Origin of the sequence: Micromonospora sp. NPDC051196 (genome assembly GCF_040682415.1) — a bacterium.
Classification (GTDB): Bacteria; Actinomycetota; Actinomycetes; order Mycobacteriales; family Micromonosporaceae; genus Micromonospora.
Map to the genome: position 1 here is coordinate 114,819 of NZ_JBFBAY010000013.1, position 45,874 is coordinate 160,692.

A 45,874-nucleotide genomic window follows, 5' to 3' on the forward strand; every position below is an offset into this window, starting at 1 on the left:
TCCTGGCAAACCTGGACGAGTCGTCGTACTCCGGTGGCGTGATGGGGGCCGACCACCCGATCGCCTGGTGCAAGACGTACGCCGGAGGCCGGTCCTTCTACACCGGGGCCGGGCACACCCAGGCGTCGTACGCCGAGCCGACCTTCCGGGCGCACCTGCTCGGCGGCATCCGGTACGCGGCCGGTCGCACCAAGGCCGACTGCCGCCCCGAGACCGGTTACACCACGCTCTACAACGGCTCGACCACCGGCTGGTCCCAGGCCGGGCCGGGCAGCTTCACCAACTCCGACGCCACCCTGACCTCGGTCGGCGGGATGGGCCTGTACTGGTACAGCGCGAAGGAGTTCACCAACTACTCGCTCAAGCTGGACTGGCGGCTCGCCGGTGACGACAACTCGGGGGTGTTCATCGGCTTCCCGCCGTCGAGCGACCCGAACTCGGCCGTCAACAACGGCTACGAGGTGCAGATCGACCCCACCGACGCCGCGGACCGCACCACCGGCGCGGTGTACGGCTTCAAGTCCGCCGACCTCGCCGCCCGCGACGCGGCGCTGAACCCGCCGGGGGAGTGGAACACCTACGAACTGCTGGTGGAGGGGGAGCGCCTACAGGTGTTCCTGAACGGGGCGAAGATCAATGACTTCACCAACACCGACCCGGTCCGTTCGCTCGCCGGCCACATCGGCATCCAGAACCACGGCACCGGCGACGACGTCTCGTTCCGCAACATCCGGATCAAGGAGTTGGGCGGCTCGAACCCGCCGCCGGTCGGCAACACGACGGTGCAGGCCGAGGCGTTCAACTCGGCCAACGGGGTGACCGTGGTCAGCAAGACCGGCGCCAACGGCGGCCAGGTGCTGGGCTACATCGAGCCGGGCGACTGGGCGGCGTACCACAATCTCGACCTGACCGGCGTCACCTCGCTGCGCGCCCGGATCGCCTCCGCCGGTCCCGGCGGGACCATCCAGGTGCGTACCGGCTCGGCCACGGGCACCGTGCTCGGCTCGGTGGCGGCACCGAACACCGGCAGCTGGAACACCTTCGTCGATGTCAGCACCACGCTGTCCAACGTCCCGTCCGGCACCCACAACGTCTACCTGACCTTCACCGGTTCCGGTTCCGGCCTGTTCGACATCGACGACTTCACCCTGATCCGGGGCAGCGGCGGGACCGGCGGAACCGGTCCGATCACCGGCCTGGCCGGTAAGTGCCTGGACGTGCGGAACGCTTCCTCGGCGGACGGCACGCAGATCCAGATCTTCACCTGCAACGGCAGCGCCGCGCAGACCTGGACGGTGACGCCGAACTCGACGATCCGGGCGTTGGGCAAGTGCCTGGACGTGAGCGGTGGCGCGTCTGCGGACGGTACGAAGATCCAGCTGTGGACGTGCAACGGTGGCGGCGCACAGAACTGGGCCGCGCAGTCGAACGGCACCTTGCGTAACCCGCAGTCGGGCAAGTGCCTGGACGTGTCCAACAACAGCTCCACCGACGGTCAGGCGGTGCACCTGTGGACCTGCCACACCAACGCCAACCAGCGCTGGATCCTCCCGTAGCGAGTAAGGAAGGGCCCCTTGTTAACGCCTGGCGTGGTACAGGGGCCCCCTCTTAACACGGGCGAACGCCAGGGCCTTTTGCGTCGCGGGCGACCGGCCTAGAGTGAAGGCGGCGACCGCGAGGTGGCCGGTGAGCCGACGGGAGGCGCAACCCGTCGGCCCCAGGCGTGACCACGCCCACCGGCACACCATCACCGGCCGTCCGCATCCGGCATCCCTCGCCCCGGTCACGCAGGTACGGAATCCCCATCACCACGACAGGGGAAAAGGACAGATGGCGCGACCGATCACGCTGTTCACCGGCCAGTGGGCCGACCTTCCGTTCGACGAAGTGTGCCGGCTCGCCGCCGAGTGGGGCTACGACGGCCTGGAACTCGCCTGCTGGGGCGACCACTTCGAGGTCGACAAGGCCCTCGCCGACGACTCGTACGTCGACCGCAAGCGGGAGACGCTGGCCAAGCACAACCTCCAGGTCTTCACGATCTCCAACCACCTGGTCGGCCAGGCGGTCTGCGACCACCCGATCGACGAGCGGCACCAGGGCATCCTGCCGGCCCGGATCTGGGGCGACGGTGAGCCTGAAGGGGTACGTCAGCGGGCCGCCGAGGAGATCAAGGACACCGCCCGTGCGGCGGCCAAGCTCGGCGTCAACACCGTCGTCGGCTTCACCGGCTCGTCGATCTGGCACACCCTGGCGATGTTCCCGCCGGTGCCGCCGTCGATGATCGACCGCGGCTACCAGGACTTCGCCGACCGGTGGAATCCGATTCTCGACGTCTTCGACGAGGTGGGGGTGCGGTTCGCCCACGAGGTGCACCCGAGCGAGATCGCCTACGACTACTACACCACCAAGCGGACCCTGGAGGCGATCGACCACCGGCCCGCGTTCGGCCTGAACTGGGATCCGTCGCACTTCGTCTGGCAGGAGCTGGACCCGGTCAACTTCATCTTCGACTTCGCCGACCGGATCTACCACGTCGACTGCAAGGACGCCAAGGTGCGTACCGGCGACGGCCGGCGCGGCCGGCTCGCCTCGCACCTGCCCTGGGCCGACCTGCGTCGCGGCTGGGACTTCGTCTCCACCGGCCACGGTGACGTGCCGTGGGAGGACTGCTTCCGGGCGCTCAACGCGATCGGCTACGACGGGCCGATCTCGATCGAGTGGGAGGACGCCGGCATGGATCGCCTGGTCGGCGCTCCGGAGGCGCTCCAGTTCGTCCGCCGGCTCGCCTTCGACGCCCCCGCCGCCGCCTTCGACGCGGCGTTCAGCAGCAAGGACTGAACCAACCCTCCGCGGGGCCCGGCGACCACCGGGCCTCGCGGAAGCATGCCCGCCGACCACCGTGGCGACTCGTGGCTCGCGGGAACACGCCGGGTCGGCGCGATTTCGGGGAAGCGCGGATTCCGGGCCGGTCGCTGCTGCGGTACCGCCGGAAACCCCGTGCTTGGCGCCGTCAGCCGAAAGTGAAGACGTAATCGCTGGCCAACCGGGCCGCACCCACCAGGGCGGCCCGGTCGGCCAGGTCGGAGAGGACCACCGGCATCGTGCCGGTGGCCAGCGGTGCCGACCGGCGGTAGACCACGCCACGGATCTCGGAGAGCAGGACGTGCCCGAGGCCGTCCGGCGCCCCGCCGATCACCACGATGCCCGGATTGAAGAAGCTGACCAGGCCGACGAGCACCCGCCCCACCCGGCGGGCCGCGTCGCGGACCAGCGCCTGGGCGGCCGGATCACCGGCGGTTGCCGCGGCGGCGATGTCCGGCACGGTGAGCGTGCCCGTCTCGGCCAGCCGGGCCGCCAGCAACTCCGACCGGCCACCGCGGGCAGCCGCCGACGCTGCCCGGACCAGCCCCGCGTCACCGCAGTACGCCTCCAGGCAGCCGAACTCGCCGCATGCGCAGACCGGCCCGTCCTCACCGAGCGGCAGGTGGGCGATGTCGCCGGCGCTGCTCGTCGCCCCCCGGTAGAGCGAGCCGCTGAGCACCAAGCCGCAGCCGATCGCCGTGCCGAGTTTCAGGTAGAGGAAGTCGTCGAAGGTCCGGCCGATGCCGGCGTGCTGCTCACCGAGGGCGAGTACGTTCGCGTCGTTGTCGACCAGCGCCGGACAGCCCAACTCGGTGGCGAACGCGTCGCGGACCGGGAAGCGCTGCCAGCCGGGCAGCACGGCCGGCGCGACCGAGGTGCCGCCGTCGACCGGCCCGGGCAGCGCGACGCCGACCCCGGTGAGTTCGGCGACGCCGAGTTCGGCGCGAAGCTTCTCGATCAACTCGACGGCTCGGGCGATCACCGGTTCCGGTCCGCCCCGAACGTCCACCGGTTCACCGGTTTCGGCCAGTACGTTGAGCTCACCGTCGGTCAGCGCCACGTTGATCCGGTCGGCCGCCACGACGACGCTGGCGAAACGCACCCGGCTGGCCAGGCGCAGCAACGACGACCGGCGCCCGCCCCGGGAGGCGGCCGGCCCGGCGGTCTCGACCAGCCTGCGTGTGACGAGCCGATCCAACTCGGTGGTGAGCGTCGAGCGGGACAACCCCAGGACGTCACCCAGTTCCACCCGGGAGCGGGGGCCGTCGTCGCGTAGCAGTCGGACCAGTCTCGCCTGCTGGGGATTCTCTGGTCGGACGAGCGTCATCACCAACACCTCCCGTCCGAAGTCTTCCATGTGGGTGTTTCCAGCCTGTAGCGGGCCGGGGGCCGCATCCGTCACCGGATGCGGCCCCGGGTTGCAGATGTCACCGCGGGCGGTGCCGGCTCCGGCGGGCACGCCCGCCGGAGCCGGCACCGGGTCCACGGTCTCCCGCATGTCGGGTCTGTCAGCCCCGCAGACCCGACATGTGCTGGTAGCTCACCTCGGCGTAGCGCAGCGAGCGGCCCGGGTCGGCGGCCCCGCCCGGCGCGTTGTCCTGCTCCCACATCGGGTTGTGGTAACCCTTGGCGCCCATGTTGGCGAAGAAGTTGCCGTAGTCGATGTCGCCCTGGCCGAGCGGCACCATCTCGTACCCGGCCGCGACGTTCGGGTTGAACGCGCCGTCCTTGGCGTGGAACAACGGGAACCGCATGGTCCGGGTCGCCACCGTGGCCAGCGGGTCGAAGACGTCGGTCTGCGGGTTGCCGTCCGGGTCGGTGTAGGTACGAAAGCGGTGCTGGGCCACGTGCGCCCAGTAGATGTCCATCTCGAAGAAGACCTTGTCGGCCTCGGTCTTGTCGAAGAAGTACTCCAGCTTGCGGATGCCGGAGGACCGGGTGGGTCGGCCCAGCCCGTCCAGCGGCCCGCTGTCGAGCAGGAAGTTGTACGCCGCGTCGTGGTTGTGCGTGTACAGCTTCAGCCCACGGGCGCGGGCCATCTCACCGAAGAGGTTCCACCGGTCGGCGGCGGCGTCCCAGTCGGCCTTGTAGTTGCTGTTCGTCGGGTCGCTGCCGGTGCCGATGTGCTGCATGCCGAGGATCTCGGCGGTGTCGAGGGTCCGCTCGAACGCGGCAATGGTGTCCGGCGTGACCGTGCTGGGGATCGAGGCGTGCGAGCCGTTGGCGCGCAGCCCGTTGTCGTCCAGGATCTTCCGGATCTCCGTCGGGGTGATCTGCCGGCCGAGGATGCTCGTGTGCTGGTTGTAGCCGGCGAACTCCACCTCCTTGTAGCCGATCTCGGCGAGCCGGCCGAGCACCCGCTCGAAGCCGTACGGCACCCCGCTGGTGTCCGGCGCGGCGCTGATCCGGTCCCGGACGCTGTACAGGATGATGCCCCGCTTGCCGGGCGGAACGAGCACCCCGTTGCCGTTGCCCTTGCTGCTGGCGACGGCGGCGGTGCCGAAGCCGGTGGCGCCGACGGCCGCCGCGCCGGCGACCCCGGCGAAGGCGCCGAGTATCCGGCGCCGGCTCAATCCGTGCTGACTGTCGCTCATGTCCTACTGCCTTTCTCGGTGGTGTTACCGGTGGGGTGGCTGGGGTCGTCGGGTGACGACCCCAGCCGGATTGTGCCTAGGGGGTGAGGCCGATGCCCTGGCCGTTGAACTGCACCCAGTTGAGGTTGCCGAAGCCGCCCGCCGGGCCGCCCGCAACGGTGGTGAACACCAGATAGAGCCGGAACGTCTCACCGGGGTCGGTGATCGGCACGCTGGTGCTGGTGAAGGCGTTGTTGCCGGTGGTCGCGTTGACCGTGGCGGTGGTCAGCAGCGGACCGGTCGGCGAGTCCCGTCGGAACTCGACGTTGAACCGTGGCTGCCCGGCCGTGGCCGCGCTACCACCGGAGGTACGCAGGGTCACCGAGTCGATGTTCCGCAGGTTGACCGTGCCGTTGACGGCGATCCAGTCACCGTTGTCGAGGCTGCCCCGTTGCTGCCCGCCGCCGGCGTCCGCGGTGTTGCCGACCGTGGTACCGGACTGGTTGCGGGCGAACTCAACCTGCTGGAGCTTGTCCTGGATGACCTGCTGACCGATGGTGGTCAGCGGCGGCTGACCGTTGGCGCCGTTGTCGGTGTAGGTCGCGCTGATCACGCCGTAGATGTAGCCGCCGTGCGAGGCGTCGTCGGCGAGCGTGGGCAGCACCCCGGAACAACCGAGCTGGTTCGCCTCCCCGTGCCCGTGGTCGTCGTGGCCGAGGACGAAGGTCACCTCCACCTTCGAGCAGTCGATCGGGCCGTCCTCCGGGTCGGTGACCGTCACCGACCAGGGGATGTCGTCACCCCAGCTGAAGAAGCCACCCTCGATCGGTACGTCCACCCGGACCGTCGGGGCAGTGTTGCCGACCGTGATGGTGGTGTTCGCCGTCGCGGTCTTGCCGCTGGAGTCGGTCACCGTCAGCCGTGCCGTGTAGACGCCGTTGCTGGTGTACGTGAACGAGGGGTTCGGGTCGACGGAATCGATCGTGCCGTTGCCGTCGAAGTCCCAGGCGTACGAGATGGAGTCCGCCGGATCCGGGTCGCGTGACCCGTCACTGGAGAAGGCCACCGTCAACGGGGCGTGCCCGTTGGTCGGGGTCGCGTTCAGCACGGCCGTCGGCGCCCGCAGGCCCTTGACGTAGCTGAACTTCACCATCGCCGCGTCCGGGTTGATGTTGAAGAACCCGTCCCCGTACGTCAGCAGGTAGAAGTTGCCGTCCGGGCCCCACATCATGTCCATCGGGTTGTCGCATAGGAACGGCTTGGCCGGCGTGACCGGGCCTCCGCCGCAACTCAACAGATCGTTGATCTTCAGGATGCCGCCCTGCGAGTCGAGCCGGACCTCCCGCAGGTAGTCCCGGGTGAACTCGCCGAAGAAGATCGCGCCGTCGTAGTACGCGGGGAACTTCGTCTCCGACCTCAGCTCCGGGTCGTAGTCGTACTTCGCCGCGCCGTGCGGACCCACACCGCCGGTGCCGAGCTCCGGGAAGAGCACCGGGCAGGTCTGGGTCGGGGTGGACAGGTAGGACTCCGGGCAGGGCGTCGGAGCCTGGAACGAGTACCAGAGCTCCGACTTCTCCACCGGCGGCAGGTCGACCAGGCCGGTGTTGTGCCGGGAGGTGTTCCTCGGCGCCGCACAGTCGAACGGCGCGATCGGCGAGATCGGGCTGGTGGTCCAGTTCATCTCGAAGTACGGCAGGTCAGGCTGCACACACATCGGCCAGCCGTAGTTCGCCGGCTTGTCGACCACCATCATCCGGCCGGTGCCGGCCGGCCCCCGCCCGACCGTGGCGGTCGAGGAGTCGGGGGAGTAGTCGGTGATGTACGCCACGTCGTTCTTGTCCAGGGTGATCCGGAACGGGTTCCGCAGCCCCATCGCGTAGATCTCCGGTCGGGTCTTGTCACCCGGGTCCTGCGCCTCAGGGAACAGGTTCCCCTCGGGAACGGTGTAGCTGCCGTCCGTCTGGACCTTGATCCGCAGGATCTTGCCCCGCAGGTCGTTGGTGTTGGCGGAGCTGCGCCGGGCGTCCACGAACGGTGCCTGGTAGACGCCGCTCGCGCTCACCGAGTCGTTGTGCGGGGAGAAGCCGCCCGAACCGCCGCCGCCGGCCGGGGTGTCGTCCCCGGTGACCAGCCACAGGTTGTTCTCCGAGTCGAAGGCGATGTCGCCGCCGACGTGACAGCAGGCGCCCCGGTCCACCGGTACCTGCATGATCTTCTGCTCGGTGCTCAGGTCGAGCGAGGGGTTCTCGCCGTCGACGAACTTGAACCGCGACAGCTGGAAGTAGCCCTTCCAGTTGTCCCAGGCGTTGGGGTTGGTGCTGGTCGTGGGCGCGGCACCGGTGGGAGTGTCACCCGGTGGGGCGTAGAACAGGTAGACCCACTTGTTGGTGGCGAAGTCCTTGTCGATCGCCGGGCCGTACATCCCGTCCTCGCTGTGGGTGTAGACCGGGATCTGGGCCAGCAGGGTGGTGCGGTTGCCGTCCGGCTCGTGCAGCCGTACGCCACCACGTCGGTCGGTCTGGATGACCCGCCCGTCGGGCAGCACGTCGAAGCCGATCGGCTCGTTGACGTTGGGCTGCGCGCCGATCACCGTCATCTGGTAGTTGGCCAGGACCGTCGCGCCGCAGTCTCCGTCGGTGACACCGGCCGCCCACTGGATCGCGCCACCCAGGTGGGCGCGCAGGTCAGTGCCGCGGAAGCTCTCCGGCGTGGCGCCGAGTCCGGTGTAGAACGATCGGCCGCCCTGGTAGTCCTTGCACCAGGTGATCGGGTGGTCGAAACCCATGCTGCCGCCGCTGTACGTCTTCTCGTCAACGGTCGCCAGGACATGCGAGAAGCCCCGTACGTTGGCCGCGAAGTTGTACCAGCGGTTGGTCGTGGTCCACCGCTCGGGCAGGATGGCCGAGGCGGGGTGCACCCGGTCCGCCACGGTCACCGTGGCGGCGCCGGCCGGTGTGGCCGCGCCGACGGCGCGGGTGCCGAGAACCTCGTCGAGGAAGGTCCAGCCCGGCTCCGCCTCGATCGCCGAGTGCACACCGACGAAGCCGCCACCAGCACGGTAGTACTTCTCGAACGCGGCTCGCTGATCCTCGTTGAGCACGTCGCCGGAGGTGTTCAGGAACACCACGGCGCGGAACTGCTTCAGGTGCGGCTCGCGGAACTTGCGGGCGTCGTCGGTGACGTCCACGGTGAACCGTCGATCCTTGCCGAGCTGCCGGATGGCTTCGACACCGGCCGCCGTGGCGGGGTGGGTGCCGTCCGCCGATCGGGTGAAGACGAGCACCTTGTACTGGATGCCGTTGTTGGTCGTTGTCGCTTCGTCCGCCACCGGTGCGGCCTGCGCCGCTGTCGTCTGCTGGGTGCCGGTCGCGACAAGTGTCGCGCCGACGAGGGTGAGGAGACTCAGATAGGTGAGGGCCCTGCGGCCCAACGGTCTGCGCATCGAACCTCGCTCTGATCGGTCAGTCCCGCCCCCGGCACCGTGCGGCGCCGGGGGCGGTTGGGGGTTACCAAACGAGCCTGGCCAGGTCTAACGAGGACGATATTTGCGACTGACATTAAAGAGAAGGGGTAAGCGGCAGAAGTTTGGCCGATTCTGTCGGTACTTTTGCTCAATACCGGCGAAAGTCACCGCGCTGGACGCCTCGGCCCACCGAGCAGACAGCAGCCGGGCCCGATCGCCGCACTGGCGATCGGGCCCGGCTGGAGGGTCGCTACAGGTTGGTGCCGTTGGTGCCGGACGGCTTGCTGCGGGCAGTGGTCGACGTCGTCGAACCGGTGGTCGACCCCGACGGACTGGGGCCGGGCTTGGCGCCAGCCGTGGCCGGCGTGCCAGCGAAGGCGTCGTCGGCAGCGGTGGGCCCGTGCTTGCCGTTCTGGCTCAGCTTCTCGCCCAGCTTGGAGTGGCCGAGCTTGTCCTTGCCCTCGTGGTACAGCCGGCTCGCCTGGGCCTGGGCGACCCCGGCCGCTTCCTGGACGGTCGGGTGGTCGAGCACCTTACGACCCTGGACCATCAACTCCTCGTACTTCTCCCGGCCGGCACGGGCGCCCAGGACGAACCCTGCAGCCAGCCCGCCAAGGAACATGATCTTTCCGCGCATGGCGGCTCCTCTCGTACCTGACGCGCCGTCGACCCGCCCTCGATCACCGGGACGGGGCCGACCAGTTCGCGCCTGCGTCCTGTCGTCGGCAGCTAACTACCCATCCTGCTCTCTGCTCATACCTCCTTGTGCCGCGATGGCGATTTGCCCCGGACAATCCGATCGGCTCGTCCGTTGATCGTGAGGGTAACCCCCTGGACCAAGACCCCCCGGAGTCCTGTACTCTTGTGCCCGGCGCACGGCGCGGAGAGATCCGCACCGGCCGCTGTGCAGTCCCCCGTAGCTCAATTGGCAGAGCAGCCGGCTGTTAACCGGCAGGTTTTTGGTTCGAGTCCAAACGGGGGAGCTCGCCCTCCAGCACGAAATGCCCACCGGCAGACCCGGTGGGCATTTGCCGTTCCTGCTCCCGCACCGCACTGCCGCAGCGGTTGCTACCAGGGCGCCATCTCCGTCGACCCTGCTGTGGCGGTCTGTAGGCGGGTGGGATCCGCTCCGGCGGGCCGCTCGCTGTTATTCTCGCGTTGCCCATCGTGCTGCTGAGACGGGGGCGACGCCGGTGAAAGCGGCCGCCGATGGCTGGCCGGTGATCGACAGGGCAGGATAAGATCCCGCCCGGTGCCGGGGCGGTAGCTCAGCCGGTTAGAGCAGGGGACTCATAATCCCTCGGTCGCGGGTTCGAGTCCCGCCCGCCCCACCAGGTAAAACGCTAGATCCGTGATCTTCCCGTGGTGCTACCCGTGGTGCGAGCGCGCTACGGTCGGCCCCATGGCGACGGCGAACGGGCGCGCGAAGCGCCAGCGTGGCGAGATCGAGGAACTGCCCAGCGGCTCACTCAGGGTGAAGGTCTACGCGGGCATCGACCCCATCACCAAGAAGCGGCACTACCTGACCGAGACCATCCCGGCAGGCCCGACTGCCCGTAAGGAAGCTGAGAAGGCGCGTACGCGGTTCCTCGCTCAGGTGGACGACCGGCGCAACCCGCGTACCCGTGCCACTGTCGATCAGTTGCTTGACCGGTGGCTTGAAGTGCTCGACGTGGAGACGTCGACCCGGCAGGGGTACGTCAAGAAGCTGAACAAGCACGTACGGCCGTTGCTCGGCAAGCTGCCGGTGGGTCGGCTGGACGCCGAGACGCTGGAATCCTTCTACGCCGTGCTGCGGAAGTGCCGTGACCACTGTGGAGGCACTCGAAAGGCGATCGAGCATCGGAAGGCAGGGCCGCACGACTGCACCGACAAGTGCCGGCCGCATGAGTGCAAGCCGCTCGCCCCGGCATCGATTCGGCAGATTCACTGGATCCTGTCGGGTGCCCTGAACCGGGCCGTCCGGTGGCGCTGGATCGCCATCAACCCGGCAGATCAAGCAGAGAAGCCCGGAATGCCTCAGCCCAACCCGCACCCTCCAACAGCAGCGGAAGCGGCCCGACTCGTCACCCAGGCGTGGAAAGACCCTGACTGGGGCGCGTTCGTGTGGGTGGCCATGACGACGGGCGCGCGACGGAGTGAGCTGTGCGCACTGCGGTGGTCCGCGGTCGACCTGGACGCGGCCGTGCTGACCCTGCGGAGCGCCCTGTACGTGGACGACGCGGGGAAGCTGCGGGAAAAGGACACCAAGACGCACCAGCAGCGGCGCGTGGCCCTGGACATGGAGACGGTAGAGGTGTTGCGCGACCAGCTGGCGCGCTGCGAGGCACGTGCATCAGCCCTTGGCTTGTCGCTCCCCATGGCCAGCTACGTGTTTTCGCCCGACCCAGACGGCAGCACTCCGCTCGTGCCGGATACGGCCACCCAGCGATTTAGCCGGATGGCCACGCGACTCGGCATCACGACGAACCTGCACGCCTTGCGGCACTACTCGGCAACGGAATTGATCGCATCCGGCGTTGATGTTCGGACCGTGGCCGGGCGTCTGGGCCACGGTGGTGGAGGGGCAACGACCCTCCGTGTATATGCCGCCTGGCTGTCAGAGTCCGATCAGCGTGCCGCTGCCACCCTGGCTGCAAGGATGCCCTCTCGTCCCTCCGCTTAAAAGGCGAATTCAGTCGGCTAAGGAGATACGCCGGCTGTAGACCAATCAACTAGCAGATTATTGATCACTTCTGATGACGGAACCCCCACTACATCGGCAAAAAACTCACTCACGCCGACTTCTAACGCGACTCCCTTCACGGGATTTACGACAGCAAGCGCGTCTGGTATGCGTTGATGGGCGGCAAAGTACAACACGACGTATGCCACCATCTGACGAAGATCTACTGAGCGAAACGGTCGGTTGACTGCCTTTACTTCCACGAGCGTCTTGATCGACATTCCCGAGGAGTGGTCGTTCGCAATGAGGTCAGGCAAGCCCCCTGAGATCCAGCCGCAACCGGGCAGGCTTGGCTCTACTTCTATTGAAGTGAACGTGTGTGTGAGAGTGCAGTAGCTATTGAGGCGTTGCGCCAGAGTCAGAGCAACCTCAATTTCATCCTGATCGAGTCGGTCGCCTAGATCGACTTGGTTGGCAACTTGGATGAGCCGGCTCGTCGCCCTCTCGATTGCCCGCCGAAGGTTGGGCTTATCGCCGCGTTGATGATCCGCCCACAGATAGAAAGCCGTTTCAGATACGAGGGCGTGCCTCCTCGGTCGATGGGCCCACTCGATCGGGGGAGCGAACCGCCTTGGGCCAGCATTGGAAATTCTTACGAAGTGTTCCAAGCGGGGCAGTATTGCATTCCAGTACGAGCTACTCGTGGTGGCAAACCTCTCAGCCGTAGGCATCAGAACGGAAGATCCTTGCGGTTGGCCTTCACGCGTTCCTCCATCCACTTCTTGGCGATGTCATCGAATCCGGAAATGCCCCGGCTGATGCTTTGTCGCCAATGGCGTCCCTCATCGCCAAGTGAGAATGAGGCCAGGAGAATGGCTCGCTGCACCCATGGATGCAGGTTCCTCCATTGCTTCCGCTTGTCCGAAATCCAGTAGTCTGCTTTCCAGCCATGCATGAGATATACGATATCGCGTTGGATGAACGGCGGTGCCGATTCAAATATGCTTGCGGCAAGTGGGACGTTCTCCTCGGAATGGTCGTGCTTGAGAATGCGGAGCGCGTAGGCGAGGTTAACAGGAACCATGACCCAGTACTCTTCAGCCTGAATCCTTCGGCGAATTTCTGCGGGGAGCTTCTTCGCCAATGCTGGAGAGACATTCGGTAGCACCTCTTCCAGGACGCGAAGAACAACCGGAAGTGCTGGGGCAAGTACGTCTAGGTTCGCCACAAGCATTTCTGCGGCGGCATCGCGAACCTCGACGTCGAAAAGCTTAATGATTCGTGCCAACTTCTTAACCACCGGTGAGTTGACGCGACTCTTGGCGACCTCGGCAGTGAGCATGCCGATAACATCGAACTGCTCGACGTCGTGCCTCAGACGCTCGTAATCCTCATCCCTGGTGTCCGAGTAGGGATCGAAACGCAGGGACAGTTTGAGTAGCCGTCTTTCGTCGCGCTCTTGAGGACTTAGTTCGTCCGAATCCTCGGGTAGGAGTAGCGGAGACCTGACGAAGTCCTTGGTGGAGAGAACTCGGGTCTTATGCCTCTGCAGAGTCAGCCCTTCGTTCCGTAGAAGCGCCTCGGTCAAAAACACTAGAGCCCTGAAAGCGTCTTCTCGGGTGTCTGCAAATAGCCGGTAATCGTCGGCGTAGCGGCAGAACTTAATCCCCTTCGACACTAGCAGTCGGTCGACGCGGTTCAAGAGAAGTTCTGAGAATATCCGGGCCGCCTGTCCGCCTACGGGTAGGCCATAGGATACGCCGCCGGAGAATCCTGTGAGGAGTTTGATTACCTTGCTTGGAACATCGCCCACCTCTCCGAGAAGATTGAGAGAGTTTTGCAATCGGTGGTGGTAGATCCTGCCGTAGAAATCCGCGATGTCGCAGATTGCTATGTATTTGTAGTCCTGGGCGATGTTCTGGCTCGCCTCAGAGAAGCTGTTCCAGGATCCAATCTCAAAAATGGAGGAGGTCTCGCGGTTGATGTTCAGTCTATATGAAAAGACGGCCTGCTGGGATGGTGGGATTCTCGCCGCTTCTATCTCTGGCGAGATCCTCAGCGCCAAGCCGAGCATGTACGCATTCCAGATCGGGTCTATTTGGGATACGTACCGGAATCCTTCGTAGGTGATTAGCGAAAGCGCGCCCTCGATGTATGGCGGATGCGAATCAAGAGCTGACGTCAGGTCGGCGTCAATCTTCTTGAGGAGAGCGACAGTCTCATCTTTGCGATCGTGAAAAATGATATTTTCTGGTGCGAAAGGGAAGACGTCCGTATCGCCCCAGCGCGAGATGTGGCTTACCGCAAGGCTGAACGATTCCTCTAGTCCGAGCAAAGTAGGGTCCACTTCCGGTGAGGGTCGGAGCTGGGAACGGAATTTTCCCGGAAGTCAGTAGTGGAAGGCAACCCCGAGGAGCTATCGGACCTTAGTGTTGAATTACCCAAATCGCTTGAATCGCCCAAAACGATAGTGTGTCGACGGTCTGCATCTCGGACGCCCTGGCCTCCGGCTGGCGTAAGCTCGCTCGAATGACGAACTTGGAAGCTGCCCCTGGCCTAGCTCACGAGCTGCTCGCTGACGCGCTGCCGCGTCGCTGGATGCACGTGCAGAGGGTCGCTGACAAAGCATCCGAGGTGTCATCGGTCCTGGCCGCGCCTGATCGACCGATTCTCATAGCTGCTGCCTGGCTGCACGACATTGGATACGCTCCCGGCGTTCAATCCTCCGGGCTTCATGCCCTGGACGGGGCTAGGTGGTTGCGCCAGTCCGGCTGGGACGAGCGAGTAGCGGACCTGGTCGCTTATCACTCCTGCGCAGCTTTTGAGGCTGAAGAGCGACAACTTGACGGGGAGTTGCGCGCAGAGTTTCGGAACGAAGAATCTGATGTGACGGACGCGCTCTGGTATGCCGACATGACGACTGGCCCTGATGGCCAGGATTTCGAAATCATGGAGCGATTGGCGGAGATCCGATCTCGTTACGGGCCGGATCACGTCGTTACGCGCTTCTGGTCGCGGGCACAACCTGAAATTGTGGCGGCTGTGCGACGAACGGAGAGGCGGCTGGCGGCACGTAAAGGCTAGCCGATGTAGGGCTCTTGTCGGTGCTCGTATCCGTGATCGATGCGAAGCCGCATGGATGGGTGGACGGACAAGGAACTCAGATCTTCACGCCTGACCCAGCGGACTTCGGATGACTCGCTGCTTGTTGACGGCTCGCCGCCGACAGGGTAAGCGCGGAAACAGATGGAGAATTGCTGCCGCACTTCCCCGTCGCTGTAGGCCATGACGTGTCGCGGGTCGGTGTAGATGCCGACAATGCCCGTGATTTCGACGTCAATCCCTGACTCTTCCTTGGTTTCGCGCACCGCAGTCTCTGCGATGTACTCGCCGAAGTCCTGTGCGCCGCCGGGAATGGCCCACAGGCCGTTGTCGGTTCGTCGGATGAGCAGCACCCGGTCCTGTGCGTCGAGGACAAATACGGTCACCGCTGGAACGATGCTGTTGGCCTTCGGTGCCTGCGGATCGTCGTAGTACTCCGTCCTTGCCATGTGCTTAGCCTGCCACCGCTGGCTGCCACACCGGCAAGGAGGACTCCCACACCCGGTCGAAGCTGTCTGCGTACGTGTCGAAGAGGTCGCCACCGGCGAGCCGTCGTAGGTGCATGACCGGCGTGTGCGCGGCCGGGAAGCCGAACACGTGCGAGTTGACGAGCATCTCGTCATCGAACCGGAAGATGGAGTTGTAGAGCGTCGTCCGGTGGAAGTGCACGTTTACGCCTTGGACGTCGCGTAGCCGCTGGTAGAAGGCGAGCACGTTCCGCACCTTGCCGGCCATTGCGTCGCCGATGCCTTCGTCCGCCCCGCGCTGCGCGACCTCGGGGCTGTCCGGGTCGCCGAGCAGGATTTCAACCCGCGTACCGGCCGCTGCCTTCGCCTTAAGCGTGGCCACCAGCTGCGGTTGCTGCTCGGGGAGGAATAGTCCCGCGTAGACAAGGATGCCGACTCGTTCCTGTGCCTGCGAGATTAGCCGTCGCCACAGGTCGTCCGGCACCGCTGCGCGTCGCGGATAGACCTGGACCACCTCGGACTGCGCTACGCGGTTCGCGCGCTCCTGCGGCACGGCGTCCGGCCACAGGTACGACTCGCTTTCCTTGACCAGCGCGGCGATCGCATGGCGGTAGCGCGGGTATGGAGCTCGCCCCTGGGTGATCCACCGTTCCACGGTCTTCGGGTCTACCCCGAGCTGCTCGGCGACGGCCGATGGCGTGAATCCGTTGCGGAGCATCGCATCACGTAGCCGGTCGTTCGGCATTGTCGCCTCCAAGCACGTCTAGGGACGACTTGAAGATAGCAAGGACGTCCCTAGTCGTCCAGTGTGGTGGTGAAGGTGTCACCCCTCGTGATCGGAACCTATGTGCACCCCGGTCAACGAGACGGAAGGACACCGATGAAGACCGATCGATCTGCTGGCCACCCCCAGCGGTTCTACACCGTCGCCGAAGCAGCTCAGTTGCTGCGTACCTGCGACATGACGCTGTACCGGTCGATCCGCGTGGGCGAGTTTCCGGCCATCCGCATTCGCGGCCGGTACGTCGTTCCCGCGAAGGCCATCGACGCGATGGAGGCGGGTGCCCTGGCGAATGGCCTGGTTGATGCCGCCGACTACACCACCCGGAGCGTGGCGTGATGACGACCTTTGACTACGGACCGAGCGCCGCTGACCTCGCCGAGATCGAGCAGGAGTTGCCGTTGATCGAGGCTGAGGTGTTGCTGCTCGACGCGCAGATCATCGTGCTGACCGGTGCCGCCGGCCCGAACGAGCTGGACTGGCAGCGGCTCCGTCGGGCGCAGCGTCGGGTGCTGCGGGAGGCGCGTGCCCTGCTCGCCGTTCGGTCGGCCGCCAGCCGGGCCGCGTAGCTGGTGGCCACCGTGAGCCGTCGATTCCCGGTCACCCGCCCTGCTGATGATGCCCGCTTCACGTTCGGTCTGGTGCTGGATGTGGCTCGGGTGCTCGCTGAGCACGGCTATCCGTCGATGGCTGAGTCCTACGACGGGTGCGGCGGGGATCTGCTGGCCCTGCAACAAGTCCTGTTCTCGCTCATCTACGGCACTGACGTATCGGAGGGACACCTGTCATGACCGCTCCCACGCTGTCGGCCTTCCCCCGGCCGGTCGAAGACCTGATCCCCGCCGCCCGCGACCTTGCCGACCAGCTCGGCGAGATCCCATCGCGCAACCGCATCAAGAAGGAACTGAGGGTGGGCGGCCCGAAGGCGGACGCGATCCTCGCCGCCCTCACCCGCACCGACACCCCACCGGCCACTACCGAGCCCACCACGGACCCGGCCGACACCACCCCGGACCCGCTCGCCAATCCCGCCCCGGTGGCGGATCTGCCGCCGGTCGCCGACGACATGCCGCCGGTCGTGTCGGAGCAGTCAGCACCCGTCGCAGACCTGGGCACCAACATCACGACCGATACGACCGAGGCGGTCCCGGCCGACTCGGCGGACAGCGCGCGGGCGGTGGTGTGGCCGGTGGTGCTGCTGGCGTTGCCCGCGTTCGTGGCGATCTGGTCCGGGTGGGTCGGGCTCGGTGGGCTCACCGGGTTCGGGGTGGTGCACCCACTGCCGGGGATCTGGGACAGCTTCTCCATCAACTCGGCGATCACGTTGCCGATCGGGGTGGAGACGTACGGCGCATACGCCCTCTACGTGTGGCTGTCCGGCCGGGTGCCGGACCGGGCACGGCGGTTCGCGAAGTGGTCGGCCATCGCGTCGCTGTTGGTCGGCGCGCTCGGCCAGGTCGCCTATCACCTGTTGGAAGCGGCCGGGGTGTCCTCGGCCCCGTGGTGGATCACGACCGCTGTGGCGTGTCTGCCGGTGGCGGTGCTCGGGATGGGTGCCGCGTTGGCGCACCTGGTTCGTTCGCACGACTAGCTAGCCCGGCGGCACAGCTCACGGCCTAGGAAACCCGCTGTGCCGCCGGTCCCCCTATCGATCCGACAGACCGTTGGAGGAACTCCCATCATGACGTCCCCCCACGATGACGACCGCTTCGACTGGCAGGCCGTCGAGCGCAACCTGACCGAAAATGCCCCCGACACCAACGTGGTCGACCTCGACGCCGTCCGCGCCGCCCGCAACCCCGCCGACCCCGACGACGGCGGGCCGGTGCTGGTCGACTCGCCCGCCGCGCAACGCTCGCCGCGGTTCACCCTCGACGCCGTACGGACCGGCCAGCGTCGCCCGATCCTGCCCGCCTGGCTGCGGTCCCGCGCCGAGTTGGCCGACATGATGCGGTGGGCGCTCGGGCACCTGCTGCACACCACCGCCTACCACCTCACCCGTCTGCCGAAGTACGTCGGCAAGCTCGCCCTGCGCGCCCCGGCCGGGGCGTGGCGACTCGCCTCCGGGGCGACGCGGTGGGTGTTCGACTGGGAGGGCGAGCAGCTACGGCAGGCCACCTCGCAGACCCGCGATGGTGAGCTGTATCTGAAGCTGTCGCGGCAGCGTGACCGGCGGGTGCGGTGGCGGGGAATCGTCGCCACCTTCACCCTCGCCCTCTCCCTCGCCGGTGGCCTGGCAATGCTGTGGGCACCGACGTGGGCGCAATGGGCCGTACCCGCCCTGCTCGTGACCCTGTGTGGGCTGGCCGGGCAGCCGGCCGATAAGCCGCTGCTCGACACCGCCGTGGTCGTCCCCCGCGTAGCCCGCCTGACCTCGGACGTGGTGGTCCGCGCCCTGGCGGTGCTCGGGATCTCCGGTATCAGCCAGGCCATCGCCAAGCAGGGCAGCCGGGCGATCGCGTTCACCGCGCCGATCACCCGTGACGGCCCCGGTTGGCGGGCCGACATCGACCTACCGCCCGGCGTCACCGCCGGGGACGTGATCGAGCGCCGGGACCGGCTCGCTGCTGGCCTCACCCGCCCCCTCGGCTGCGTCTGGCCGGAAGGGCAGCCGGAGGTGCACCCCGGCCGGCTGCTGCTGTGGGTGGGCGATCAGGACATGGCCGCCACCCCGGCGAAGCCGTGGCCGCTGCTCAAGACGACGGGCGGTTTCGATCTGGGGCGGCCGGTGCCGTTCGGCACCGACCCGCGCGGCCGGGTCATCTCCATCGACCTGCCGTACACCAACCTGCTGATCGGCTCCATTCCCGGCTATGGCAAGACCGCTGCCACGCAGGTGCCGGTGCTGGCTGCCGCGCTGGACCCGTACGCGGAGTTGTGGTGCTTCGACTTCAAGGGCACCGGCGGCCTGGACCCCTTGGAGAAGGTGTCCGCCCGGTATGCGTCGGGGCAGGACGACGACACCGCCGAGCAGGGCCTCCTAGCCCTGCGGGAACTGCGCAAGGAATGCCAGCGCCGCGCCGCCGTCATCAAAGGACTCCCCAAGGCCGTCTGCCCGGACAACAAGGTCACCCCCGAACTCGCCCGGCGCAAGAAGCTCGGCTTGCACTGGCTCGTGGTCGCCCTCGATGAAGTGCAAGAGCTGTTCTCGCACGCGGAGTTCGGCAAGGAAGCCGGAGAGTTGGCCGAGAAGGTCATCAAGCTCGGCCGCGCCCTCGGCGTCATCCTGATCGTCGCCACCCAGCGGCCGGACGCCAAGAGCCTCCCGACCGGTGTGTCGGCGAACGCGGGGACGCGGTTCTGCCTGCGGGTCATGGGCCAGATCGAGAACGACATGATCCTCGGCACCTCGGCCTACAAGAACGGCATCCGCGCGACCATGTTCGCCAAGAAGGACAAGGGCGTCGGCTACCTCGTCGGCGCAGCCGACGACGCGCAGATCGTCCGCACCTTCTACGTCGACGGCCCCACCGCCGAGAAGATCACCAACCGCGCCCGCACCCTACGGGAAGCCGCCGGAACCCTCACCGGGCACGCCATCGGGCAGGTTGCGCCGACCCCGGCCGCCCGCCGGGACACGCTGCTCGACGACATCCTCACCGTGGTCCCGGCCACCGAGGCAAAGGTGTGGGCCGAGACGCTCACCGAGCGCCTGGCCGAGCTGAACCCCGAGGCGTACGGCGACCTCACCCGCGACCAATTCACCGCAGCCCTCAAGCCCTACGGCATCACCACCGGACAGGTGTGGGGCACCGACCCCGCCACCGGCAAGGGCGCCAACCGGCGCGGCATCGACCGAACCGACATCACCGACGCGGTAGCGGAACGTAACAAGCGGCGGGGAGACAAAGCCGCCTAACCCGGACAGCCATGGGTCGCTAGGTCTAGCGGCACCCCCCGCTAGACCTAGCACCCCCGCTAGCAACCCATCCCAACCCTGGCCAGCGCCCTAACAACTAGCGGCGCGAGCCCTCTGCACCCTGATTCGGCTCATGGAGGCATTTCGTGACCACCATCCTGCTGCTCGCTAGCCTCACCACCCTTGGTTACTCACTGTGTTATCTGGCCGTGTGTGCGGCCTCGCCGTGGGGACGCTGCCGCCACTGCCGAGGTGCCCGCTACCACCGCACCACCATCGGCACCCGCCGCGACTGCCCCCGCTGCGACGGCACCGGCATCCAAGTTCGCCTCGGCCGCCGACTCATCGACCACATCCGCACCGAATACCGCGACGGCCACCGATGACCGCCCGCACCGCCGACCACACGCCGTGGTGCGGACGGGACCACCGCTGCGGCCTCGGCGAACACCGCTCACCCGAAATCGTGATCGACCTACCCGGCCACGCCCGCGCCGTCCTCGTGCGAGTCCGCACCGCCACCGGCCGCGACCACGCCGAGGTCCGCGTCCGCGTCGCGCTCGCCCCCGGCGAGCCGGCCGCCCGCCGCCAGTTGGCCGGGCTGCTCGCCGACCTGCGGCACACCGTCACCCGCGCCGCCGTGACCGCCCGCCCCCGCCCGAGAAAGGCCACCCGATGACCACCATGACCGCCCTCCGGTTCACCGACTCTCAGCGCGGCTACCTGATCGTCTGCGCTCCGGTCCGCATCACGCCCGGCGTGCTGGCGCATCGCCCGTCTCGCAACGTCGTAGGCGGCACCGACGCCGAAGGTGACTCGCCGCGCGCCCGACTGACCTTCACCGCCGACCGGCGGTGGGTCACCGCCCCCGACTGCCAGCCCGACCCCGAGCCCGACGCCCCGCACGCCGGACGCGGTTGGGCCGAGTACACCGCCGGGTGGGTCGACCACCTCGGCGCGCTGGCCTGCCCGACCTGCTTCCCACCGGCCTCGGGCGAGCAGCTCGACCAGCGCTGATGAACACCGCGGCCTGCCGGCACTGGATCGGCACGGCCGACCGCTACTGCCTGACGGCTGAGGGTGTGCGCCCGTTCCTGCAAGGGCCACGCTGCCCGGCGCACACCCCGGCCGCCCTGGCAGGCCAGCCCGAACCCGAATCCACACCCATGCCCCACCGACACCCGCGCCCTGCCTGTTCAATGGAAGGGAGGCACCCTGTGCCGACTCCCGATCTCCTGACCGCCGCCCTGTCGCACGCGGCGCGCGGCTGGCACGTCTTCCCCCTGCGGCCCGACGACAAGCGGCCCGCGTTCCCCGACCACACCACCGACGACTGCACCGGCCGCGACCCCCGCTGCCACGCCGGGCATGTCGGGTGGGAGCAGCGTGCCACCACCGACCCCGACCGCATCCGCCGAGCCTGGACCACCCGCCCCTACGGCATCGGCATCGCCTGCGGCCCCTCCAGACTGGTCGTAGTCGATCTCGACGTGCCCAAGCACCCCGACGACACCCCGCCGCCAGAGTGGACCAGCGCGCGTGACGGCGTGGACGTGCTCGGCGCGCTGGCCGACCGGCACGGCGGCACGGTCGATCCGACCTACACCGTCACCACCGGCCGAGGCGGCAACCACCTCTACTACCACCACCCCGACCGCGGCCCGCACCTTCGCAACACCAACGGGGACCGGGGTGGACTCGGGTGGAAGGTCGACACCCGCGCCCACGGCGGCTACGTCGTCGCCGCCGGGTCGACCGTCACCGGGCGCGCGTACGCGGTAGCGCTGGACTGCGACCCGGCGCCGCTGCCTGCATGGTTGGCCGGACTGCTCGTCCCGCCACCGCGACCGGCGCATCGGCCCGTTGCGGTGGCGCTGCCGCCGGACCGGCGTGGCCGATACATCGCTGCGGCGATCCGCCGCCAGGTCGACCACCTGACCGCCGCGACCGAGGGTGGGCGCAATGACGCGCTGTTTGCCTCGGCGGTGGCCCTCGGGCAGCTCGCCGCCGGGGGCGCGCTCACCGAAGACGACGTGTATGCCGTCCTGGAACCCGCCGCCCTGTCGACCGGGCTGCGACACGGGGAGATCGTCCGCACGATCGCGTCCGGGCTGCGCGTCGGCGCACGCCAACCGCGCCACCTGACCAGTATGGGGAGGGCCGCATGAGCGAACGGTTGCAGATCGGGACCGGCCCGGAAACCATCCGCGTCCTCAAAGCCGCCCTCACCAACGGCCTGCTACCCGACACCTACGTCTCCGCCGGGTCGCTGGTGCACATGGAAGCCGTCTCCGGTGGCCTGGCCACCGCCGCCGACGAGGACTCGCCCCTGCCGGTGTCGGCCAGCGTCGTCACCCCCGCCGGACTGGCCGGGCTCCTGGCCGAACACGCCTACGTCTACCGGCTCAAGACCCGCCGAAGCGACACCGGCAACCCGGAAACCTACGAAGAAGAGGTCACCCCGCCCCGAGATACCCTCGCCTCGGTGCTGGCCGGCAAGACGTGGCCCGGCGTGCCGCCGCTGCGCGGGATCATCGGTGCCCCGGTGCTGCGCCGCGACGGCACCCTGTTGCAGCAACCCGGCTACGACAAAGCCACCGGCCTCTACCTCGCCTCCAAAGTCGCCCTACCACCCGTACCCGACGAACCCACCCCCGAGCAGGTGGCCGAAGCCCGCACATTTCTGCTCGGCCGATTCCTGCGCGACTTCCCGTGGGCCAGCGCCGCCGACCGGGCCAACTACGTAGCCCTGTTGGCCACGCCGATCCTGCGGCACTTCACCCGATCCCTGACCCCGTTCGCACTCATCGACGCCACCATGCCATCGAGCGGGAAGACGATCCTGACCGCCGGGCCGGGGATGCTCTACGGGCAGCGCGTCATGAACTGGGCCTACTCCGACGAAGAACTCCGCAAATCCATCACCGCGGTCATGGCCGAACAGGTCGGCGTGGTCATCTGGGATAACCTCGCCGAAGGCACCGTCATCGACTCCGCTGTCCTCGCCCAGCTCGTCACCAACGGCGTGTGGTCAGACCGGCAGTTGGGCGCGTCCCGCAACATCGCCACCGTCAACGACCGACTCTGGATGGCCACCGGCAACAACCTCCAAGTCGGCGGAGACATGGCCTCCCGCACCGTGCGGGTGCATCTCGACCCCGACATGCCCCGCCCGGAACTGCGCGACCAATCCGGGTTCGGCATCCCGCACCTTGACCAGTGGATCACCGTTCCCGCGAACCAACTCACCGTGTTGTGGCATCTGCTCGTGCTGGTGCTCGACTGGACCCGACAGGGAGCACCCCGGGTCACCGGGTTGTCGATGCGGCAGTTCACGCCGTGGGCGCAAGCCCTCGGCGGATTCCTCCATCACCACGGCATCGACGGATTCCTCACCAACGCCGCCGACATACGCGAGATCGATGAAGACGAGACGCGCTGGCGCGCGTTCCTCACCTGCTGGCACGACCGCCACGGCGGCCGAGCGATGACCGCCGCCGACCTGCGCCGCGACGCCGAGCCCATGCATCTCGGCAGCGACATCAACGACCCATGGGACGGCCAATTCATCACCACCCACAACGGCCGCCTACCCAACCCGCTGCAACTCGGCCGGATGCTCACCGGGCAGGCTGGACGCTGGCGCGGACACCACGTCATCCGCGCCGGCCGCAACGACCGGGGCGACCGCGCCGTCTTCTGGGTCGAACACCACAACGGATGACCAACAACCCGCTGAACCAACTCCGCAACGCCGCAACGCCGCACAAACCCGCAACCACCAGCGGAAACAGAATGCGGAGATTAAGCCGATAGAGAGAACCCGATCTCCGCATCTCCGCACGATCTTGCGGCGACCACCGGAGTCTGCGGAGATGGCCACCACCACTGGCCATCTATCTCCGCAACTGTGTCCGCAGCTCACAGCCACCTTTGCGGAGATGCGGAGATGCGGAGATGGTTCAGCCCCTCCCACACAGAGGGTCGACAACCGCGCCAACCCTGAACCCGCTGAGCCCTTCCTTGTCGGCGTCAGACACCAGCCACCCAAGATCCTGGGATTTGTGGCGCCTCAGGAGCCGCTCGACACCGTCCGGCAGCGCTGTTCACCAGTCATCCATGCGGCATCCATGCGCGGCTGCGTGCCCGCCGGCCAGGCCGCGCTAGAGGTATGTTGCCTCCTATGCAAGTATTGGCGGATCGGGCGATGCTGAGCGAAGTCGGGAGGTGAAATGCGCGATAGCGATATTCGCCACGCGCTAATTGCTCGTCTGGCTTCAAAGTACGGCTCAGAGCCCGACACTCATATTCGGCATGAGTTGGGCCTCTGTGCTGGCCGAACGAGAGTGGATGTGGCTGTTATCAACGGTCATATCTCAGGGTTCGAGATCAAGAGCGACGAGGACAAGTTGAGCCGGCTAGGGATGCAGGCGGAACTGTATAGCAGGGTCCTCGACCGGGCCGCGCTGGTGACAACGGACCGGTATCTAGATCAAGCCTCAAAGATGATTCCGTCGTGGTGGGGTATGTGGCTTGCTGTTCCCGGCAAGCGCGCAGCTCGGCTCCGGAATGTCCGCCGCGGCAGTCGTAACCCAAGCCCTAACCCATTCGCGGTTGCGCAGTTGCTTTGGCGAGACGAAGCGATGGCCCTGCTGAGAGAGCGGGGTAATCACGTTGGTTTGTCGAAGGCGCCAAGATGGTTCGTGTGGGAACGCCTTGCTCAGACGTTAGAGTTGCACGAGTTGCAGGAAGAAGTGCGGCGCGTGCTCAGGGCGCGGGAGGGCTGGCCAACTCGCTTATGACATGCGCGAGGTGATGGGAGGTTCCCCACGCTCGCCATTGCGTGGCGCCTCCTGGTCCAGGCTGACGTCTGGCGCACCGGGCGAGCTCGCTGTCGCCCCATGAGAAGTCTGAGCCCACGGTCGGCCAATGGTCGGATGCAACTAGAGCTTTGCACAAGTCGTAAAAACTATCGTTGCCGCCAGTTTCGTAACGGGCCCAACGGTAGATCCACCAGATGTTACTCGCGGTATACCTGAGGCTCGGAAGAGGGCCGCGAGCCCCGGCTCCTTGTGGAGCTGGATGTGCGATGGCGTAGTCGCCAAAATCTGGGCTGCGGTCGGCGAGTCGTTCCCAGAGCTTCCAATCCCATCTAGTTAATGGTGTCGCTTCATTGCGAGGGATGCTGGTAATGGCGGACGGCATGGCGCCGGATGCAACCACGACGGATGCCCATCCTTGGTTTCCCAGCGAGTCAAGTACGTTCCTGACGACCTGCTCCGCTCGGCTGACGTCTCCCTCGGATGAGACCTCGGCCATGTCTACCACCAAATGGCATCGTTCTAGATTAATTTTGGCGATTGACAGAGCTCTGGATACCCGAGACGCGTCGGCGACCGGGTCGGGATTCGTGGTGATGCTGCCGAGGCGCACAATAGCTGCTTCGTTGTGCAGGCGAGCTGCCTCCCCGCACGCCAACAACTGCTCGTCTGAATCGTGTAGGCGAACAACCGGCACGATAGGGATACCCCATTGTGCCAAGTCGTCGGCAATCTCCGTGATCAGTGGTCGACCGTCATCGTTGACTCTGGCATAGGTTGTGTCTACTCCGACAGCCAGGCCGGCTGGCGCCGACTCTCGCAACTGACGTACGAACTTGAGACCGGCCTGCGTCGGACCTTTATCCGAGGGGGAGACCTCGAACAAGGGTTTTATGGCGCTGACCTCGTGGTCCCGAAGTCGTGCTAGCGCTTTGAACTCGCCTGCCCGTGCCTTGAGTATGGGCCAGTACTGAGCCATAGCCACCCCCTGTGCGCCTCACTGGTTGCACGGTCGGCTACTGAAGGTATCTGAGATAACTCGGAATGTAACGAGTTGACATTAGTGGATGGGCCTGATTTGCCTATCCGCGAAGAATGTCTAATAAGAGTTGCTTGCGGCTTATAGCCGTTGCTGACTTGTTCTATCGTCTCAACGTGGCATGGGACATGGTGTGGAACATTCAGATTGGCGAAGTAGTCGTTCGGCGAGAGCTTCATCAGCGCGTGGGCGGCGGTTCCGGACAGGGCGGCATAACGCGGCCGGCGAAGCGGGCGGACGTACTCCTTTTCTCGTCCCCGGCTGGTGCCCGTTACGGGTACGACTTTGATGGCTGGAAGCCTGACGGGGCGTTCCACTACACAGGTGAGGGTCAGGTCGGCGATCAGACCTTCGTGCGTGGCAACGCGGCAGTGAGAGATCATCTGGATCGCGGACTACGGCTTCGATTCTTCGACCAGGTCAAGCGCTCGGTGGTGCGCTATCTCGGCGAGTTCCGGGTTGATCCGGAGCTTCCCTGGTACGCGGAAGAGGCAAGGGACCGACTGGGAGACCTGCGGAAGGTCATCGTGTTCCGGCTCCTGCCCGTCGATGCCAAGGCGCCCAAACTCGGTAAAGCGAGCTCAGGCAAGCCGACAGTGCGGGATGTCCCGATGGAGGCCCACGTTGCCGAGACCTTTCAGATGGAGCCCAAGCGTGAGCCGACAACCGCTGAACGGCGTGAGGCGGACCTCGTGGACCGTTACGTAGCCGCTCTGGTGGCGGAAGGCGGTGCGATCCGCAAGGAGATCAAGCTCCCCGACCTCGGCAGGGCTCTCTACACCGACTTGTTCGATAAGGGCCGAGCTGAGTTGGTCGAGGCAAAGAGTTCCGCGGCTCGCCACCACGTACGCCTGGCCCTCGGCCAGTTGCTGGACTACGCACGCTATGTCGATCACAAGTCCAGGGCGGTTCTGCTTCCGTCCTACCCAGGCTCGGACCTCGTTGAACTGTTACATAGCGTCAACGTCGCGTGCATCTACGAACAGGAGGGTGGCGCCTTCGTCCGCCTGGATCCGTAGCGCATCCGTGGTGCGGGCTATGGTGCGAAGCCGTGCATTGCCGAGTGGCTGGAGTGCCTGTAGTGGGCGGAACTGACAGTCAGGTGACCCTGTGAGGGCCTGGTCACAGCGTTGAAAGCCACTCATAATCCCTCGGTCGCGGGTTCGAGTCCCGCCCGCCCCACCACCCGTTTGCTGGTCAGCCATGCTGACAGCGATCCGCACCGATCGCCTCGAAGTCCGGTCCGCGCTCTCAGTCCGCACTGAGTCCGCAGCAGCACGACCGGGCGCCCGATCGAGGCAGGTCCAGACAGTTCCTGTCAGTCACCTTCGAAGAACAGATAGCCGCTCAGCTCCCGTGCCTCGACTGCCGCCGCCAGGACCAGACGCGCCATCCCCTCTTCCTTCGCGGTGAGTTTGCCGCTGTTGAGGGCAAGTTCCCAGCGCACCGATGAGGCGATCAAGCTGGATGAAGTTCAGCATCGTATCCGCATAGGGGTCGATCACATCCAAGACGGCTGTCCCGGACGCGGCCAGGCGGCGGCAGATGCCGAGAAACGGCTACCTCGGACCGCGCCGTCGTCCTGCAATAGCTCCCCGGTCGGCTGGCCGTACAGCCATCCGTGCTCCGAGACCGCCCGCCACCCGACAACGGCAGACGGGCAGACGGGCAGACCAGGGAACCATTCAGCTGACCAGCCATCCGCGATCTTCTTCTAATCCCCAGCAGCACGACCCGCCGCCTGATCAGGGCGGCCCAGGAAGGGGGCAGTGCCGGCCCTGGCCTGCAGCCGGCATCGACCGGCCTAGTGGACCGGGTGAACGGTGTCTACCATGTGCCGATGATCGAGCAAGGTCAGCGACGCGTTCCTGTGCCGGTTGCCGCCGCCTCGGGGATTTTGCTCGTGGCGGCCGCGCTCGCGGCGACGATGGTGTTTTCGGGTGGTCCGTCCGTGGCCACCGGGTTGATCGGGGTAGTTCTTCTGCCGGTGTTGGCTTACGGCCTGTGGCGTGGTAGCGGGCGGGCCCGGTTTTGGACAACCGTCTTCGCGACCGCCAGCGTTGTGTACGGTGTCGTCGCGATCACCAGGACAGATGCGTTAGAGCTGCTGCAGATGTTGGGTGCGTCAGTCCTCGTTGGCCTGTTGTTGGTGCCCGCATCGTCCCGGCGGTGGTTTGACGGCTTGCCGGCGAAGGAGTAGCGCCAGCGGAGCTGCCGGGCGCGCCACTGACCACAGTCGGCCATCCTGAGGCGGCGTTGCCCCACGCGGTGCCGTTCCTGGTCGACGTCGAGGCGGGTCGGTGGCGATGTGAAACCTGGCCCGAACTTGACCCTGACGCAGCGTCAACCCCCCATGCTGCCGGGCATGAGCATTCCACCAACAGTCGGTCAGGCCGAGGGGCCTGCAATCCAGGTACGAGGTCTGGAGAAGTCGTTCAAGCAGTTGCAGGTGCTGCGCGGCGTGGATCTCGATGTGACGCGGGGCAGCATCCTCGCTCTGCTCGGCTCGAACGGGGCGGGCAAGACCACGCTGGTGAAGATCCTGTCCACGCTGCTCAAGGCGGACGCGGGGACCGCCCGGGTCAACGGCTTCGATGTCGGCCGGCAGGCCGGGGACGTACGCGAGTCGATCAGTCTCACCGGGCAGTTCGCGGCGGTCGACGAGATCCTCAGCGGGCGGGAGAACCTTGTCCTGGTGGCCCGGCTCCGGCACCTCACGGCCCCGGGTGCGATCGCCGACGACCTGCTGCGGCGCTTCTCGCTGACCGAGGCAGCCAACCGCAGGGTGGCGACGTATTCCGGTGGCATGCGCCGCCGCCTGGACATCGCGATGAGTCTCATCGGGAATCCGCCGGTGATCTTTCTCGACGAGCCGACCAACGGGCTGGACCCGCAGGCGCGCATCGAGGTGTGGCAGGCCGTCAAGGAACTTGCCGAGGGCGGTACGACCGTCCTGCTGACGACTCAGTATCTCGACGAGGCGGAGCAACTCGCCGACCGGATCGCGATCCTCCACGAGGGCCGGATCATCGTCAACGGCACTCTCGGTGAGCTCAAGCAACTCCTCCCACCGCCCGAGGTCGAGTATGTCGAAAGGCAGCCGACCCTCGAAGACGTCTTCCTCACCCTCGTCGGCACTCGAACGGACAAGCTCGTCGGCACCCGACCAGACAAGGCAGAACGATGAACAAGCATTTCCTCGGCGACACCGCGGTTCTGCTCGGCCGATCTCTGCGCCACATCGCCCGCAGCCCGGACACCATCATCACCACCGCGATCATGCCGATCGCCTTCCTGCTGCTGTTCGTCTACGTCTTCGGCGGCGCGATCGAGACCGGGTCCGAGTCGTACGTGGACTATCTGCTGCCCGGCATCCTGGTCATCACGATCGCCTCGGGCATCTCCTACACCGCCTTCCGGCTCTTCCTGGACATGCAGGGCGGCATCGTCGATCGGTTCCAGTCCATGCCGATCGCCCGGTCCTCCGTACTGTGGGCGCACGTCCTGACCTCGCTGGTCGCGAACCTGATCTCGCTGGCGGTCGTCATCGGCGTCGCCATGGTGGTGGGCTTCCGCACCGGGGCGGGGGTGCTGGGGTGGCTCGCGGTCACCGGCATCCTGGTCCTGCTCATCCTGGCGTTGACCTGGCTCGCCGTGCTGCCCGGCCTCACCGCGAAGTCTGTGGACGGCGCGAGCGGGTTCGCGTACCCACTGGTGTTCCTGCCCTTCGTCAGCTCGGCCTTCGTGCCCACCGAGTCGATGCCCGGCCCGGTCCGTGCCTTCGCCGAGCATCAACCGGTGACCGCGATCGTCGACGCGATCCGAGACCTGTTCGCCGGGCAGCCGGTCGGTGCCGACATCTGGACCGCTCTGGCCTGGTGCGTCGGTCTCCTCGTCGTCGCCTACGTCCTCGCGGTCGTCACCTACCAGCGTCGGGTCGCCTGAGTCGGCGGCGGCAGGGGGCAGGATCAGAGCATGCTGACGATCGGTCAACTGGCGGCGTACGCCGGTGTCACCGTGCGCGCGGTGCGGCACTATCACCAGATCGGGCTGTTGCCCGAGCCGGAACGGGATGCCTCCGGTTACCGGCGTTACAGCGCCAAGTCAGTCGTGTCCCTCGTGAAGATCCGTACGCTCGCCAACGCCGGCGTGCCGCTGGCCCGCATCGGTGAGTTGCTCGATGCCGGTCCGTCGGCCTTCGCCGACGCGGTCCGGGCCATCGACGAGCGGCTGCGCGACCAGATCGAGCGGTTGGAGGCCAGTCGCAAGCAGATCGCGCAACTGGCCGGTGGGGACCGTCTGACGCTCCCACCGGAGGTCACCGCATACCTTGATCGGCTCCGCGAGATCGGGGTGTCGGAGCGGGTGGTGGAGGGTGAACGGGACGGTTGGATCCTGGTCGCCGCTCGCTGGCCCGAGCGGATAGCCGAATTCATGCCCGGCAAGCTCGCGCAACTCGACGATCCGCAGGTCGTCCGGCTCTATCGGGTGCTGTCGGAGATATTCGACGACGAGCCGGGTGACACCGACGACCCACGCCTGGCGGAGGCCGCCGACATCATGGTGAGCCTGGCCGAGCAGGCGTACCGCGCCGGCGAGATCCTCAGCGACGAGACGCCGAATGACCTCGTCGACGCGCTCGCCGTGGAGTCCGACCCGAGGGTGCAGCGGCTACGGGACCTGCTGCGCGAGCGCGGCTGGGCCGGGTGGAACCGGATGGAGCCGTTGGCAGGAGGGTGACCTCAGGCGTCGCATGCGACGCCGATGCCGAGCCGTACCTGCACTGTCTGCCCTGACGACCGGATGATCAGCGGTAGGCAGGCTGGCTGCGCCACCCACGTGCCGCCGACGAAGGCCAGCCACTGGGACTGGTCGTCGTCGGCGGCACACGCCCGCACCTGAACGTTCGCGGCTGGTTCGGCCGGAGAGCCCCAGCCGAGGCGGGCCTTGTCCTCCCAGCCGGACGCCACCCGCAGGTCGACCACGGCGCCGGCGCGTACGACAAGTCCCCATTTGGCGAACAGCCGGGCCGCCGGATCCGGTTTTTCCGACTCGTGGGCTTCGAGCACCTCCCGGTCAGGGACCGCGACGTCCTCGCCCACGATCCGATAACCATTCGGTGGTTCCCGCAGCGCGTCGACAGCGACGGCACAGGACTCCGGCCCGCCGCTGTCCTGGCTCGACGGGGTGGCGTCGGGGTCGGCCAGGGATGTGGCAGGCACCGGCGGAAGCAGCTCGTCCTGGCCGGCATCCCCGGCCGTGCATGCAGCCGCCGCGATGAGCAGGCAGCCGGCAAGGGGCCACGACAGAAAACGACTGGTCCGCACCCGTGTCACCTCCGTCAGCGGCGGGTCTTCGGCAGGTCGAACTGGTCGGCGCGGCGACAGTCGCGTTGGTTGCCGATCGCCTCGGGGCCCAACCGGTCCAGTACCGCCCGGGCCCGGTCCCGACCCCGGTTCCAGGCGTACCACGGGTCGGGTTCGGCCAGGTCGTCGGCGATCCAGCTGAGCGTGCACCGGCGTACCGGATCCGGCAGGGCGGCGAGGGCCGGCGTGGCGTCGGCGGAGAGGGCGCGGAGGTACCAGGCGTCGATCCGCCCGGTCTCCTGGTACCGGGCGACGTTGCGCCGGGCCGCGTAGTCCTCGGGGTTGAGTACTGCCAGGCCGAGCAGCAGCACCACCGCGAGCGCCGTGGCCAGCCGGGGGATCCAACCGCCGCGCCAGCGTACGCCGGCCACCAGGATCATCAGGAAGACCGCGCCGAGCAGCAGCTCGAAGGCCATCACGAAGATCCGCTCGCCGGTGAAGCTGTAGACCTTCTGGTACGTGTACATCCGCGACAGCGCGGACACCACGATGACCACGGTCAGGGCGCTGAGCAGGCCGAGCAGAACCCGCAACAGCACCCGGTCGAGATGCCGGTCGCGGCGGGCCCAGCGGGTCACCCCGCCGAGCACCGCCAGGGTCAGTACGGTCACCACGACCAGTTGCCAGAAGCCGCTGCGGGCGTACTCGGCGTAGCTCAGTCCGGTGGTGCGCAGTACGTGCCGCTGCCCGCCGAAGAGCACGGTGAACTGCACCGCCACGAAGCCGCCGAACAGGGCGGTCAGTGCGGCGATCGGTGGCGCCCATTCGAGCAGCCCGACGCGTCGGTCGGTCGGCCGGTCCACTGCGGACAGATCCGGCGGCGCGGCGATCGTGTAGACGGCGGCCACCGCGATCAAGCCGCCCACAGCCGCCAGGAACAGCCACCGGAACACGCCACTGACGCTGATCTCGGGCAGCAGAGCACCGAGGACCTGCGAGAAGGCGGCGTCGGCGGAGGAGAGCAGGGGACCGAACACCACGAGGACGATCACGGTGGCGGCCACCGAACCGACGACCCGGCGTACGCTGCCGGGACTGCCGGGCGCCCGCAGGTGACGGCGTACCCAGGGCAGCCCGCGCAGTCCGGCGATCGGTGCGGCCACCAGGCTGAACAGGATCGACCGCACCCGCTGCCCACCGACGATGGCCAGGGCGGCGCAGCCCAGTGCGCCCAGCACGCAGAAGGTCACCAGCCACCAGGCGTTGCGGAAGGCGAGCACGGCGAGCAGTGCCAGGGCGGCGCCGGCCCAGCCGGCCCGGACCCACCGTTCGGTACGGGCAAGCTCGGCGGTGTGTCGCCGTACCGCCATGACGACTGCGACGGTGAGCACCAGCCAACCGAGGAACCAGCCGATGCCGGTGCGGCCCAACGGCACGAAAGTCGCCACGCCCAGCGCGCCGGCCAGTACGGCAAGCGGGGTGGCCAGGTGATTGGTCGTCTCCGGGCCGGGCCACGCCCGTTCGAAGAACGTCGGCGGTGGTGGCGTCCGTCGGAAGGCGTACCCCGGGCCGGGCGGATACGAAGCCGGGAATGCAGCACCCGGCACTGTTGCCACCGGCCGGCCGGCCGGCGCGAGCTGGCTGGCCGCCAAGGCTGTCGTGGCCGGCGACGCGGTGGTGCCAGGCGCAGTTGCCGGCGGCGCTTCGGTGGCCGGTGCGGTTACGGGCGCGGCCGTGGGTGGTGTGGTGGCCGGTGCTGCGCTTGTCGGCGTGGCCCCGGGTGGCGCGGTGGGCACCGGCTCTGCGGTGGCCGGCGCGGTGGTGCTCGGCGTCGTGGGCACCGGCGCGCTGGTGGTCGGTGCCCGCTGGGCGGGCGGCGTCGCCGAAGTCGGCGCGGCGGCGCCCTCCTGCACCAGCGGTAGGAAGATCGCGTATCCCCGGGTGCCGGCTGGTACCTGCACCGGGATCGCCCAGGCGGGCTGGTCGGTCGGACCGGGCCACACGATGGACGGCAAACCTTCGACCGCCGGTACGACCAGCAGCCGGGGTGCCGTCCCGGCGGGATCCGCCGGGACGGCGGCGGTCGGAGCAGGGGCCTCGCGGGACTCCCCGTCGGCATTCGGGGACGGCTCGACCGGTGGCGGCTCGGACACCGCACCTCCTTGGACGACGAATGCCGTCACTCTAGGCGCAGATGCGCATTCTCGACGCCCCGTGTCGCCGAGCGGGCGCAACGCCGGAACCCGCCGGACGCGCCATCACGCCGGAGGACTCCGCCCCTAGCTGCGGCCCCGGTCGTCGAGGGTGAGGGGAGCACGCCCGTTGACCGCGTACCGGATGTGGGTGACCTGCGGCGTGTCCACGACACGGGTCGGGGTCAGCTCGATGGCCTCGAACTCGTCCACGTCCAGGTCGGCGTCGAACAGCCGCATCCCGGTGCCCAGCACCACCGGTGCGACGTGCAGTTCGAACTCGTCGAGCAGGCCGGCGCGCAGCACCTGCCGGACCAGGCTGCCGCCCCCGGCCACCGCCACGTTCTTGCCGCCCGCGGCGGCCCGGGCCTGTGCCACCGCGCTGGCCACGCCGTCGGTGACATAGGTGAAACTGGTGCCGCCCTGGCGGATCACCGTCGGGCGGGGCCGGTGGGTGACCACGAAGACCGGCGCACGGAACGGCGGCTCGTCGCCCCACGGCACCTCACCGCCGTCGGCCATCCGGCGACCCATCACGTACGCGCCGGCCGCCTCGAACGACTCGGCGATGATGTCGGAGTTGACGTCCTGCGCGCCACCGGCGAAACCCTGTCGTTCCCGCCAGGACATCGCCTCGGTGGCCCAGCGGGTCACCCGGAAGAAGCCATGGCTCTCCGCCGAGTGCAGCCAGTCACCGGCGCCGTCGTGCCGGGGGCCGGCGTAGAAGCCGTCCAGCGACACCGACATCTGCGCGGTCACCTTGGTCATCTCGTTCCTCTCGGTCTCGCGACACCCACCATGGGTGCCCGCTCATTGGTGGATCGGAGCCGAACCGACGCCATCTACCGCGATTGACTGTGATCTGAATCACTGGCAGGTTGGGGGTGAGTCGTCGGCGAAGCCGCCACCGGCAGGGAAGCCATCGACCAGCTAGCGGGTCACCCGGCGATCGTGGCGGGACGCTCGCCGCCTCGGTTCCGGCATCGGTCGATTCGGTAGGACGTGTCGGACCTCGTTGCGACGCCGCTGTCTGCCTGGAGACAGAGACGTTCGCGCCGCCGGGTGGACCGTCATCATTCGGTGAGAGATCCACTGCTCGTGGACTCGTGCTTCAAGATGGAGGAACCGATGAGGACACTGTCCCTACGACGGTCGGCCGCCACACTGGCCGCTGCACTGGTCGCCACGCTCGCTGTTGCCCTGCTGCCCGCCACGCCGGCGCTCGCACTGCCCTCAGGTGCCGGCTGGTCGGCCTCGTGGAGCTACTACCAACCGAACGCCTACCAGTACTCCGGCACACTGCCCGGGGTACGCCTGACCGGTTACGCCACCGACAATGCCGGCACCTCGGCCACGCTCGGCACCATCGAGGACACCGCGGCGGACGGACGCTGCGCCCGGGTGATGCTGTACGCGTACGGTGTCGGCTACATCGCCGACCGCACCACCTGCGGTAACGGCAGCTACCTGACATACAACACGGTCAGCTACGACCAGGGGCTGTTGGTGATCGTCTACCGGATGATCGACGGAACGAACACCAACGACAAGGGTTTCTACATATTCATCCCCGGCTCGGCCACCGATTCGGGGCTGCGCACCGTCGGGACCGGGGCTAGCTGGTCGTACTACACCTCCACGGCGTACCAGTACACGGTCACCCGATCCGGCGTCAGCCTCATCGGATACGGCGTCCACCAGGCGGGGGATCTGCGTTCCTCGCTGAACACGGTGGAGAAGACCGCCGTCGCCAAGGGGGCGTGCGCCAGCGGGACGGTCACCGGCGGGACGACCGTCAGCGGCAGCACCTGCCTCAACGGCGGCACCACCTCCTTTCACCGCAACGACCACAGCTACAACCTGGAGGCGTCCGCCTGCTACAAAACTCTTCTCGGTACCCAGCGCTGCCTGGCGGTGAACATCCCCGAGCCCTGGTGACCCCTTCACTGCGACCTGAGTCAGTTGCGGCGGCAGCCCGGCGGAGCAGGTGCCGGCGTTCGGGGTCGCTGCCGGCGAGCCCCGCCGCCCGCCGCCAGGCCGTTGCCGCGCTGGCCCGGTCGCCGGCCAGCTCCAGCAGGTGCGCGCGGACGGCGTGCAGCCGGTGGTGCCCGGCGAGGATGCCCGATTCCAGTTGCGCCAACAGGGCCAGCCCAGCGGTCGGGCCGTGCACCATGCCCACCGCCACGGCCCGGCTCAGGGTCGCCACCGGGTTGGGTGCCAGGCGTTCCAGCAACTCGTACAGGGCCAGCACCTGCGGCCAGTCGGTCTCCTCAGTGGTCGATGCCTCGGCGTGCACGGCGGCGATCGCGGACTGGATCTGGTACGGCCCCGGGGTCGAGGTGGTCAGGGCCTGCTCCACCAGCGCGCTGCCCTCGGCGATGGCCCTCCGGTCCCATCGGCGACGGTCCTGCTCGGTCAGCGGCACCAACTCGCCGTCCGGGCCGACCCGCGCGGCGGACCGCGCCTCGGTCAGCATCATCAGCGCGAGCAGGCCGGTGGTCTCCCCGTCGTCGGGCAGCCGGTCGTGCAGTCGGCGGGTCAGCCACAGCGCCCGCCGGGTCAGGTCGGGCCGGTGCAACCGTGGGCCGCTGCTGGCGCTGTAACCCTCGTTGAAGATCAGGTACAGCACCTGGCGGACCACGGCCAGCCGGGCGCTCTGCTCCGCCTCCGGCGGCAACTCGAACCGGGCGCCCACCTCGCGGAGTCGCTGCTTGGCCCGGAAGATCCGCTGGCTCATGGTCTTCTCCGGCACCAGGAACGCCGCCGCGATCTCCGCCGTGGTCAACCCACCCACGGCCCGCAGGGTCAGGGCCACCTGCGCGCTCGTCGGCAACGCCGGATGGCAGCAGAGCAGGAACAGTTCCAGCAGGTCGTCGCGGGGCACGTCGGCGTCCGACGGGGGCCCGACCAGCGCGTCACGCGGGATGCTGTCGAGCACCGTACGCTCGCGGCGCGCCCGGGCGGCCGCGGACCGCACCTGGTCGACGTAGCGGCGGGCGGCCACGGTGTGCAACCAGGCCGCCGGATGCTCCGGTACGCCGTCGCGCGGCCACCGCTCGACGGCGGCGACGATCGCCTCCTGCACGGCGTCCTCGGCCCCGGTGAAGTCGCCGTAGCGGCGGACCAGCACGCCGAGCACCTGGGGCGACAGCCGGCGCAGCAATTCGGCGGCGGCCTCGTCGAGGCTCAGCGGTCGTCCTCCTCGCGGATCATCAACGGCCACATCTCGATGCCGCCACCGACGCCGGGAGCGAACCGCAGGCCGGGGTACGACCGGGCGATCTCCACCGCCCGCTGCTCACTGTCCACGTCGACCACGAAGTACGAGCCGACGTACTCCTTCGCCTCCAGGTACGGTCCGTCGGTGACCACCGGGGTGTCGCCGGTCATCCGCACCGAGCGGGCCGGGGCGTCCAGCCCCTGCACGTCCACCAGTTCACCGCGGGCGCGCAGTTCCTCGTTGAAGGCGTCCACCTCGCCGATCAGCGTGGCCAGGTCGCCGGCGGGCAGGCTGCCCCAGATCTGCTCGTTGCCGTAGATCAGCATCAGATACTTCACGTGGAACCCTCCGTTGCGGTGTCCGCAAGGTGACAGGACGCCAGGGCCTACCCCGATGCACTGTTGTAGCAGGTCAAGAGGCTGCGGATGGCGGGCCACATCCGACTCTTCGCAACCGTGCGGCGACAGCAGCGTCCCCGCCGGATCGCCCGCATCATGCCCGACAGCGACGTCGCCACCGTAATCACGCCAGGTCCCGCGTCGCCCGTCGGCGGCGTACGGACCCGGTCGTCGCGCCGATCTCGCCGCGTCGTCGGCGCTCGCCCGCGCCGTCGTCGCGACCCCAGCCAGGAAGGAGCCGCCATGGCCGCTCCCACCGTGACCGCCGCTCTCAACGCGACCAGCTATGCCCCCGGCGCCCAGATGCTGCTCACCGTCACCTACGGCGACCCCGACACGAAGACCCTCACCGTCACCGTCGTGGTCACCGACGCGCAGGGCAACAGCAGCGCGCCGGCCAAGGTCAGCGCCGTCATCGACCCGCTCACCGTAACCGTCACCGACGACTCGGGACGCGCCTGGACCCGGGTGTCGGACAACGGCACGGTGGCCGTGTACCGGGCGGTGGCGTGATGCCCCGGGTCACCGTCACGGTACGTGACTCGACCGGGCAGACCGCCACCGCCGTCGCCGACTACACCCTCACCCCACCGGTGCTCGGTGGCTACTACCTGTCCGGCAACGCCGACCCGACGGCCGACATCTCGGGGGGCAACTTCCGATCGCTGACCCAGTACCGCAGCTTCGCCGACAGCAACGTCTTCCCCGGCTACAACAAGCAGTGGCTGCTCACTCTCGGCCGGTCCGGGATGCAGATGAACATGGTGCTGGAACTCAAGCACTACGGGGCCGGTGACCCCGGGCCGCAGACCTTCACCGTGGACGGGGTGCGCTACACGGTGCCGGCACCGACGATGACCATCCAGCAACGTCCGGGGAGCGTGTGGCCGAAGGCGTACGGCTACGGCCAGGTCATCGCCGGGCAGTGCGACGGATTGTTCGCCCGGGCCCTGTCGCAGTACCGGACGCTGGGCTTCGGCGTGAACATCCAACTCGCCTCCGAACTCGACACCGACAACGAGTTCGGCACCACCGAGGCCGGCAAGGCGTACACCTGGGCGGAGTCGGACGCCCGGGCGGTGCAGGCGATGGCGTACATCGTCGACTGGTTCCGGGACAGAGGGCTGCCATCGGGGACCACCTTCTCGGTCGGCGTCGGTGGCTTCGACCGGGCCTCGTTCAAGCGCACCCATCCGGAGTCGCTGATGTCGCGCCTGGACTACCTGCAATGGAACGTGTACGCGACCAGCGCGTCGGACACCGCGCTGGCCCGGTTCCGCCGCACCAAGGACTGGGCGGTGGCCGACCTCGGGCCGGTGGCGCTGTCCCGACCGGTGATCGTCGCCGAGTGGGGGGTCCGGGTCGCCGAGATCCCGGACCAGGCGGCCTGGATCGCCACGGTGCCGCCCGCGATCGCCCGGCTCAACACGGAGCGCGGGCCGTTCTTCGCCCGCACCAACTACTTCAACTCCGGCTGGGGCACGTTGAGCCCCAAGGCGGCCGGGTTGGCCGCGCTGCGTTCCGCGTACGCCCGACCGCCGTACGTGTGACGGGGTCGGTGGCTTGACATCGGGTTGCTTGGGTTGCATGGTTAATTACATGAGTAATGAACCAGCCAACCGATACGGCGTGGCGGGGCGGCGGGCGTGATGGAGGACGGCCGGCCGATCTTTCTGCAGATCGCGGAGCTGCTGGAGAGCTCGATCCTGGACGGGACGCTGGCCGAGGAGGAGCAGGTGCCGTCGACGAACGAGTTGGCGGCCTTCCACCGGATCAATCCCGCCACCGCAGCAAAGGGCGTCAACAAGCTGGTCGACGACGGAACGCTCTACAAGAAGCGAGGAATCGGGATGTTCGTCTCCTCCGGCGCCCGCGCCAAGCTGCGCGCCCGGCGCCGTGACGAGTTCGCCCGGCAGTACGTCCAGCCGCTGGTGGCCGAGGCGCGCAAGCTCGGCATCGACCCGGCCGAACTCAAGCACATGATCGACAATTGGGAGGAAACCCGATGAGCCCGGTGGTCACCGTCACCGACCTGACCAAACGGTACGGCGACGTCACCGCGCTGGACCGGGTCAGCTTCACGCTGGCCGAGAACCGGATCTACGGCCTGCTGGGGCGCAACGGCGCCGGCAAGACGACCCTGATGCAGATCCTCACCGCGCAGATCTTCGCCACCAGCGGGGAGATCGCTGTCTTCGGGCAGCACCCGTACGAGAACGAGCGGGTGCTCTCCCAGATCTCCTTCATCAAGGAGAGCCAGACCTACCCGTCCAACCTGCGCGTCAAGCACGTGCTGCGGGCCGCCGGTCTGGTGTACCCCGGCTGGGACGAGGAGTACGCCCAGCGGTTGGTCGAGGACTTCCGGCTGCCGCCGCAGCGCAACGTCCGCAAGCTGTCGCGGGGCATGCTCTCCGCACTGGGCATCGTCGTCGGGCTGGCCGCGCGTGCCCCGTTGACCTTCTTCGACGAGCCGTACCTCGGCCTGGACGCGGTGGCCCGGCAGATCTTCTACGACCGGTTGTTGGCCGACTTCACCGAACATCCCCGCACCATCGTGCTCTCGACCCATCTGATCGACGAGGTCAGCGACCTGATCGAGCACGTCCTGCTGATCGATCAGGGCCGTCTCGTGCTGGACACCGAGGCCGAGGCGCTGCGCGGCCAAGTTGTCACCGTCTCCGGCCCGGTCGCGGCGGTGGACGAGTTCGTCCGCAGCGGCGCCGAACTGCACCGGGTACGCCTCGGGGGAACGGCCCGCGCCACCGTACGCGGCGAGTTCGGGCCGGCCGAACACGACCGCGCCCGGGCCCTGGGCCTTGAGCTGGCGGGGTCCTCCCTCCAGGACATCGTGGTGCGCCTGACCACCTCGATCAACCGGCCCGCAGCGGACGCTGGCAGCGCCGTCACGGCCGACAAGGAGGCTGTCCGATGAACCGCACCCTGACCGTCGCCCGGTTGCAGTTCGTCGCCTGGCGCAGTGTGGTCGGCTGGCCGTGGGGGATCCTCGCGCTCAGCTTCGTCATCAACCTGGCCCTGTTCAGCGCGATGAACGAGCAGGACGACTTCGAGCCGACCACCGGTGGCCTGATGAGCATCTACGTGGTGATGTTCGTCGCCAGCATCAACGTGATCACCCAGGACTTCCCGTTCGCCCTCGGGCTCGGCATCTCCCGCCGCAGCTTCTACCTCGGCAACGTGCTCCACTTCGTCGGTCAGGCGCTCGTCTACGCGGCGGTGCTCTATCTGCTGGCGGTGATCGAGCAGGCGACCGACGGCTGGGGCGTGAATCTGCACTTCTTCGGCATACCGTTCCTGCTGGTCGAGCACCCGGTCCTGCGGTACCTCGGCTTCGCGATCCCGTTCCTGCTGCTCGGCTTCGTCGGCATCGCCATCGCCGTGGTCTTCAAGCGCTGGGGGATGAACGGCATGCTCACCCTGGCCACGGTCCTGTTGGTCGCCATCGGTGGATCCGCGGTGCTGGTGACCTGGCAGGGCTGGTGGTCGGCGATCGGCCGCTGGTTCGTCGACCAGTCCGGCGCAGCCCTGCTGGTGGGCTGGCCGGCGCTGCTGACGCTGCCGCTGGCCCTGGCCAGCTACTTGATCATCCGACGCGCCACTCCCTGATGAAAGGAAGGGCCCCTTGTTAACGCCTGTGGTAGAGCAGGGGCCCCCTTTTAACACCACGACCGGTTGAACACGACGACCGGCTGTGCACCGGAGGACGCGACGGCTCACCGTGCGCAACGGGGGCGGCCCCTCCCGATCGGGTGTCGGGAGGGGCCGCGCGGTGGGGTGGGGGTCAGCGCCAGGTGTCGGTCAGGGTCAGCGACCCGGACGCGGTGGCGGTGCGGTTCGCGCCGGACTCCCAGACCACCTGCCCGGAGTCGGTGCGCTTGACGTACTTGTAGGCAAAGGCGGTGCCCGCCGGCAGGCTCAGCTGCCCGGTCCAGACCGGGTAGCCGGTGGGTGAGAGCCGTACTCCCTTGGCCGGATCCCAGCCGCCGAGGGCAGGCAGGTCGCCGACGACGTAGACGTGCTGGCCGACAACGGTGGTGGCGGTGGCCTGGAAGGAGACCGTGGCGTCGCCGGGCGGGTTGGTGGCCGGTTGGTTCCAGGTCACGGAGAAGGCCGTCGCGCCGGTGCCGGTGCGGTTCGGGTCGTTCTCCCACTGCACGGCACCGTTGCCGATCTTGACCAGCTTCCACTCGAAGGCGGTACCGGCCGGGATGTCGACCGACCCGCTCCAGGTCGGGTAGGTGCCCGACGTGGTGGAGAGTTTCACCCCGCTGGCCGGGCTCCAGGAGCCGAGCTGCGGGATCGAGCCGACCACGTACACCTCCTGACCGGGGTTGGTGGTGACGGTGGCGGTGAACCGGGTCGACCCGGCCGGCTGCGACGGGCTCGGCGTCGGCGTCGGGGTGGCGGTGGGGGAAGCGGTGGGAGTGGCGGTCGGGGTCGGGGTGGGGCCGTCCAGGCGGGCCTCGACGTGCAGGGCCACTGCCTGGTCCGCCGGGACGGCGGCGGTGAAGCTGCCACCGGAGACGGTCACCGCGCCGCCCGGGCAGGCTCCGGTGGACCGGTCGTACGCGCCCCTACCGACGTTGCAGTAGCGGCCGTCCGGCAGCGAGGTGCTGAAGCTGCGGCTCCACGTACTGCCGGTGGCGTTGAAGGCGGCGTACCCCCGGTTGCCTCGGGCGAAGGCCAGCCGGCCGTTGCCGTCGGTGGTGACCGAGGTGATGCCGGTGCCGGCGACCGCGTTGCGGAAGCCCGGCATGCCGGCCACCCCCGCGTTGCGGTGCTCGCAGATCCAGGCGCTGCCGGCGCAGTCCGTGGCGAGGGTGGTGCCGTTGGACGTGCTGGGCGGGCCCTGCCCGTGCACCGAGCCGAACGCGTAGCTCGACATCAGCTGGGGTCGGCCGTACGGGTGGGCCATCATGAACGTGTCCGCCAGGTAGTAGCGGGCACCGCTCTTGTAGGTCAGCGTCGGGTTCTCCCGCTGGGTGTCGTGGTTGTCGATGAACACCACCGCCTGCTGCCCGGTCAGGCCACCGTAGTTGGGCAGGTTGCCCAGCTGGGCGATGTTGCCGTCGCGGAACGCCGACGAGACCGCCCGCTGGTAGTCGAAGTTGGTCACCCCGCCGTACGGGGCGTACGCGGTGTAGGGGATCGTCCCGTCGCCGTACACCTCGTGGAACAGGTCCGGTCGACCGCCGAAGCCGGGTACGTCGCGCAGCCGGTTGATGATGTCGGCCAGGTGCGCCTCCTGCACGTGCTTGGCCGCGTCCACCCGGAAGCCGGCCACGCCCAGGTCGATCACCGCGTTCATGTACTTGGCGATCTTCCGCCGGACCTCGGGGTCGGCGGTGTTCAGGTCGGCCAGGTCGAGCAGCTCGCAGTCCTGGACCTCCTGCTTGTTGCCCCAGTTGTTGATCTTTCGATAGCAGGGCGCGAAATCGGCGTAGCCGTAGCTGTCGCCGGAACCGTCGTTGAACAGGTTCGGGTAGTTGTACTTGCTGTAGATCGTGCCGGCGCTGCCCGGGCCGGCGCCGGCCGAGCCGGTGCCGCTCATGTGGTTGAGCACCATGTCCACATAGATCTTGACGCCCTGCGCGCGGCAGCGTTCGACCATGTCGACGAACTGGGCCTTCGTGCCCCGCCGGGTGGCATCGAGCCGGTACGACACCGGCTGGTAGTCCTGCCACCACGGGTACGTGGCACCCTCAGCGCTGGGCAGCACCACGTGTTCCTGCGGCGGGGAGACCTGTACCCCGCCCCAGCCGTTTGGGCCGAGGTTGGATTCGCACTCGTCGGCGATGGAGTCCCACCGCCACTGGAACAGATGGACGATCGCGTCGCCGTTGGCGCGTACGTCGGCTGCGCTGGCGGGTGTGCCGGCTGCCACGGCGGTGAGGGTGGCCGCGGTCAGGGTCGCGGCGAGGATGGCCGCGGGTATCGCGGCGCGGGGACGGGGGATGCGCACGAAAGCCCTCCTCGGGGACGGTCGGGGTGCAGTCACGGTGACGGCAAGGTTTCCTGCAAGTCGTGCAAGAAGTTGCGGTGACTGCGTGACCGTAACAGGGGTGTCGATGGATGTGAACCTCTGATTCACACCGTGATGCAACGAGGGATTCGCTCTTGTGTGGAACTGAAAATCCTGCAAGAATTTTCGGCCATGGCGCCTGCGAGGGTGGATCAAGACTGGCTCGCAGGGCGTCATGACGACGACCGCCCCGCCCTGGATCTACCCCGACCAGCGCATCGGGGCACGGCCGGCTTTCTATGCTCGACCTCATGGAACTGCGGATCTTCACCGAACCCCAGCAGGGGGCGACCTATGACGACCTGCTCGCCGTGGCCCGACGTGCCGAGGAGACCGGCTTCGGCGCCTTCTTCCGCTCGGACCACTACCTGAAGATGGGGTCGGTCAGTGGCGATCCCGGCCCCACCGACGCGTGGACGACCCTGGCCGGGCTGGCCCGCGACACCCGCTCCATCCGGCTCGGCACACTGATGACCGCCGCGACGTTCCGGCTGCCCGGCCCGCTCGCGATCACCGTCGCGCAGGTCGACCAGATGAGCGGCGGACGGGTCGAGCTGGGCATCGGCACCGGCTGGTACGACGCCGAGCACAGCGCGTACGGCATCCCGTTCCCGGCACTGGGGGAGCGGTTCGACCGGCTCGCCGAGCAGCTGGCGATCATCACCGGAATGTGGCGGACCCCGTCGGGTCAGACGTTCGACTTCACCGGCCGCCACTACCAGGTCAGCGACTCACCGGCACTGCCCAAGCCGGTGCAGCGGCCACACCCGCCGATCCTGCTCGGCGGCATGGGCGCGAAGCGTACGCCGCAACTGGCCGCCCGGTACGCCGACGAGTTCAACCTGCCGTTCGTCTCGATCGCCGACACCGTCACCCAGTTCGACCGGGTCCGGGCCGCCTGCCAGAAAATCGACCGGGACCCGACCGAGCTGGTCTGGTCCAACGCGCTGGTGCTGTGCTGCGGCAAGGACGACGCCGAGGTGGCCCGGCGGGCCGCCGCGATCGGCCGGGAGCCCGATGAGCTGCGCGAGAACGGACTGGCCGGCACCCCCGCCGAGGTCGTCGACAAGATCGGCCAGTACGCGGCCGTGGGCAGCCAGCGCATCTACCTCCAGGTGCTCGACCTGAGCGACCTGGACCACCTGGACCTGGTCGCCGGCGAGGTGATGCGCCAGCTCTGACGTCAGCGCGACGGTGAGCGCAGCACGGTGTCCAGCTGACCGTCGCGATCACTGTCCAGGTAGGTGACGTCCGGTACCCCGTCACCGTCGAGGTCGAACTGCACCACGTCGGCCACCCCGTCGCCGTCGAAATCGGTGACCACCTGCACCGAGCCGTCCAGATGTCGGCTGACGATCGACCGGCCGCCGCCCGCGACCCGGGGCGGCGGCCCGGGGGTGGGCACCGGCGTCGGCGCCGGTCCGGGCGTCGGGTTCGGCTGCGGACCGGGCTGGCTGGCCACGACCGAGGCGTACGCCCCAGCCGGACCGCTGGCCGGCTCGACGCCGCTGCCGCCCGGATCGATCTCCTCCTCGGAGGGGTACACATCGCCACGAGGGGCGGGATCACGGTAGCTGCTCATCGGCGTAGGGTTCCCCGACGGAGCCGGCGGTAACCGCCGGCGCGGAGGAGGGGGTCGCAGTGCCGACGCACCGTAACTGGGCCGGCAACATCCAGTACTCCGCCCGGGCGTACCACCGGCCGACATCGGTGGACGAGCTGGCTGTGCTGGTTGCCGGCAGCGACCGGATCCGGGCGGTGGGCAGCGGACACTCCTTCAACCCGCTCGGCGACACCACCGGCGACCTGGTCACCCTGGCCGGGCTCCCGGCGGACGTACGGCTCGACGAGGAACGCCGTACCGTCGACGTCCCCGCCGCCATGCGCTACGGCGACCTGGCGACCTGGCTGCACGAGCGGGGGTACGCCCTGGCCAACCTCGCCTCCCTGCCGCATATCTCGGTGGCAGGCGCGATCGCCACCGGCACCCACGGCTCCGGCGAGAGCATCGGCAACCTGGCCAGCGCCGTCGCCGGCCTGGAACTGGTCACCGCGACCGGCGAACTGCGCACCGTGCACCGCGACAGCGCCGACTTCGCCGCGATGGTGGTCTCCCTCGGGGCGCTGGGCATCGTCACCCGGGTCACCCTGGACGTGCTGCCCACCTTCGACCTGCGCCAGTACGTCCACCTCGACCTGCCCCGCCCGGCGCTGGACGAGGCGCTCGGCTCGGCGTACAGCGTCAGTGTCTTCACCGACTGGCGCTCGACGCGCGGCACCCAGGTCTGGCGCAAACAGCTCGCGGACGCCCCCGCGCCCCCGACGGGCTGGCTCGGCACCACGGCGGCCGACCGGCCCTGGCATCCGGTGCCCGGCATGCCGACGGCCAACTGCACCGAGCAACTCGGCGCGGCCGGGCCGTGGCACGAGCGACTGCCGCACTTCCGGCTCGGTTTCACCCCGAGCAGCGGCGACGAGCTGCAATCCGAGTACCACCTGCCCCGCGCCGTCGCCGCCGACGCGCTGGCCGCCCTCGACGAGGTGGCACCCCTGATCGCCCCGGTGTTGCAGATCAGCGAATTGCGGACCATCGCCGCCGACGACCTCTGGCTCAGCCCGCAGTACCACCGCGACAGCCTCGCGATCCACTTCACCTGGATCGCCGACGCGTCGCGGGTGCTGCCCGTGGTCGCCCAGGTGGAACAGGCCCTGGCCCCCTACCGCCCCCGCCCGCACTGGGGCAAGGTCTTCACCACCGCCCCCGAGGCGATCGCCGCCACCTACCCCCACTGGCCCGATTTCGCCGCCCTGCTCCACCACCTCGACCCCACCGCCAAATTCCACACCCCCGCCCTCAACCCCCTCTTCCCCCGCTGACCCCCCACCCCGCCCCGCCCTGCCCGCCCTGCCCTGCCCCGCCCCGCCCCGCCCGCGTCGATCTTGCACTTCCGGTCGCTGATGCGCGGCTTTTGTCCCGCTATGTGCCGACGGAAAGTGCAAGATCTGTGAAGGTTCTTGTCAAGCGTTGGCTTCGAGGGTGCGCCAGATTTGGCGGGCTATGTAGCGTTTGAGGCTGCGGGTGATTTC

Annotated in this window: 44 protein-coding genes and 2 tRNA genes (1 of these 46 running past the window's edge); 29 read left to right on the top strand and 17 right to left on the bottom strand. The window is 68.0% G+C overall.

What is annotated here, in order from left to right; genetic code table 11:
• On the top strand, positions 1–1,556 hold the 3' portion of the coding sequence (locus tag AB0M35_RS23075; protein WP_363747736.1) for a ThuA domain-containing protein. It extends 562 nt beyond the left edge of the window; 1,556 of the gene's 2,118 nt are visible here — the last part of the coding sequence; its start codon lies off the left edge, out of view; the stop codon is at positions 1,554–1,556.
• A 274-nt stretch (positions 1,557–1,830) separates the two neighbouring features.
• A complete protein-coding gene (locus AB0M35_RS23080; RefSeq protein ID WP_363747737.1) occupies positions 1,831–2,838 on the top strand; it encodes a sugar phosphate isomerase/epimerase family protein in 1,008 nt (335 codons plus the stop codon).
• 172 nt (positions 2,839–3,010) lie between these two features.
• Here AB0M35_RS23080 and AB0M35_RS23085 read toward each other — a convergent pair whose 3' ends face one another.
• The 4 genes from AB0M35_RS23085 to AB0M35_RS23100 form a co-directional block, all read right to left on the bottom strand.
• Positions 3,011–4,189 carry an ROK family transcriptional regulator gene (locus tag AB0M35_RS23085; RefSeq protein WP_363747809.1) on the bottom strand — a complete coding sequence of 393 codons (1,179 nt, stop codon included), beginning with the start codon at positions 4,187–4,189 and terminating at the stop codon, positions 3,011–3,013.
• A 181-nt stretch (positions 4,190–4,370) separates the two neighbouring features.
• Positions 4,371–5,456, bottom strand: coding sequence for a sugar phosphate isomerase/epimerase family protein (locus tag AB0M35_RS23090; protein WP_363747738.1), 1,086 nt, complete (start codon positions 5,454–5,456; stop codon positions 4,371–4,373).
• 76 nt (positions 5,457–5,532) lie between these two features.
• Complete coding sequence (locus AB0M35_RS23095; protein ID WP_363747739.1) at positions 5,533–8,877, bottom strand: ThuA domain-containing protein; 3,345 nt, start codon at positions 8,875–8,877, stop codon at positions 5,533–5,535.
• A 271-nt stretch (positions 8,878–9,148) separates the two neighbouring features.
• Positions 9,149–9,535: a hypothetical protein gene (locus AB0M35_RS23100; RefSeq protein WP_363747740.1), complete on the bottom strand. Its 387-nt coding sequence runs from the start codon at positions 9,533–9,535 to the stop codon at positions 9,149–9,151.
• Between the two features lie 273 nt (positions 9,536–9,808).
• Between AB0M35_RS23100 and AB0M35_RS23105 the strand changes: the two genes are divergently transcribed.
• The 3 genes from AB0M35_RS23105 to AB0M35_RS23115 all read left to right on the top strand — a co-directional run bounded on the left by AB0M35_RS23105 (position 9,809) and on the right by AB0M35_RS23115 (position 11,563).
• Positions 9,809–9,881, top strand: a tRNA-Asn gene (locus AB0M35_RS23105).
• Positions 9,882–10,155: 274 nt separating this feature from the next.
• A tRNA-Ile gene (locus tag AB0M35_RS23110) sits at positions 10,156–10,232 on the top strand.
• 68 nt (positions 10,233–10,300) lie between these two features.
• On the top strand, positions 10,301–11,563 hold the full coding sequence (locus AB0M35_RS23115) for a site-specific integrase (RefSeq protein ID WP_363747741.1): 1,263 nt from the start codon (positions 10,301–10,303) through the stop codon (positions 11,561–11,563).
• A 17-nt stretch (positions 11,564–11,580) separates the two neighbouring features.
• On the opposite strand, the gene AB0M35_RS23120 is transcribed toward AB0M35_RS23115, so the two are convergent.
• Both AB0M35_RS23120 and AB0M35_RS23125 read right to left on the bottom strand, forming a co-directional pair.
• A complete protein-coding gene (locus AB0M35_RS23120; protein WP_363747742.1) occupies positions 11,581–12,294 on the bottom strand; it encodes a hypothetical protein in 714 nt (237 codons plus the stop codon).
• Positions 12,294–13,910 carry an RNA-directed DNA polymerase gene (locus AB0M35_RS23125; RefSeq protein ID WP_363747743.1) on the bottom strand — a complete coding sequence of 539 codons (1,617 nt, stop codon included), beginning with the start codon at positions 13,908–13,910 and terminating at the stop codon, positions 12,294–12,296. The genes AB0M35_RS23120 and AB0M35_RS23125 overlap by 1 nt, the downstream gene beginning before the upstream one ends.
• A gap of 182 nt (positions 13,911–14,092) precedes the next feature.
• On the opposite strand from AB0M35_RS23125, the gene AB0M35_RS23130 reads away from it, so the two are divergent.
• Positions 14,093–14,647 carry an HDIG domain-containing metalloprotein gene (locus tag AB0M35_RS23130; RefSeq protein WP_363747744.1) on the top strand — a complete coding sequence of 185 codons (555 nt, stop codon included), beginning with the start codon at positions 14,093–14,095 and terminating at the stop codon, positions 14,645–14,647.
• Here AB0M35_RS23130 and AB0M35_RS23135 read toward each other — a convergent pair.
• Complete coding sequence (locus AB0M35_RS23135; protein WP_363747745.1) at positions 14,644–15,114, bottom strand: NUDIX domain-containing protein; 471 nt, start codon at positions 15,112–15,114, stop codon at positions 14,644–14,646. The two genes, AB0M35_RS23130 and AB0M35_RS23135, sit on opposite strands and share 4 nt — an antisense overlap.
• Positions 15,115–15,118: 4 nt before the next feature.
• Positions 15,119–15,877, bottom strand: a complete 759-nt coding sequence (locus tag AB0M35_RS23140) for an XRE family transcriptional regulator (protein ID WP_363747747.1) — start codon at positions 15,875–15,877, stop codon at positions 15,119–15,121.
• Positions 15,878–16,012: 135 nt separating this feature from the next.
• On the opposite strand from AB0M35_RS23140, the gene AB0M35_RS23145 reads away from it, so the two are divergent.
• From AB0M35_RS23145 to AB0M35_RS23195, 11 genes are all read left to right on the top strand, one after another.
• Complete coding sequence (locus tag AB0M35_RS23145; RefSeq protein ID WP_019033870.1) at positions 16,013–16,252, top strand: helix-turn-helix domain-containing protein; 240 nt, start codon at positions 16,013–16,015, stop codon at positions 16,250–16,252.
• Positions 16,252–16,482 (top strand): DUF6284 family protein, encoded by a 231-nt coding sequence (locus AB0M35_RS23150; protein ID WP_363747749.1) that lies wholly within the window; start codon positions 16,252–16,254, stop codon positions 16,480–16,482. Before AB0M35_RS23145 ends, AB0M35_RS23150 begins: the two co-directional genes overlap by 1 nt.
• 12 nt (positions 16,483–16,494) lie before the next feature.
• Complete coding sequence (locus AB0M35_RS23155; protein ID WP_363747751.1) at positions 16,495–16,704, top strand: hypothetical protein; 210 nt, start codon at positions 16,495–16,497, stop codon at positions 16,702–16,704.
• Positions 16,701–17,504: an ABC transporter permease gene (locus AB0M35_RS23160; protein WP_363747753.1), complete on the top strand. Its 804-nt coding sequence runs from the start codon at positions 16,701–16,703 to the stop codon at positions 17,502–17,504. The genes AB0M35_RS23155 and AB0M35_RS23160 overlap by 4 nt, the downstream gene beginning before the upstream one ends.
• Positions 17,505–17,594: 90 nt before the next feature.
• Positions 17,595–19,772 carry a cell division protein FtsK gene (locus AB0M35_RS23165; RefSeq protein ID WP_363747754.1) on the top strand — a complete coding sequence of 726 codons (2,178 nt, stop codon included), beginning with the start codon at positions 17,595–17,597 and terminating at the stop codon, positions 19,770–19,772.
• Positions 19,773–19,918: 146 nt separating this feature from the next.
• Positions 19,919–20,158 (top strand): hypothetical protein, encoded by a 240-nt coding sequence (locus tag AB0M35_RS23170; protein ID WP_363747756.1) that lies wholly within the window; start codon positions 19,919–19,921, stop codon positions 20,156–20,158.
• Entirely contained in the window at positions 20,155–20,451 is a 297-nt protein-coding gene (locus AB0M35_RS23175; RefSeq protein WP_363747757.1) for a hypothetical protein, read from the top strand. Before AB0M35_RS23170 ends, AB0M35_RS23175 begins: the two co-directional genes overlap by 4 nt.
• Positions 20,448–20,789, top strand: a complete 342-nt coding sequence (locus tag AB0M35_RS23180) for a hypothetical protein (RefSeq protein ID WP_363747758.1) — start codon at positions 20,448–20,450, stop codon at positions 20,787–20,789. Before AB0M35_RS23175 ends, AB0M35_RS23180 begins: the two co-directional genes overlap by 4 nt.
• Positions 20,790–20,971: 182 nt before the next feature.
• On the top strand, positions 20,972–21,940 hold the full coding sequence (locus tag AB0M35_RS23185) for a bifunctional DNA primase/polymerase (protein WP_363747760.1): 969 nt from the start codon (positions 20,972–20,974) through the stop codon (positions 21,938–21,940).
• Positions 21,937–23,496, top strand: a complete 1,560-nt coding sequence (locus tag AB0M35_RS23190; protein ID WP_363747762.1) for a hypothetical protein — start codon at positions 21,937–21,939, stop codon at positions 23,494–23,496. The genes AB0M35_RS23185 and AB0M35_RS23190 overlap by 4 nt, the downstream gene beginning before the upstream one ends.
• A 508-nt stretch (positions 23,497–24,004) precedes the next feature.
• A complete protein-coding gene (locus AB0M35_RS23195) occupies positions 24,005–24,574 on the top strand; it encodes a sce7726 family protein (RefSeq protein ID WP_363747764.1) in 570 nt (189 codons plus the stop codon).
• On the opposite strand, the gene AB0M35_RS23200 is transcribed toward AB0M35_RS23195, so the two are convergent.
• Positions 24,540–25,571: a beta family protein gene (locus tag AB0M35_RS23200; protein ID WP_363747765.1), complete on the bottom strand. Its 1,032-nt coding sequence runs from the start codon at positions 25,569–25,571 to the stop codon at positions 24,540–24,542. The two genes, AB0M35_RS23195 and AB0M35_RS23200, sit on opposite strands and share 35 nt — an antisense overlap.
• A 176-nt stretch (positions 25,572–25,747) precedes the next feature.
• Between AB0M35_RS23200 and AB0M35_RS23205 the strand changes: the two genes are divergently transcribed.
• Positions 25,748–26,650, top strand: a complete 903-nt coding sequence (locus AB0M35_RS23205) for a hypothetical protein (RefSeq protein WP_363747766.1) — start codon at positions 25,748–25,750, stop codon at positions 26,648–26,650.
• A gap of 299 nt (positions 26,651–26,949) precedes the next feature.
• On the opposite strand, the gene AB0M35_RS23210 is transcribed toward AB0M35_RS23205, so the two are convergent.
• Positions 26,950–27,093 (bottom strand): hypothetical protein, encoded by a 144-nt coding sequence (locus AB0M35_RS23210; RefSeq protein ID WP_363747767.1) that lies wholly within the window; start codon positions 27,091–27,093, stop codon positions 26,950–26,952.
• Positions 27,094–27,471: 378 nt separating this feature from the next.
• Here AB0M35_RS23210 and AB0M35_RS23215 point away from each other — a divergent pair, with 378 nt between their 5' ends.
• From AB0M35_RS23215 to AB0M35_RS23230, 4 genes are all read left to right on the top strand, one after another.
• Positions 27,472–27,831, top strand: coding sequence for a hypothetical protein (locus AB0M35_RS23215; RefSeq protein WP_363747768.1), 360 nt, complete (start codon positions 27,472–27,474; stop codon positions 27,829–27,831).
• Between the two features lie 165 nt (positions 27,832–27,996).
• The gene (locus AB0M35_RS23220) at positions 27,997–28,818 is read left to right on the top strand and encodes an ATP-binding cassette domain-containing protein (protein ID WP_363747769.1); all 822 of its coding nucleotides are present in this window, start codon (positions 27,997–27,999) and stop codon (positions 28,816–28,818) included.
• Complete coding sequence (locus tag AB0M35_RS23225; protein ID WP_363747770.1) at positions 28,815–29,576, top strand: ABC transporter permease; 762 nt, start codon at positions 28,815–28,817, stop codon at positions 29,574–29,576. Before AB0M35_RS23220 ends, AB0M35_RS23225 begins: the two co-directional genes overlap by 4 nt.
• 30 nt (positions 29,577–29,606) lie before the next feature.
• Positions 29,607–30,371, top strand: coding sequence for a MerR family transcriptional regulator (locus tag AB0M35_RS23230; RefSeq protein WP_363747772.1), 765 nt, complete (start codon positions 29,607–29,609; stop codon positions 30,369–30,371).
• Positions 30,372–30,373: 2 nt separating this feature from the next.
• Here AB0M35_RS23230 and AB0M35_RS23235 read toward each other — a convergent pair whose 3' ends face one another.
• The 5 genes from AB0M35_RS23235 to AB0M35_RS23255 all read right to left on the bottom strand — a co-directional run bounded on the left by AB0M35_RS23235 (position 30,374) and on the right by AB0M35_RS23255 (position 36,687).
• Positions 30,374–30,853 (bottom strand): hypothetical protein, encoded by a 480-nt coding sequence (locus tag AB0M35_RS23235; protein WP_363747773.1) that lies wholly within the window; start codon positions 30,851–30,853, stop codon positions 30,374–30,376.
• A 119-nt stretch (positions 30,854–30,972) separates the two neighbouring features.
• A complete protein-coding gene (locus tag AB0M35_RS23240) occupies positions 30,973–33,090 on the bottom strand; it encodes a DUF4153 domain-containing protein (protein ID WP_363747774.1) in 2,118 nt (705 codons plus the stop codon).
• Positions 33,091–33,216: 126 nt separating this feature from the next.
• Complete coding sequence (locus AB0M35_RS23245) at positions 33,217–33,897, bottom strand: dihydrofolate reductase family protein (protein ID WP_363747776.1); 681 nt, start codon at positions 33,895–33,897, stop codon at positions 33,217–33,219.
• 1,045 nt (positions 33,898–34,942) lie between these two features.
• Positions 34,943–36,352 carry a sigma-70 family RNA polymerase sigma factor gene (locus AB0M35_RS23250; RefSeq protein ID WP_363747778.1) on the bottom strand — a complete coding sequence of 470 codons (1,410 nt, stop codon included), beginning with the start codon at positions 36,350–36,352 and terminating at the stop codon, positions 34,943–34,945.
• Positions 36,316–36,687, bottom strand: a complete 372-nt coding sequence (locus AB0M35_RS23255; protein ID WP_363747779.1) for a YciI family protein — start codon at positions 36,685–36,687, stop codon at positions 36,316–36,318. Before AB0M35_RS23255 ends, AB0M35_RS23250 begins: the two co-directional genes overlap by 37 nt.
• A 303-nt stretch (positions 36,688–36,990) precedes the next feature.
• On the opposite strand from AB0M35_RS23255, the gene AB0M35_RS23260 reads away from it, so the two are divergent.
• The 5 genes from AB0M35_RS23260 (at position 36,991) to AB0M35_RS23280 (ending at position 40,371) form a co-directional block, all read left to right on the top strand.
• A complete protein-coding gene (locus AB0M35_RS23260) occupies positions 36,991–37,260 on the top strand; it encodes a hypothetical protein (RefSeq protein WP_363747781.1) in 270 nt (89 codons plus the stop codon).
• The gene (locus AB0M35_RS23265) at positions 37,260–38,297 is read left to right on the top strand and encodes a hypothetical protein (RefSeq protein ID WP_363747783.1); all 1,038 of its coding nucleotides are present in this window, start codon (positions 37,260–37,262) and stop codon (positions 38,295–38,297) included. Before AB0M35_RS23260 ends, AB0M35_RS23265 begins: the two co-directional genes overlap by 1 nt.
• Positions 38,298–38,396: 99 nt before the next feature.
• Positions 38,397–38,756 carry a GntR family transcriptional regulator gene (locus AB0M35_RS23270; RefSeq protein WP_363747810.1) on the top strand — a complete coding sequence of 120 codons (360 nt, stop codon included), beginning with the start codon at positions 38,397–38,399 and terminating at the stop codon, positions 38,754–38,756.
• Positions 38,753–39,679 (top strand): ABC transporter ATP-binding protein, encoded by a 927-nt coding sequence (locus AB0M35_RS23275; protein WP_363747785.1) that lies wholly within the window; start codon positions 38,753–38,755, stop codon positions 39,677–39,679. Before AB0M35_RS23270 ends, AB0M35_RS23275 begins: the two co-directional genes overlap by 4 nt.
• On the top strand, positions 39,676–40,371 hold the full coding sequence (locus AB0M35_RS23280) for an ABC transporter permease (protein ID WP_363747786.1): 696 nt from the start codon (positions 39,676–39,678) through the stop codon (positions 40,369–40,371). The genes AB0M35_RS23275 and AB0M35_RS23280 overlap by 4 nt, the downstream gene beginning before the upstream one ends.
• A gap of 175 nt (positions 40,372–40,546) precedes the next feature.
• Here the strand turns inward: AB0M35_RS23280 and AB0M35_RS23285 are convergent, their stop codons facing one another.
• The gene (locus AB0M35_RS23285; RefSeq protein ID WP_363747788.1) at positions 40,547–42,727 is read right to left on the bottom strand and encodes a carbohydrate-binding module family 20 domain-containing protein; all 2,181 of its coding nucleotides are present in this window, start codon (positions 42,725–42,727) and stop codon (positions 40,547–40,549) included.
• Between the two features lie 311 nt (positions 42,728–43,038).
• On the opposite strand from AB0M35_RS23285, the gene AB0M35_RS23290 reads away from it, so the two are divergent.
• Positions 43,039–43,968, top strand: coding sequence for an LLM class F420-dependent oxidoreductase (locus AB0M35_RS23290; protein WP_363747789.1), 930 nt, complete (start codon positions 43,039–43,041; stop codon positions 43,966–43,968).
• A 2-nt stretch (positions 43,969–43,970) separates the two neighbouring features.
• Here AB0M35_RS23290 and AB0M35_RS23295 read toward each other — a convergent pair whose 3' ends face one another.
• Positions 43,971–44,369, bottom strand: coding sequence for a hypothetical protein (locus AB0M35_RS23295; protein ID WP_363747790.1), 399 nt, complete (start codon positions 44,367–44,369; stop codon positions 43,971–43,973).
• Between the two features lie 59 nt (positions 44,370–44,428).
• Between AB0M35_RS23295 and AB0M35_RS23300 the strand changes: the two genes are divergently transcribed.
• Positions 44,429–45,664 (top strand): FAD-binding protein, encoded by a 1,236-nt coding sequence (locus AB0M35_RS23300; protein WP_363747791.1) that lies wholly within the window; start codon positions 44,429–44,431, stop codon positions 45,662–45,664.
• The last annotated feature ends 210 nt before the right edge of the window (positions 45,665–45,874 follow it).

What these genes read in the sequence shown, in the direction of transcription:
- AB0M35_RS23150 (WP_363747749.1), top strand. Translation starts at nt 16,252, where the DNA reads ATGACGACCTTTGACTACGGACCGAGCGCCGCTGACCTCGCCGAGATC.
- AB0M35_RS23200 (WP_363747765.1), bottom strand. Translation starts at nt 25,571, where the DNA reads ATGGCTCAGTACTGGCCCATACTCAAGGCACGGGCAGGCGAGTTCAAA.
- AB0M35_RS23230 (WP_363747772.1), top strand. Translation starts at nt 29,607, where the DNA reads ATGCTGACGATCGGTCAACTGGCGGCGTACGCCGGTGTCACCGTGCGC.
- AB0M35_RS23290 (WP_363747789.1), top strand. Translation starts at nt 43,039, where the DNA reads ATGGAACTGCGGATCTTCACCGAACCCCAGCAGGGGGCGACCTATGAC.
- AB0M35_RS23185 (WP_363747760.1), top strand. Translation starts at nt 20,972, where the DNA reads ATGGAAGGGAGGCACCCTGTGCCGACTCCCGATCTCCTGACCGCCGCC.
- AB0M35_RS23080 (WP_363747737.1), top strand. Translation starts at nt 1,831, where the DNA reads ATGGCGCGACCGATCACGCTGTTCACCGGCCAGTGGGCCGACCTTCCG.
- AB0M35_RS23215 (WP_363747768.1), top strand. Translation starts at nt 27,472, where the DNA reads ATGATCGAGCAAGGTCAGCGACGCGTTCCTGTGCCGGTTGCCGCCGCC.
- AB0M35_RS23245 (WP_363747776.1), bottom strand. Translation starts at nt 33,897, where the DNA reads ATGACCAAGGTGACCGCGCAGATGTCGGTGTCGCTGGACGGCTTCTAC.
- AB0M35_RS23135 (WP_363747745.1), bottom strand. Translation starts at nt 15,114, where the DNA reads ATGGCAAGGACGGAGTACTACGACGATCCGCAGGCACCGAAGGCCAAC.
- AB0M35_RS23160 (WP_363747753.1), top strand. Translation starts at nt 16,701, where the DNA reads ATGACCGCTCCCACGCTGTCGGCCTTCCCCCGGCCGGTCGAAGACCTG.
- AB0M35_RS23220 (WP_363747769.1), top strand. Translation starts at nt 27,997, where the DNA reads ATGAGCATTCCACCAACAGTCGGTCAGGCCGAGGGGCCTGCAATCCAG.
- AB0M35_RS23165 (WP_363747754.1), top strand. Translation starts at nt 17,595, where the DNA reads ATGACGTCCCCCCACGATGACGACCGCTTCGACTGGCAGGCCGTCGAG.
- AB0M35_RS23270 (WP_363747810.1), top strand. Translation starts at nt 38,397, where the DNA reads ATGGAGGACGGCCGGCCGATCTTTCTGCAGATCGCGGAGCTGCTGGAG.
- AB0M35_RS23095 (WP_363747739.1), bottom strand. Translation starts at nt 8,877, where the DNA reads ATGCGCAGACCGTTGGGCCGCAGGGCCCTCACCTATCTGAGTCTCCTC.
- AB0M35_RS23180 (WP_363747758.1), top strand. Translation starts at nt 20,448, where the DNA reads ATGACCACCATGACCGCCCTCCGGTTCACCGACTCTCAGCGCGGCTAC.
- AB0M35_RS23085 (WP_363747809.1), bottom strand. Translation starts at nt 4,189, where the DNA reads ATGACGCTCGTCCGACCAGAGAATCCCCAGCAGGCGAGACTGGTCCGA.
- AB0M35_RS23190 (WP_363747762.1), top strand. Translation starts at nt 21,937, where the DNA reads ATGAGCGAACGGTTGCAGATCGGGACCGGCCCGGAAACCATCCGCGTC.
- AB0M35_RS23260 (WP_363747781.1), top strand. Translation starts at nt 36,991, where the DNA reads ATGGCCGCTCCCACCGTGACCGCCGCTCTCAACGCGACCAGCTATGCC.
- AB0M35_RS23100 (WP_363747740.1), bottom strand. Translation starts at nt 9,535, where the DNA reads ATGCGCGGAAAGATCATGTTCCTTGGCGGGCTGGCTGCAGGGTTCGTC.
- AB0M35_RS23140 (WP_363747747.1), bottom strand. Translation starts at nt 15,877, where the DNA reads ATGCCGAACGACCGGCTACGTGATGCGATGCTCCGCAACGGATTCACG.
- AB0M35_RS23145 (WP_019033870.1), top strand. Translation starts at nt 16,013, where the DNA reads ATGAAGACCGATCGATCTGCTGGCCACCCCCAGCGGTTCTACACCGTC.
- AB0M35_RS23295 (WP_363747790.1), bottom strand. Translation starts at nt 44,369, where the DNA reads ATGAGCAGCTACCGTGATCCCGCCCCTCGTGGCGATGTGTACCCCTCC.
- AB0M35_RS23175 (WP_363747757.1), top strand. Translation starts at nt 20,155, where the DNA reads ATGACCGCCCGCACCGCCGACCACACGCCGTGGTGCGGACGGGACCAC.
- AB0M35_RS23120 (WP_363747742.1), bottom strand. Translation starts at nt 12,294, where the DNA reads ATGCCTACGGCTGAGAGGTTTGCCACCACGAGTAGCTCGTACTGGAAT.
- AB0M35_RS23275 (WP_363747785.1), top strand. Translation starts at nt 38,753, where the DNA reads ATGAGCCCGGTGGTCACCGTCACCGACCTGACCAAACGGTACGGCGAC.
- AB0M35_RS23280 (WP_363747786.1), top strand. Translation starts at nt 39,676, where the DNA reads ATGAACCGCACCCTGACCGTCGCCCGGTTGCAGTTCGTCGCCTGGCGC.
- AB0M35_RS23195 (WP_363747764.1), top strand. Translation starts at nt 24,005, where the DNA reads ATGCGCGATAGCGATATTCGCCACGCGCTAATTGCTCGTCTGGCTTCA.
- AB0M35_RS23115 (WP_363747741.1), top strand. Translation starts at nt 10,301, where the DNA reads ATGGCGACGGCGAACGGGCGCGCGAAGCGCCAGCGTGGCGAGATCGAG.
- AB0M35_RS23265 (WP_363747783.1), top strand. Translation starts at nt 37,260, where the DNA reads ATGCCCCGGGTCACCGTCACGGTACGTGACTCGACCGGGCAGACCGCC.
- AB0M35_RS23090 (WP_363747738.1), bottom strand. Translation starts at nt 5,456, where the DNA reads ATGAGCGACAGTCAGCACGGATTGAGCCGGCGCCGGATACTCGGCGCC.
- AB0M35_RS23225 (WP_363747770.1), top strand. Translation starts at nt 28,815, where the DNA reads ATGAACAAGCATTTCCTCGGCGACACCGCGGTTCTGCTCGGCCGATCT.
- AB0M35_RS23130 (WP_363747744.1), top strand. Translation starts at nt 14,093, where the DNA reads ATGACGAACTTGGAAGCTGCCCCTGGCCTAGCTCACGAGCTGCTCGCT.